44 protein-coding genes and 2 pseudogenes (2 of these 46 only partly in view) are annotated in these 57,671 nt (G+C 65.1%); 30 read left to right on the forward strand and 16 right to left on the reverse strand.

Annotated features, from left to right (window positions below; all coding sequences use genetic code 11):
* From PMO31116_RS16920 to PMO31116_RS16935, 4 genes are all read left to right on the forward strand, one after another.
* Positions 1-477, forward strand: partial view of a LysR family transcriptional regulator gene (locus PMO31116_RS16920; protein ID WP_150567760.1) — the 3' portion only. It extends 423 nt beyond the left edge of the window; only the last 477 of its 900 coding nucleotides appear in the window; the start codon falls outside the window, past its left edge; its stop codon occupies positions 475-477.
* Between the two features lie 171 nt (positions 478-648).
* Complete coding sequence (locus tag PMO31116_RS16925; protein WP_150567761.1) at positions 649-1,311, forward strand: DUF2306 domain-containing protein; 663 nt, start codon at positions 649-651, stop codon at positions 1,309-1,311.
* 14 nt (positions 1,312-1,325) lie between these two features.
* Positions 1,326-2,492 (forward strand): sensor histidine kinase, encoded by a 1,167-nt coding sequence (locus PMO31116_RS16930; RefSeq protein WP_150567762.1) that lies wholly within the window; start codon positions 1,326-1,328, stop codon positions 2,490-2,492.
* On the forward strand, positions 2,489-3,283 hold the full coding sequence (locus PMO31116_RS16935) for a LytR/AlgR family response regulator transcription factor (RefSeq protein ID WP_150567763.1): 795 nt from the start codon (positions 2,489-2,491) through the stop codon (positions 3,281-3,283). The genes PMO31116_RS16930 and PMO31116_RS16935 overlap by 4 nt, the downstream gene beginning before the upstream one ends.
* On the opposite strand, the gene PMO31116_RS16940 is transcribed toward PMO31116_RS16935, so the two are convergent.
* Entirely contained in the window at positions 3,246-4,082 is an 837-nt protein-coding gene (locus PMO31116_RS16940; protein ID WP_150567821.1) for an AraC family transcriptional regulator, read from the reverse strand. The two genes, PMO31116_RS16935 and PMO31116_RS16940, sit on opposite strands and share 38 nt — an antisense overlap.
* A 225-nt stretch (positions 4,083-4,307) precedes the next feature.
* On the opposite strand from PMO31116_RS16940, the pseudogene PMO31116_RS16945 reads away from it, so the two are divergent.
* The 3 genes and pseudogenes from PMO31116_RS16945 to aceA all read left to right on the forward strand — a co-directional run.
* Positions 4,308-4,775: pseudogene (locus PMO31116_RS16945) on the forward strand (gamma-glutamylcyclotransferase family protein); the annotation flags it as partial.
* A 321-nt stretch (positions 4,776-5,096) separates the two neighbouring features.
* On the forward strand, positions 5,097-6,008 hold the full coding sequence (locus tag PMO31116_RS16950; RefSeq protein ID WP_150567764.1) for a DMT family transporter: 912 nt from the start codon (positions 5,097-5,099) through the stop codon (positions 6,006-6,008).
* 379 nt (positions 6,009-6,387) lie between these two features.
* Positions 6,388-7,710, forward strand: coding sequence for an isocitrate lyase (gene aceA / locus PMO31116_RS16955; RefSeq protein ID WP_150567765.1), 1,323 nt, complete (start codon positions 6,388-6,390; stop codon positions 7,708-7,710).
* A 245-nt stretch (positions 7,711-7,955) separates the two neighbouring features.
* On the opposite strand, the gene PMO31116_RS16960 is transcribed toward aceA, so the two are convergent.
* Positions 7,956-8,390, reverse strand: coding sequence for a universal stress protein (locus PMO31116_RS16960; RefSeq protein WP_023874136.1), 435 nt, complete (start codon positions 8,388-8,390; stop codon positions 7,956-7,958).
* A 394-nt stretch (positions 8,391-8,784) separates the two neighbouring features.
* The gene (locus PMO31116_RS16965) at positions 8,785-9,744 is read right to left on the reverse strand and encodes a LysR family transcriptional regulator (protein ID WP_150567766.1); all 960 of its coding nucleotides are present in this window, start codon (positions 9,742-9,744) and stop codon (positions 8,785-8,787) included.
* Positions 9,745-9,880: 136 nt separating this feature from the next.
* On the opposite strand from PMO31116_RS16965, the gene PMO31116_RS16970 reads away from it, so the two are divergent.
* The 3 genes and pseudogenes from PMO31116_RS16970 to pip all read left to right on the forward strand — a co-directional run bounded on the left by PMO31116_RS16970 (position 9,881) and on the right by pip (position 13,508).
* On the forward strand, positions 9,881-10,588 hold the full coding sequence (locus PMO31116_RS16970; RefSeq protein WP_150567767.1) for a haloacid dehalogenase type II: 708 nt from the start codon (positions 9,881-9,883) through the stop codon (positions 10,586-10,588).
* Between the two features lie 93 nt (positions 10,589-10,681).
* Positions 10,682-12,269: pseudogene (aceB, locus tag PMO31116_RS16975) on the forward strand (malate synthase A).
* Between the two features lie 303 nt (positions 12,270-12,572).
* Positions 12,573-13,508, forward strand: coding sequence for a prolyl aminopeptidase (gene pip, locus PMO31116_RS16980; RefSeq protein ID WP_150567823.1), 936 nt, complete (start codon positions 12,573-12,575; stop codon positions 13,506-13,508).
* 136 nt (positions 13,509-13,644) lie between these two features.
* Here pip and PMO31116_RS16985 read toward each other — a convergent pair whose 3' ends face one another.
* Positions 13,645-15,456 (reverse strand): DEAD/DEAH box helicase, encoded by a 1,812-nt coding sequence (locus PMO31116_RS16985; protein WP_150567768.1) that lies wholly within the window; start codon positions 15,454-15,456, stop codon positions 13,645-13,647.
* 427 nt (positions 15,457-15,883) lie between these two features.
* On the opposite strand from PMO31116_RS16985, the gene tsaB reads away from it, so the two are divergent.
* From tsaB to PMO31116_RS17005, 4 genes are read left to right on the forward strand one after another with little or no spacing between them, the layout of a single operon-like run.
* Positions 15,884-16,645: a tRNA (adenosine(37)-N6)-threonylcarbamoyltransferase complex dimerization subunit type 1 TsaB gene (gene tsaB, locus PMO31116_RS16990; protein WP_150567769.1), complete on the forward strand. Its 762-nt coding sequence runs from the start codon at positions 15,884-15,886 to the stop codon at positions 16,643-16,645.
* A complete protein-coding gene (rimI, locus tag PMO31116_RS16995; protein ID WP_063599267.1) occupies positions 16,645-17,124 on the forward strand; it encodes a ribosomal protein S18-alanine N-acetyltransferase in 480 nt (159 codons plus the stop codon). The genes tsaB and rimI overlap by 1 nt, the downstream gene beginning before the upstream one ends.
* A complete protein-coding gene (locus PMO31116_RS17000) occupies positions 17,111-18,178 on the forward strand; it encodes a uracil-DNA glycosylase (RefSeq protein ID WP_150567770.1) in 1,068 nt (355 codons plus the stop codon). Before rimI ends, PMO31116_RS17000 begins: the two co-directional genes overlap by 14 nt.
* Positions 18,139-19,416: a DUF1853 family protein gene (locus tag PMO31116_RS17005; RefSeq protein ID WP_174971407.1), complete on the forward strand. Its 1,278-nt coding sequence runs from the start codon at positions 18,139-18,141 to the stop codon at positions 19,414-19,416. The genes PMO31116_RS17000 and PMO31116_RS17005 overlap by 40 nt, the downstream gene beginning before the upstream one ends.
* Positions 19,417-19,434: 18 nt before the next feature.
* Here the strand turns inward: PMO31116_RS17005 and thiD are convergent, their stop codons facing one another.
* Together thiD and lplT are read right to left on the reverse strand one after the other, a co-directional pair.
* Positions 19,435-20,268, reverse strand: coding sequence for a bifunctional hydroxymethylpyrimidine kinase/phosphomethylpyrimidine kinase (thiD, locus tag PMO31116_RS17010; RefSeq protein ID WP_150567772.1), 834 nt, complete (start codon positions 20,266-20,268; stop codon positions 19,435-19,437).
* Position 20,269: 1 nt separating this feature from the next.
* Positions 20,270-21,562, reverse strand: coding sequence for a lysophospholipid transporter LplT (gene lplT / locus PMO31116_RS17015; RefSeq protein WP_150567773.1), 1,293 nt, complete (start codon positions 21,560-21,562; stop codon positions 20,270-20,272).
* Positions 21,563-21,900: 338 nt separating this feature from the next.
* On the opposite strand from lplT, the gene alr reads away from it, so the two are divergent.
* Positions 21,901-22,971: an alanine racemase gene (gene alr, locus PMO31116_RS17020; protein WP_150567774.1), complete on the forward strand. Its 1,071-nt coding sequence runs from the start codon at positions 21,901-21,903 to the stop codon at positions 22,969-22,971.
* A gap of 23 nt (positions 22,972-22,994) precedes the next feature.
* On the forward strand, positions 22,995-24,368 hold the full coding sequence (gene radA, locus PMO31116_RS17025) for a DNA repair protein RadA (RefSeq protein WP_150567775.1): 1,374 nt from the start codon (positions 22,995-22,997) through the stop codon (positions 24,366-24,368).
* Positions 24,369-24,499: 131 nt separating this feature from the next.
* Here radA and PMO31116_RS17030 read toward each other — a convergent pair whose 3' ends face one another.
* From PMO31116_RS17030 to dapC, 7 genes are all read right to left on the reverse strand, one after another.
* The gene (locus PMO31116_RS17030; protein ID WP_150567776.1) at positions 24,500-26,443 is read right to left on the reverse strand and encodes an ATP-binding cassette domain-containing protein; all 1,944 of its coding nucleotides are present in this window, start codon (positions 26,441-26,443) and stop codon (positions 24,500-24,502) included.
* A gap of 148 nt (positions 26,444-26,591) precedes the next feature.
* A complete protein-coding gene (gene cls / locus PMO31116_RS17035) occupies positions 26,592-28,019 on the reverse strand; it encodes a cardiolipin synthase (protein ID WP_150567777.1) in 1,428 nt (475 codons plus the stop codon).
* A 134-nt stretch (positions 28,020-28,153) separates the two neighbouring features.
* Positions 28,154-29,050, reverse strand: a complete 897-nt coding sequence (gene prmB, locus PMO31116_RS17040; RefSeq protein ID WP_150567778.1) for a 50S ribosomal protein L3 N(5)-glutamine methyltransferase — start codon at positions 29,048-29,050, stop codon at positions 28,154-28,156.
* 36 nt (positions 29,051-29,086) lie between these two features.
* Entirely contained in the window at positions 29,087-30,238 is a 1,152-nt protein-coding gene (gene dapE / locus PMO31116_RS17045) for a succinyl-diaminopimelate desuccinylase (protein WP_150567779.1), read from the reverse strand.
* 4 nt (positions 30,239-30,242) lie between these two features.
* Complete coding sequence (locus PMO31116_RS17050) at positions 30,243-30,590, reverse strand: ArsC family reductase (RefSeq protein ID WP_150567780.1); 348 nt, start codon at positions 30,588-30,590, stop codon at positions 30,243-30,245.
* An 89-nt stretch (positions 30,591-30,679) separates the two neighbouring features.
* A complete protein-coding gene (gene dapD, locus PMO31116_RS17055; protein WP_023596259.1) occupies positions 30,680-31,507 on the reverse strand; it encodes a 2,3,4,5-tetrahydropyridine-2,6-dicarboxylate N-succinyltransferase in 828 nt (275 codons plus the stop codon).
* Positions 31,508-31,531: 24 nt separating this feature from the next.
* Positions 31,532-32,734 (reverse strand): succinyldiaminopimelate transaminase, encoded by a 1,203-nt coding sequence (gene dapC / locus PMO31116_RS17060; RefSeq protein ID WP_150567781.1) that lies wholly within the window; start codon positions 32,732-32,734, stop codon positions 31,532-31,534.
* Positions 32,735-33,122: 388 nt separating this feature from the next.
* Here dapC and PMO31116_RS17065 point away from each other — a divergent pair, with 388 nt between their 5' ends.
* The 5 genes from PMO31116_RS17065 (at position 33,123) to def (ending at position 42,211) form a co-directional block, all read left to right on the forward strand.
* Positions 33,123-34,109, forward strand: coding sequence for a DMT family transporter (locus tag PMO31116_RS17065; RefSeq protein WP_150567782.1), 987 nt, complete (start codon positions 33,123-33,125; stop codon positions 34,107-34,109).
* 135 nt (positions 34,110-34,244) lie between these two features.
* Complete coding sequence (smc, locus tag PMO31116_RS17070; protein WP_150567783.1) at positions 34,245-37,760, forward strand: chromosome segregation protein SMC; 3,516 nt, start codon at positions 34,245-34,247, stop codon at positions 37,758-37,760.
* Positions 37,761-37,799: 39 nt separating this feature from the next.
* Positions 37,800-39,389 (forward strand): cell division protein ZipA C-terminal FtsZ-binding domain-containing protein, encoded by a 1,590-nt coding sequence (locus PMO31116_RS17075; RefSeq protein ID WP_246185344.1) that lies wholly within the window; start codon positions 37,800-37,802, stop codon positions 39,387-39,389.
* Positions 39,390-39,561: 172 nt separating this feature from the next.
* Positions 39,562-41,661: an NAD-dependent DNA ligase LigA gene (gene ligA, locus PMO31116_RS17080; protein WP_246185345.1), complete on the forward strand. Its 2,100-nt coding sequence runs from the start codon at positions 39,562-39,564 to the stop codon at positions 41,659-41,661.
* Between the two features lie 16 nt (positions 41,662-41,677).
* The gene (gene def / locus PMO31116_RS17085; RefSeq protein WP_150567784.1) at positions 41,678-42,211 is read left to right on the forward strand and encodes a peptide deformylase; all 534 of its coding nucleotides are present in this window, start codon (positions 41,678-41,680) and stop codon (positions 42,209-42,211) included.
* A gap of 203 nt (positions 42,212-42,414) precedes the next feature.
* Here the strand turns inward: def and PMO31116_RS17090 are convergent, their stop codons facing one another.
* From PMO31116_RS17090 to map, 3 genes are all read right to left on the reverse strand, one after another.
* Entirely contained in the window at positions 42,415-44,112 is a 1,698-nt protein-coding gene (locus PMO31116_RS17090) for a pseudouridine synthase (RefSeq protein ID WP_150567785.1), read from the reverse strand.
* Positions 44,109-46,673, reverse strand: a complete 2,565-nt coding sequence (locus tag PMO31116_RS17095; protein ID WP_150567786.1) for a [protein-PII] uridylyltransferase — start codon at positions 46,671-46,673, stop codon at positions 44,109-44,111. The genes PMO31116_RS17090 and PMO31116_RS17095 overlap by 4 nt, the downstream gene beginning before the upstream one ends.
* Before the next feature lie 138 nt (positions 46,674-46,811).
* On the reverse strand, positions 46,812-47,639 hold the full coding sequence (gene map, locus PMO31116_RS17100; RefSeq protein WP_023596250.1) for a type I methionyl aminopeptidase: 828 nt from the start codon (positions 47,637-47,639) through the stop codon (positions 46,812-46,814).
* A gap of 519 nt (positions 47,640-48,158) precedes the next feature.
* Between map and rpsB the strand changes: the two genes are divergently transcribed.
* The 9 genes from rpsB to bamA all read left to right on the forward strand — a co-directional run.
* On the forward strand, positions 48,159-48,908 hold the full coding sequence (gene rpsB, locus PMO31116_RS17105) for a 30S ribosomal protein S2 (protein ID WP_023596248.1): 750 nt from the start codon (positions 48,159-48,161) through the stop codon (positions 48,906-48,908).
* A 154-nt stretch (positions 48,909-49,062) separates the two neighbouring features.
* Complete coding sequence (gene tsf / locus PMO31116_RS17110; RefSeq protein WP_150567787.1) at positions 49,063-49,944, forward strand: translation elongation factor Ts; 882 nt, start codon at positions 49,063-49,065, stop codon at positions 49,942-49,944.
* A gap of 98 nt (positions 49,945-50,042) precedes the next feature.
* The gene (gene pyrH / locus PMO31116_RS17115) at positions 50,043-50,756 is read left to right on the forward strand and encodes a UMP kinase (RefSeq protein ID WP_010803863.1); all 714 of its coding nucleotides are present in this window, start codon (positions 50,043-50,045) and stop codon (positions 50,754-50,756) included.
* A gap of 85 nt (positions 50,757-50,841) precedes the next feature.
* The gene (gene frr / locus PMO31116_RS17120; RefSeq protein ID WP_023596246.1) at positions 50,842-51,402 is read left to right on the forward strand and encodes a ribosome recycling factor; all 561 of its coding nucleotides are present in this window, start codon (positions 50,842-50,844) and stop codon (positions 51,400-51,402) included.
* A gap of 64 nt (positions 51,403-51,466) precedes the next feature.
* Entirely contained in the window at positions 51,467-52,249 is a 783-nt protein-coding gene (gene uppS / locus PMO31116_RS17125) for a polyprenyl diphosphate synthase (RefSeq protein ID WP_150567788.1), read from the forward strand.
* On the forward strand, positions 52,249-53,058 hold the full coding sequence (locus tag PMO31116_RS17130) for a phosphatidate cytidylyltransferase (RefSeq protein WP_150567789.1): 810 nt from the start codon (positions 52,249-52,251) through the stop codon (positions 53,056-53,058). The genes uppS and PMO31116_RS17130 overlap by 1 nt, the downstream gene beginning before the upstream one ends.
* 2 nt (positions 53,059-53,060) lie before the next feature.
* Positions 53,061-54,260 carry a 1-deoxy-D-xylulose-5-phosphate reductoisomerase gene (ispC, locus tag PMO31116_RS17135; RefSeq protein ID WP_150567790.1) on the forward strand — a complete coding sequence of 400 codons (1,200 nt, stop codon included), beginning with the start codon at positions 53,061-53,063 and terminating at the stop codon, positions 54,258-54,260.
* A gap of 43 nt (positions 54,261-54,303) precedes the next feature.
* Positions 54,304-55,695 carry an RIP metalloprotease RseP gene (rseP, locus tag PMO31116_RS17140; protein WP_150567791.1) on the forward strand — a complete coding sequence of 464 codons (1,392 nt, stop codon included), beginning with the start codon at positions 54,304-54,306 and terminating at the stop codon, positions 55,693-55,695.
* Positions 55,696-55,768: 73 nt separating this feature from the next.
* Positions 55,769-57,671, forward strand: the 5' portion of a protein-coding gene (gene bamA, locus PMO31116_RS17145; RefSeq protein ID WP_174971410.1) for an outer membrane protein assembly factor BamA. Its footprint extends 401 nt past the window's final position; 1,903 of the gene's 2,304 nt are visible here — the first part of the coding sequence; its start codon is at positions 55,769-55,771; its stop codon lies off the right edge, out of view.

Here is a 57,671-nt window from a genome sequence, read left to right on the forward strand (position 1 = left end):
GGCATCCGGTATGAAGAAAGCATGGATCAGGACATGGTGGCGGTCCCCATCGGACCACGGCGTCAGCGCATGGCCCTGGCGGCTTCGCCAGGCTATCTCGCGCAACACGGCAGACCGCGCCATCCGAACGATCTACGCGAGCACATTTGTCTGCGCGGGCGCTTTTCCAGCGGTGCCATGCCGCCCTGGCAGTTTACGCACCAAGGGAAATCATTCACGGTGGAAACAAACGGACCGCTGATCGTGAGCCTTGGCGCCGCCGCTGACTTGGCCGTTGATTCGGCAGTCGCTGGTGCGGGCGTGATCTATCTCTTCGAGGAATGGCTGCAGCCTTACATCAACCGTGGGGAGCTGGAACCGTTGTTGGCGCCTTGGTGGCCCAGTTTCACCGGTCCGTTGCTGTACTATCCGGGCCGGCGCTACCTTCCGGCGCCATTGCGGGCCTTCGTGGACTTCGCGAAGAACATTCGCTGGTAGCATTTGAACAAGCGCAGGCAGCAATGGGAAGCGCCGGACCGCGTCGCGCCGCACCACTCGCGCCGGCCGGCAACCGCTGGCGCCATGCCGGTGCCGTTCGTCGCAAGATGCATGCGGTGGGCGACGCCATGCCGCATCGTCATGCCATGATCCATTCACAGCGAGGACATCATGGCGACGATCGTGGTAATGCATCTGGCCGCCGCAGCGGTGGCGGTGGGGCTCGGCATCGGCATCCTGTTCATACGACGGGGCACGCCGAGGCACCGGTGGCTGGGGCGTCTCTGGGTTGCGGCGATGGCGGCGACGGCGCTCTCGAGCTTTGGCATTCGCGGCATCGGCGGCATCGATGGATCAGGCGGCACGCAGCTTTCGTGGCTGCACGTCCTCTCGTCGTTCGTGCTGGTGAATCTGGTGCTGGCGGTGCGGGCGATTCGTCAGGGGCGCGTGCAGAGCCATCGGCGACGCATGCTCGGACTGTACGCCGGGCTGCTGATCGCGGGCGTGGCCGCAGTGGCGGTACCGGGGCGTGCACTGAACCGTGCGCTCGTGTCGCTGTGGCAGCATGACGCGACACAGCCGCAGGCCTGCGCAAATTGCGCTCGCGGCGTTTCCGGGGCGGGCGTTCGCTTGGCGCCCACCGCGCCCGACGCGGCGACCGAATCGGACAACGACAAGCACGGAGACAGCGGCACGGATGGCGGCATCCAAGGCAATACCGGTACCGACGGCAACACGGGTATCGATAAGCAAGCGGGACCAGGACAACAAACGCGAAGCGCACATACGGCCCGGGAAAGACTGTCCGTGACGACCGACCCAACGCACGCGTGAAAAAGACGTCGACAATGAGACAACCGCAATCCGTTGAGACCGCACGCGCGGCGCCTGCGCGAGCGACGCGTGGCCCGTGGCAGACGTTCTGGCGCGAACTTGCCGGCGTGGCGATGTTCAACACGCTCATCGCATTGGGGCTGCGGTATATCGGCTTCGGTGGCACCTTCGCGCAGAACCTCGTGTTCAGCCAGTGCATCGGCTTGTCCATTGCCGCGCTGGTGGACGGCGGACGTCGCGTCCTCTGGCGCGAGCGCGCGCCGCCCATCGGGCCGTTTCTCGCTCTCGTGGTGCTGGGCTGCTTTGGCGGACTGACGGCGGGCATTGCCATGGGCGCGGCATTGCTCGGTCTGCCGATGTCGATGTGGCGCCCCGTGGGCAATCATTCCGTGTCCATCGTGCTGGCGGTGGCATTGGTCGGTACCGGCATTGGCACGTATCACGGCTGGTCGCGCGCCCGACTGTCGCAGCTGCGCGAAGCGGCCGCGCAGCAGGCGTTGCGCGAGGCGTCGGTGGAGCGGCAACTCGTGCTGGCGCGGTTGCAGACGCTGCAGGCGCAACTGGAGCCGCATTTCCTGTTCAACGTGCTGGCCAATCTCGACGCACTGATCGCCAGCGACCCCGCACGTGCGCGCGCGCTGTTGGCCCACCTGAACCGCTTCCTGCGCGCGTCGCTGGCTGCCACGCGTGCCGAGGCGACGTCGCTGGCCGACGAATTCGCGTTGCTCGACGCGCTGCTGGCCATCCAGCGGGTGCGCTTCGGCGAGCGGCTGCGCTACACGATGGATCTGCCCGAAGACTGCCGCGCCTTGCGCGTGCCGCCGATGCTCGTCCAGCCGCTGGTCGAGAATGCCCTCAAGCACGGCGTGGAGCCGCTCACCGATGGCGCCGCCGTGCACGTCGCGGCATGGCTCGAGACGTCCGGCGAAGCGTCGCGACATGTCGTCATCCGCGTCGCGGACGATGGCGCAGGCTTTCGCGCCGAACCAGGCGCCGACGGCCTGGGATTGACGAATATCCGCGAACGCCTGCGCATGCGCTACGGCGACACTGCGAGCCTGACGCTTGCCGAGGGTGTGCCGCGTGGCGTCGTCGCCACGTTGCGCTTGCCGATGAGATCGGCCAGTTCGGCCCATGCGTCGCCAACACAGGTTTTTGGTCCCGGAGAGTGGAGTGCATGACATCCCCCGTCGCCCTGATTGCCGAAGACGAAATCCTGCTGGCCGAGGCGTTGCGCGACATGCTTGTGCAGGCCTGGCCCGAGTTGCGTGTGCTGCCGGTCGCGCCGGATGGCACGTCGGCGATCGCCGCCATCGCGCGGCATCAACCCGACGTCGTGTTTCTCGACATCGCGATGCCCGGCGCGACGGGTATCGACGTGGCACGCGCCTGTGCTCGGCTGAGCCGGCCGCCCCAGATCGTGTTTGTGACGGCGTTCGACCGGTTCGCACTCGACGCGTTCGACGCGGCCGCCGTCGACTATCTCCTCAAGCCGGTGCAGCCCGATCGCCTTGCACGCACGATCGCGCGGCTGCGTGACCGGCTGGGCGCCCCCGATGACGGCGCGCTCGCGCAACTCTTGGTCACGCTGCGCGAGCGGTTGCAGGGCGGGGCACTGCCCGCAAAGGGGCCGATGGCGGGGCGCGATTACCTGCGCTTCGTGCGAGCGTCGGTGAAGGACGAGGTTCGAATCGTGCCGGTCGAGGACGTCTGCTTTTTCGAGGCGGCCGACAAGTACGTCGTCGTGGCGACGGCCGACGGTGATCTGCTCATTCGCACCAGCTTGCGCGAGCTGTTGCCGCAACTCGATCCGTCGCGCTTCTGGCAGGTGCATCGCAGCACGGTGGTGAATGTGGCCGAAGTCGTGAGCGCGCAGCACACGCCGCTGGGGCGCCTCACGCTCAAGCTCAGGCGCCGCAAGGACCGTGTGGCCGTCAGTCGGCAGTACGCTCACCTGTTCCGGCAGATGTAGGGTCGGGTACGGCGGCGAAGAACTCGCTGGGCGTTCGGCCGAAAGTGCGTTTGAACATCGCGGAAAAGGCGCTCTGGCTCCGATAGCCGAGTTCGCGGGCGATACGCGCGAGCGGATAGCCCTTCGAGGCGAGCGGAATTGCCTGCGCCAGAACGACCTGCTGACGCCACTGCACGAAGCTCATGTCGAGTTCCTGTCGGAACAACCGGCCGATGGTGCGCGGGCTCGCGCCGACATGGCGCGCCCATTGATCGAGTGTCCAGGGGCGCGCCGGGTCGGCCAGCATGGCGTTGCAGAGCGTAAGCAGGCGCTTGTCGTGGGGCAGGGGTACGACCAGCGGCAGCGGCGAGGCGCGTCGCAGTTCGTCCAGGATCAGAGCGCCCACCAGTCGTTCGCGAGGCGCGTCGAGTTCGGTGTCCGGCACGTCGATGGCGGCGATCAGTTCCCGCAGCAACGGCGACACTTCCACCACCCGGCATTGGTCGAGACCCTCGGGAACCACGTCCGGATGCACGTACAACGTGCGCAGATACGACGGCTCGTTGACCTGGAGGCTGTGCTCGACATCCGGCGGTATCCAGATCGCGCGAGACGGCGGCACGATCCAGGCGGCGTCGGCCACGGCGATCTGGATGACGCCGCGCGGCGTGTAGGCGACCTGCGCCCACGCATGCCGATGCCCCGGCACCACGATGCCGTCGCGCAACGGCCGCGCCCGCAGACGCACCGGACGCTCGCGCGTGGGCGTGAACGCTTCCGGCACGATAGGGGGACCGCTTGTGCCATTCGTGTCGTTCATGTCAGTCGCGACGCGCGTGTGAGCGATCGGCACGCGCGAGCGGGCAGGCGTGGCGGCCGCCTCGGTGCGCTCGGCACCCGCAGGTTCGGGCGCTCCGACCGTCGGGGGCGTGAGGTTGGGCATGGTGTCAGCGCGACAATTCGGGTTTCGTAAGTGTAAGCTTGATGCCGATGAATTCCGAACGGGATGTGGGCGATGACGACGGCAATGCACGACACGAGCGGGATTGGCGAGGGGAATGAGGGCGGCGATCACGAAGCGGCGCGCGACGACGCGTGCCACGCGTTCGTTTATGGCACGCTGCGCGCGGGCGAAATCAACGACATGCGTCTGGCCGCGGCGCGCCACGGCATTGCGGCGCCGATCTACGTCGGCACCACGTCGCTCGGTGGCCGTCTCTACGATTTTGGTGCCTACCCGGGCATGGTGCTCGCGCGTGCCGACGAGGGGGGGGCGAGCCGCGTCGTCGGCGACGTGTACCGCATACCGGCGGCACTCGTTCCCGTGCTCGACGAAATCGAAGAGGTGTACCCGGGCGAGCCGGGGCGCTTTGTCCGAGAGGTCCACGAAGTCGAGTGCGGCGGCACGACCTATGCGTGCATCGTGTATCCGGTGAGCGAATCCGCGGTCGTCCGGCTGCCCCGTATCGATGGCGGCGACTGGGTCGCCTACCGCCGCGCACGCGATGGGGCGGACACCTCCGGTGTCTCGGGGGCGCCGGCGATATCCGAGGACGCCAGCCGGAAAGCATTGAACGAGCGGCAGGCGTCGTAGAGGCCAGTGCCGACGGGGCGCCGGGCGTCGATCCGGCGCACGGCGCACCGACACGGGAGCGATGAAGCGTTGCGCGATCGCCTCGGACTGGCTGCGTGGCTGGGTGTTGGCGAAGACTGTCTGCGTGGGCTATGCCGCACGCATCGCCATGTCCGAATATGACCAGCAGGGGGCGAGGCGATATGGGACGATGCAGCCGTTCCCATTCTCGCGGCGGCCACGTGCGCCGTCTCCCAGACCATGCGTTCGTCAGACATTGCCCGATTGCTCTTGCTCTCCGCCATTTGGGGGGCTAGCTTCCTGTTCATGCGAATCATCGTGCCGGCGCTCGGGCCGCTGCCCACGGCATTTCTCCGCGTGGCGCTGGGGGCCGTCGGGTTGGCGGTGATTCTGCTCGCGCTGCGGGTGCGCTGGGCGTTCAAGGGCCTGCTCGGCGCCTCGATGTTGCTGGGCGTGATCAATTCAGGCATCCCCTTCGTCATGTACTGCCTTGCGGCGCGCGTGCTGCCGGCCGGCTATTCCGCGATTCTCAACGCCACCACCCCGCTGATGGGCGTGGTGATCGGCGCCATGGGCTTTCACGACCGGCTCACCGGAGCGAAGGCGCTGGGCGTACTGGTCGGGCTGGCCGGCGTGGCCGTGCTCACGCGCACGGGCCCGGTCACGATGTCGGGACCGGTCGTGATGGGCGCGTTGGCGTGCCTGGTAGCCACATCGTGCTATGGCCTCGCGGGATATCTCACGCGCCGCTGGATCACTGAGCGTGGCGGTCTCGACGCGAAGCTCGTCGCGTTCGGCAGCCAGTTGGGGGCAGCGCTCGTGCTGCTGCCGTTCTTCGGCTACGTGTCGGCCACCTCCGGCATGCCGGGACAGGCCACGGGCGGCGTCTGGGCCGCGGTGGCGGCGCTCGGGTTCCTCTGCAGTGCCATCGCCTACATGCTGTACTTCCGTCTGATCGCCGACCTCGGCCCGTTGCGCTCGCTGACGGTCACGTTCCTGATACCGCCGTTCGGCGTGCTCTGGGGAGCCCTGTTCCTGAACGAAGCCGTCACGCTGGCACACCTCGTCGGCGGGTGTTTCATCGCGCTAGCCGTGTGGCTCGTCTGCAAACCCCCCAGGACCGCTGCGTCGACGCAGCGCGCCGCCTCATAGCGAGGCACCGGGCTGCGGCCTCCCCGTCCAACTCGCTTTCTCCAAGGCCGGTCGTGGGTACGACTGGCTTTTTTCATGATGCGGAATGTCTTTGCGTTGCGTAAAAATTTGCGCTGCTTGGCACAACGCGATGATTTCAGGAAGGGAAATATCGTTTCACATCAAGGAAATATTTCTCTATCTATTTGATTTTAAGCAATAAAAAATATGATCTGATACTGCAATTGGTTCTGTTGCGTTGCATGAGAAATCCCTAAACTCTTATACAAGACCTGCCGATCAGGGCACGCCGAAAGCGGTCACCGCGGACCCGGCGACGATCAGGCAGCAAGCGTCACCCCCGTCTTTTATTTGTATTGAGAAACCAGGAGAGATCATCATGACGACCCGTCAAGAGCAAGTGAAGCAACTCGAGCAGGACTGGGCGAACAATCCGCGCTGGAAGGGTATCAAGCGTGGCTACTCGGCCGAAGACGTGGTGCGTCTGCGCGGTTCGATCCAGCCGGAGCAAACGCTTGCCCGCCGCGGTGCGGAGCGCCTGTGGAGCATGATCAACGAGGAGCCGTTCGTAAACGCCCTGGGCGCGCTGACCGGCAATCAGGCCATGCAACAGGTCAAGGCCGGTCTGAAGGCCATCTATCTGTCGGGCTGGCAGGTCGCCGGCGACGCCAACCTCGCGGGCGAGATGTACCCCGACCAGTCGCTGTACCCGGCCAACTCGGTGCCGCAGGTCGTTCGCCGCATCAACAACACCTTCACGCGCGCCGATCAGATTCAGTGGTCGGAAGGCAAGAACCCGGGCGATGAGGGCTACATCGACTACTTCGCCCCGATCGTGGCCGATGCCGAAGCCGGCTTCGGCGGCGTGCTCAACGCCTTTGAACTGATGAAGGCGATGATCGAAGCGGGCGCCGGCGGCGTGCACTTCGAGGATCAGCTCGCCTCGGTGAAGAAGTGCGGCCACATGGGGGGCAAGGTTCTGGTGCCGACGCGCGAAGCCGTGGCCAAGCTGGTCGCCGCGCGCCTCGCCGCCGACGTGCTCGGCGTGCCGACCGTGCTGATCGCCCGTACCGACGCCGAAGCCGCCGACCTGATCACCGCCGACGTCGATCCGCTCGACCAGCCGTTCTGCACCGGCGAGCGCACGGTCGAAGGCTTCTACCGCACCCGCAACGGTCTTGACCAGGCGATCGCCCGCGGTCTGGCCTATGCGCCGTACGCCGATCTGGTGTGGTGTGAAACCGGCAAGCCGGACCTCGAATTCGCCAAGCAGTTCGCCGAGGGCATTCACAAGCACTTCCCGGGCAAGATGCTTTCGTACAACTGCTCGCCGTCGTTCAACTGGAAGAAGAACCTCGACGACGCCACCATCGCCAAGTTCCAGAAGGAACTCGGCGCCATGGGGTACAAGTTCCAGTTCATCACGCTGGCCGGCTTCCACAGCCTGAACTACTCGATGTTCAACCTGGCACACGGCTACGCCCGTCGTCAGATGAGCGCCTTCGTGGAGTTGCAGGAAGCCGAATTCGCTGCTGCCGACAAGGGCTTCACGGCAGTCAAGCATCAGCGCGAGGTGGGTACGGGCTACTTCGATGCCGTCACGCAAACGATCGAGCGCGACGCATCGACCACGGCCCTGAAGGGTTCGACGGAGGACGAACAGTTCTTCGACGAGAAGAAGGCGCAGGTCAAGGCAGCCTGACAGGGCTGAGGGAGGGCGCGGTGCGCCCGTGGGCGGCGATGGGCGTGGGGGCACATCGTCGAACCCGGAACGACATCGCGTCATGACCGCGCGTCCGGCCTATCCGGCTGGGGCAGCCCGCACTGCGGTCCCGTCGCAGTCAGGGCTGCGAAGCACGCCTGAACGAGAAAAGGCCCGTGAGCTTATCCCGCTCGCGGGCCTTTTTTCATGCGCTTTCACCAGGCCGGCGCACCTGCGCCATCACATCAGCGGTAGACCAGCACCGGAATCTTGGAGTGCACGAGCACGCGCTGCGTCTCGCTGCCGAGCAACAGGCTGGTCAGTCCACGCCGCCCGTGCGAAGCCATCAGAATGACGTCGCACCCATGCCGCTCCGCCGCGTCGATGATACCCAGGTAGGGCGCCGGAAAAGTGGAACTGCAACGATCGAACGGCACCCCCGCGGCCGCCGCCGCCTCGGCCAGTTTGTCGAGATGCGCGCATGCCTCTTCGGCAATGCGTTCGCTGAATGTGGCCGGCGCTTCGAGTACGTATTCGCTGAAGGGCGAGTAGGGGTACTCCGCGAGGCAGCAATAGCCGGTCACTCTGGCCCCCAGCGCGCGTGCCAGTTCGAGTCCGCCGGTTACGGCCTTTTCGGATAGCTCCGAGCCGTCGGTCGGAATGAGGATGTGGGTAAACAGCATATGACCTCCCGCAGTTGGCGTTGCTGAACACGCGTTCACAGGCTCGCGCAGGTATCACGGTCTCGCACCCGGTCCGCGGTTTCGGAGTTCTCGATGCCGGTTCCCTGCGCATCGCCTGCGGACCCTTCGCTTCGATTCTATGGCTTTGGCGCGACGCAACAACGGGGGCAAACCCGATGGCGTGCCGCCAAGCGCGGCCCCCGTCTTCAGTAAAGCGTAATCCTGGGTGCGCCGGCATTCGGCATGCGTCAAATGCGTGCGAATTTCGCAAATTCGATACCTCGGACGTTTCGTCGTCCGTTTGACAGCGTCTTGCCATCGCATCGACGTCGAGACGTCTGTCTGTCCTCAGACGTGGGCTACGCCGCCGACGTTCCAGGCAACCGGTGTGTCAGATCGATGCGCTCCCGTGGGAACCGAGCGCGGGTTGCGGACGATGTGCCGTGTCGTCCTGCCAGTAGGCGGGGCTGCTGTAGTGATGTTTGAGATGGTCGATGAACAATCTGACGCGCAGCGGCAGATGGCGGCGCTGCGCAAATACGGCGTGAATGCCGATGGGCGGCGCGGCGAAGGCGTCGAGTACCGTGACGAGGCGTCCGGCGCGGATGTCGTCGCCCACCTCCCACCACGAGCGCCACGCGAGCCCGTAGCCTTCGAGACACCAATCGTGCAGCACGGCGCCGTCCGTACATTCTATGTTGCCGTTCACACGGATGGTCACGACCTTGCCGTCCTGCGAGAAGGTCCAGCCGCGTTGCTGATTCGCGGTCGACCCGAACGCGAGGCAATTGTGCTGGGCGAGGGCGTCGAGCGACTCCGGGCGACCGTGTTGCGCGAGGTAGCCGGGCGATGCCACGCACACCCGCCGGTTCTCGCCCAGGCGCAACGACACGAGGCTCGAGTCGGGCAATTCGCCCAGACGGATGGCGCAGTCGAAGCCTTCGTTCACCAGATCGACCAGACGATCCGAGAGATCGAGCGTAACGCTGACGTCCGGGTGCGCTTCGATGAACACCGGCAGTAGCGGCGCGACGTGCCGCCGCCCGAACCCCGCCGGCGCCGATAGCCGCAAATGCCCGCTGGCCTTGACGCCACCTGCCGACACGGCCGCTTCGGCGTTGTGCATTTCGTTGAGGATCCGTTGGCAGTCCTCGAGAAAGGCCGAGCCCTCGAACGTGAGGGTCACGCGACGCGTGGTGCGCACGAGCAGCTTGACGCCCAGGCGCGATTCGAGCGCGTCGATGCGGCGTCCGATCACAGCCGGCGCCACGCCCTCGAGCGCGGCGGCGGCCGACAAGCTCCCCTTGGCCGCCACGGCGACAAACGTCTCGATCTGCTTGAAGCGATCCATGTGGTCGATTATGTACTAAAAAGTCACAGATAAAGTGATTAATGCGCTCTTTTATGCTGGTTGATATCAATAATACAATCGAATCGCAATGGCAAGCATATTTGCGTAATACCCAGTATTCCCCAGGAACCCGCATATGGCCTCCCGCATTCAGGCAGTGATCTTCGACGCGTACGGCACGCTCTTCGACGTGTATTCCGTCGCTGCGGCCGCCGAGCAGCAGTTCCCCGGTCACGGGGCGGCGCTCGCTGACCTGTGGCGCGTCAAGCAGATCGAGTACACGCAACTGCGCTCGCTCTCGGGCCCGCGCGGCGAGCGCTACCGGCCGTTCTGGGACATTACCGCCGACGCGCTTCGCTACGCTGCCGCGCGGCTGAACCTCACGCTCTCGCCGGTGGCGGAAAAGCGCTTGATGGACGAGTACACCTGCCTGTCGGTGTTCCCGGAAAACCCGCCCGTGCTGCGCGCGCTGCGCGCGATGGGACTCGGCCTGGGGGTACTGTCCAACGGCGATCCGCGCATGCTCGATGTCGGCCTGAAGAGCGGCGGCATTCTCGATCTGTTCGATCATGTGCTGTCGGTTGACGCCGTGCGCAAATACAAGACGGCCCCCGAGGCCTACCAACTGGGTCCCGACGCGTTCGGCGTGAGCGCCGGGGCCATCGTTTTCGTCTCCAGCAACGGCTGGGACGCGGCCGGCGCCACCTGGTTCGGTTACCCGACGTTCTGGGTCAATCGTGCCGGGCTGCCGGTCGAACAACTCGGCGTCACGCCGCAAGGGATGGGGCGCGACATGCGCGACTTGCAGCGTTTCGTCGAGGCATTGAAGGGAGCGCGCGCCTGACATCCCGAGCGGTGTGAGGCCTCGTGCAAAGCCCCTGATGTTTTTCCTTGCGGCGCACTCCCATACATAAATCAAGATAGCTGGAGATTCCCGATGTCCCTTAGCCTGCCCCCCGGCATGCAATTGCATGTCGATGCTGCCGATATTCATCCCGATTACGAGGCGATCCTGACCCCCGAGGCGCTTGCCTTCATCGCCAAACTGCATCGCACGTTCGAACCGCGGCGCCAGGCCTTGCTCGCCGAGCGTGTTGCCCGCGCCGCGCGGCTCGACGCTGGCGAGATACCCGACTTCCTGCCCGAGACGCAGGCCATTCGCGACGGCGACTGGCGCATTGCACCGTTGCCGCAGGCGCTGCAATGCCGTCGCGTGGAAATCACCGGGCCGGTCGAGCGCAAGATGATCATCAACGCGCTGAACTCGGGGGCGGACAGCTACATGACCGACTTCGAGGATTCGAATGCGCCGAACTGGCACAACCAGATGCAGGGCCACATCAATGTGCGCGACGCCGTTCGCGGGACGATCCACCTGGAGCAGAACGGCAAGCAGTACAGGCTCAACGACAAGGTCGCCACGCTGATCGTTCGCCCGCGTGGCTGGCACCTCGACGAGAAGCACGTGAGCGTGGACGGCGAGCGCATGTCGGGCAGCCTGTTCGATTTCGGTCTGCATTTCTTCCACAACGCCAAGGTGTCGCTCGAGCGCGGATTCGGTCCGTACTACTATCTGCCGAAGCTCGAGAGTCATCTCGAAGCACGCCTCTGGAACGATGTCTTCGTGCTCGCGCAGAACGAGCTGAGCGTGGCGCAGGGAACGATCAAGGCGACGGTGCTCGTCGAGACCATTCTCGCCGCGTTCGAAATGGACGAGATTCTGTATGAACTGCGCGAGCACAGCTCCGGCCTGAACGCCGGGCGATGGGACTACATCTTCTCTTGCATCAAGAAGTTCAAGGTCGATGCCGATTTCTGTCTGGCCGACCGCAGCCGAATCAACATGACGGTGCCGTTCATGCGCGCCTACGCGTTGCTGCTGCTCAAGACCTGCCATCGTCGCCATGCGCCGGCGATTGGGGGCATGAGCGCGTTGATCCCGATCAAGGCAGGCCAACGAACGCGCAATGGCGGGCATTCGCGCGGACAAGGCGCGCGATGCGACTGACGGCTACGACGGCGGATGGGTGGCGCATCCGGGGCTCGTGCCCGTGGCGATGGAAGAATTCGTGAAGGTGCTGGGCGATCGTCCGAATCAGATCGACAAGCAGCGCGACGACGTGACGGTCAAGGGGCGCGAGCTGCTGGAGTTCAAGCCCGAAGCACCGATTACCGAAGCGGGCCTGCGCAACAACATCAACGTCGGCATTCATTACCTCGGCGCCTGGCTTGCGGGCAACGGATGCGTGCCCATTCACAACCTGATGGAAGACGCGGCCACGGCCGAGATTTCACGATCGCAGGTGTGGCAATGGATTCGCTCGCCGAAGGGCAAGCTCGAGGACGGCCGCAAGGTCAGCGCCGAGCTGGTGCGAGAGCTGATTCCTCAGGAGCTGGCCAATGTGAAGGCGCTCGTCGGGCAGGTCGCGCCGACTTACGATCGCGCCGCCGTGATCTTCGAGCAGATGAGCACGAGCGCAGACTTCGTCGACTTTCTCACGTTGCCGCTTTACGAGGAAGTCTGACGCTGAAAGCCGTCCGGCGTGTCCGGAGTGGCCGCGACCGTGTCGTGGCGCCTGACGGCGCCACGAGTGGGACGATGGTGACATCGTCCCATTTCGTTCTGAGGCGGCTTTGTCTTGTTTGGGGCGCCGCGCTACACTGAACGTTGAGTGACAGGTTCTTCAAGGATGCCGATGCCAGCCGATTTTCCCGATGACGCCCCGGGCAGCGCACGCACCGATGCACACGCGCCGACGCCGCGCGCTGCGCGCAAGCCGCGTGGTCCCGGCAAGGTGGTCGAGACGCGCCCTGCGGCGTTGCGGGGCTTGTACCCGCCTATCGAGCCCTACGAGCATGGCATGCTGGACGTGGGCAACGGGCACCGCATCTATTGGGAGCGGTGCGGGAATCCGCTCGGCAAGCCTGCGGTGTTTCTGCATGGCGGCCCGGGCGGTGGCTGCTCGCCGGAGCACCGGCGACTCTTCGACCCCGCGAAGTATTGCATCACGCTGTTCGATCAGCGCGGTTGCGGGCGTTCGACTCCGCATGCGAGTCTCGATTACAACACGACGTGGGACCTCGTCGACGATATCGAGCGGCTGCGAACGAAATTCGGTTATGACCAGTGGCTCGTCTTCGGTGGGTCCTGGGGCAGCACGCTGGCGCTGGCCTATGCGCAAACGCACGTCGAACGCGTGAGCGAACTGGTCGTGCGCGGCGTTTTCACGGTACGCCGCGAGGAGCTGCAGTGGTACTACCAGAAAGGGGCGTCGTGGCTGTTCCCGGATCGATGGGAGAAGTTTCTCGCGCCGATTCCGCTGGAAGAGCGCGGTGACCTGATGCGCGCATATCGGAAGCGTCTCACGAGTCCCGACGAGGCCGTGCGAATCGAGGCGGCCCGCGCGTGGAGCTTGTGGGAGGGCGGCACGATCACGTTGCTGCCGGACGACCATCTCGCCGAAGCGTTCGGCGATCCACACTATGCCATTGCATTTGCGCGCATCGAGAATCATTACTTCGTGCACGACGGCTTTCTGAAGCCGAATCAACTGATCGGCGGCGCGCCGATACTGCGCGACGTGCCGGGCGTTATCGTGCAGGGCCGTTATGACGTGGCCACGCCCGCGCGCACGGCATGGGAGTTGCACAAGGCGTGGCCCGAGGCCGATTTCTTCTGGGCCGCCGACGCCGGACACGCATTCAGCGAACCCACCGTTCTGCATTGGCTCGTCGAAGCGACTGACCGTTTCGCTGCGACATAGTCCATTCGCGAATTGCGGCAACCGTGACGGGCGCTCCAAAACAAAACCCCGATACCGACGATTGACGTCGATATCGGGGTTTTGCGTGTTCTGGCGAGGACGCGCGGCCTGCGCGTCCTGAGGGTTGCCTGCGGGCTCAGTCGCCGCGGCGCTTGCCGAAGCCACCGCCATTGCCACCATTGCCACCATTGCCGCGATTGCCGAAGCCACGATCCTGGCGTGCGCCATCGAAGCTGCGGTTGCCGCGGTCCTGACGGTAGCCGCCGCCCTCGAATGAGCGACCGCCGCGATCCTGGCGGTTGCCCTCGAACGGACGCGGCGCGCGACGCTCGAAGCGGTCGGTCGCGCTGCCGTTCGAGAAGCCGTTGGCACCTTCGTTCTGCTGATAGCCACCGTGGAAGCCATTGCTTTCGCGGCGCTCGAACGGGCTACCGGCCGGCTTGTTGCCGCCGAAGCGCTGGCCGCCCTGATAGCCGCCGCCATTGCCCTGGCGCGGACCGTTATTGCTCCAGCGACCGCCGCCGTTGCCCTGACCATGACGCGGACCGCCACGGCCCGGACCCGGACGCTTGCCGCCCGCGCCCGCCTTGGGCGGCGAGCGACGCGGCTCGAAGCCCGCGACCACGTTGACCGGCAACGGTTGGCGCGTATAGCGCTCGATGCGGCGCACTGCGCCGATTTCGGCGTGCGCGGCGAGGCTCACGGCCACACCGCGACGACCGGCGCGGCCGGTGCGGCCGATACGGTGGACGTAGTCTTCCGCGAACTTCGGCAGATCGTAGTTGAACACGTGCGTGATGCCCGGCACGTCGATGCCGCGCGCGGCCACGTCGGTGGCGACCAGCACGCGAACGCGACGCTCGCGCAGGGCGCGCAGCGTGCGGTTGCGCACGCCTTGCGGCATGTCGCCGTGCAGAGCGGCGCTGTCGAAGCCGGCTTGTTCGAGCTGATCGGCGAGCAGATCGGCGTCGCGCTTGGTCGACGTGAACACGATGGCCTGGTCGAGGGCATCGTTGCCGAGCAGGTGCGTGAGCAGACGGTCTTTGTGGGCGCGGTCGTCCACGTAGTGCAGCGTTTGCTCGATGTTGGCGTTGGTGCGTTGCTCGCTGCCGCGCGTGATCTCGATGGTTTCCGGATCGCGCAGCAGGCGACGCGTGATTTCGCCCATGCGGCCATCGATCGTTGCCGAGAAGAGCAGCGTCTGGCGCGTTTCGGGCGTGGCGTCGACGATGGTCTGGATATCGTCGATGAAGCCCATGTCGAGCATGCGGTCAGCTTCGTCGAGCACGAGCATCATCAGCTGGGACAGGTCGATCTTGCCGCTGGAGATGTGATCGAGCAGGCGGCCCGGCGTGGCCACGATGATCTCGGGCTGCTTGGCCAGCATTTCGAGCTGACGCGGGTAGGGCATGCCGCCCAGAATGCTCACGGTGCGCAGGCGGCGAAGTTGCTTGCCATACGTATCGGCGGCGGTCGAGACCTGTTGTGCGAGTTCGCGCGTCGGCGTGAGCACGAGCAGCAGCGGCTGGGCGGCCACGCGGCGCACGCGCTGGCCCTTGCGGGGCTTCTCGCCCGGTGCGGCCGGCTGATTGCGCGGATGCGCGGCCGGCGCACGGCTATTCAGCTCGCCGCTCGCCTGCATTTCGGCAAAGCGATGGATCGCCGGCAGCATGAACGCCGCCGTCTTGCCGGAGCCGGTCGGGCTCGACACGAGCAGGTCGCGTCCGGCGAGCGCGGCCGGGATGGCGCGCTGCTGCACGGGCGTCGGATGGTTGTAGCCGGCGGTGGCAAGCGCGCTCAGGATGGCCGGATTCAGGCCGAGTTCGGCGAACGTGGGCTGGCCGTCGTTTTCGCCGACGGTTGCCGTCTCGACGATGGCGTCAGCATTTTCTTCGGACGAAGGGAAGTACGTCTGCGCGAGCGCAGACAGCTTGGAAGTCTGTTCCATGTATCCTCTTGCGGATGGATGGGTTATGTCGGGGCGTTGGCGCCAATCGGCAAACCCAATTCGTCGCAAGCAGGAAGCAAATCGCGGATGGGGCAGAAAGCGGATCGAAATCCGTATCGTAAGCCAGGGGACGGTGGCGGGTCGTTCCTCAGGAACGCCAGTACCGGCAAAAACTACAACGGCTTATCACAGGATTGGGGCAAAACGCGGTTTTTCGTCGCCTGAAGGGAAAAGCATGAATCCTTGCGAGGCGAAGCGCGCATTATACCTGTCTTTTTGGAAAAGTGCACGTTCGGATTTGCACCGAGTGAAATGCCTGTCCGCGGTGCCTGCGCGCGACGGTCGGTCGGCGACGACATGGGGTACCGCGGCGTGGGCTCGTCAATCCCACTAGGTGGCGCGCTGCAGGCCCGATTACAATAACGCCATGTCTTCGATTACGCTTCTTGCCCTCGATACCTCGACCGAATTCTGCTCGGTCGCCGTGTATCGCCACGATCCTGTCGGTGGGGTGCCCGCCCTGGTGGTCGAACGCCACCTCGATACCGGCCCCGTTTCCAGTACGCATATCCTGCCCGCCGCGCGCGACGTGTTGCGCGAAGCCGGCGTGACGCTCGCCGAGTGCGACGCGATCGCCTTCGGCGCCGGTCCGGGCTCGTTCACCGGACTGCGCACCGCGTGCGGCGTTGCGCAGGGATTGGCGTTTGGCGCGGCATTGCCGGTGGTGCCGGTCGGCACGCTGCTGGCCTGCGCCGAGGCGGCGCGCGCGCTGCGCGTCGACACCCGGCGCGTGCTCGTTGCGCTGGATGCGCGCATGAATGAGGCCTACTGGGCCGATTACGCGTGGGACGCCGGTGCTGGCGACTGGCGCGAAGTTCAGGCGCCCTCGCTCGATGCCGCCGAACAGGTGCGCGCACCCGACGCCGGGTTTGTCGTGGCCGGAAACGCCGTGACCGCTTTCGGCGAACGGCTGCGAGCCGGTTTGCAGGCCCAGGCGGTGCTGGCCGACGCCATGCCGCGCGCCCGTTACGTTGCAACGCTGGCGGCACGCGCCTTTGCGCGCGGCGAAGCAATTCCCGCCGATCGGGCCATGCCGGTGTACGTCCGCAACAAGGTGGCGCAAACGACAGCCGAGCGCGAGGCCATCCGGCAGGCCGCGTCACATGGGCCTGGCAAGGAGGCATCCTGATGCGTCAGGTCGGCCCGAACCATTTTTCGCCCATGACCCTTGCCGATCTCGACGAGGTCGTTGCCGTCGAGGTGCGCGCGTATCCGTTTCCCTGGACGCGCCAGAACTTTTCGGACTCGCTCGACGCCGGCCATCAGGGTGTCTGCCTGCGCGCCGTGGACGGCACGCTACTCGGTTACTTCCTCCTGATGCCCGTGGTGGATGAGTCGCATTTGCTCAATGTCTGTGTGGTACCGGAGATGCAGGGCAATGGGCTTGGCGTGCAGTTGCTCGAGGAGGTGGTGCGTGTGTCGCGCGCACAAGGCATGGGCGGCGTGCTGCTGGAAGTCCGGCCGTCCAACCTGCGTGCATTGCGTATTTACGAGCGTTTCGGCTTCGAGCAGATCGGCCGGCGCAAGGGGTACTATCCGGCGAGCGGGCGTCGCGAAGACGCCATCGTCATGCGCCTGACCTGGGAGACCGACCGTGCCGTGGCCTAAAGCGATTCTGGAAGAGTTCGGGCTGTGGCCGGTGTGGATGTCGCATGACGCCGCGGCCAAGGCCACCGCGCAAGCCGAAGCCCGCGCGGTGATGGCCGGCGACGGCGATGTGGCGATGCTCGTCGAACCGGTGGCGGCGCGCGGCGATATCGCGGCGGACGATATGCCGCCGTGGGATGTGGCGACGTCGCCAGCCCCCGACGTGGCGCGTCAGGCGGTTCGGCCCGAGCGCGATCCGGCGGTGGCGCGCAGACCTGCGGCGCCAGTCCGGCACGAATCGACGTCGGCGCCACGCGGCGCCGGCCGTCGCGCCGACAACCTGCCGGCGGACGACATCCCGATGTGGCTCGACAGCGAAGGCAACGGTGACGGCGACGCCGCCGCCGATGCCGCACTGTGGTCGATCATGCGCGATGCGGGCGAGAGCGCGACGCCGGCGCGTGCGGCCCTGCCGGGCGTGGAAACGCTCGACTGGGACGCGCTCGCCGGACGCGTGGCGGATTGCCGCCTTTGCGGGCTGTGCGAGAAGCGTACGCAAACGGTCTTCGGCGTGGGCGATCGCGAGGCCGACTGGTTGCTCATCGGCGAGGCGCCGGGGCAGCAGGAGGATCTGCAGGGCGAGCCTTTCGTTGGCCAGGCGGGCAAGCTGCTGGACAACATGCTTCGCGCGGTGACGTTGCAGCGTGGCGATAACGTCTACATCGCCAACGTGCTCAAGTGTCGCCCACCCAACAACCGCGATCCTGAGCCCAACGAAGTCGCAAGCTGCGAGCCTTACCTGAAGCGTCAGGTCGCGCTGCTCAAGCCCCGGGTGATCGTGGTGATGGGGCGCTTCGCGGCGCAGAGTATTCTGCGAACTCAGGCGAGCATCGCCAGCTTACGCGGGCGCGTGCATGAGTACGAAGGGGTGCCGGTGATCGTGACGTACCATCCGGCCTATCTGTTACGCAGTCTGCCCGACAAGGCCAAGGCCTGGACGGATTGGTGCCTGGCACGGGCCACCTACGAGGCGGTGTGCGAATCGACTCCGGCCAACACGCCTACGGCGAACTGATTGGAACGTTGCGCGAGGCGTCGGTGCGCGACCTCGCGTGGCTGCTGTTGTCCGCCGATCTGCTGAGCGCTGCCCGTTTTCCGGCAGCGCTTGCGCATTTCGACGGCGTGCGGGCGGGCGACGCCGCGCCGTCCCCATCGGCACCGTCATCTCTCGCTTCTCCGCGCGCGTCATCTGCGACGACTCCGGTACCGCCGCCCGCATCCGCCGCGCTCGGTCGGTCCGGAGAATCCGGGGAGTCCGGTGGGTCCGGTCGGTCCGGTTCCGGCGAATTCGTCTTGCATTCGCGCGCGTTGCACGACTGGCTGCTCGCATGCGATGCGAATCCCGAGCCGCTGCGCGAGTTTCTGTCGCGTGGCGAGAGCCATCGCCTGGGCCGTTACGCCGAGCAACTGCTGCACTTCGCGTTGCTGCACAGCCCTCGCTTCGATCTGCTCGCCGCGGGCTTGCAGGTGCGCGACGCCCGGCGAGGCAACATGACGCTGGGCGAATGCGATTTCCTGTTGATGCGTCGTGCGGACCGTCAATTGCTCCATTGGGAACTGGCGGTGAAACTGTACCTGTTCGTTCCACCCGCGGATGCCCCCGCGACGCTCGGCGAGCGCGACGTCCAGTTTCACTGGCTCGGGCCGAATCTGGCCGACAGCCTCGCCGACAAGGTGGCGCGCCTGCTCGAACACCAACTTCGGCTGACCACGCTCGATGCCGCGCGCAGTGCCTTGCCTGCGGCCGGCCCGTGGTTGCCTCAGGTCTATCTCAAGGGGTGGCTGTTCCATCCGCTCGCGCAGCGTGGGCGATTGCCGCAAGTGGTCGCCGAATCGCATGGGCGGGGTTGGTGGGCGACGCTGGAGGAGTGGTGGGCCCACGCGCAGACATCGTTCCCGGCCCCGGTGGTTCAGTCGGATGCCCGCGGTGAGCGCGCATGGGCGATGCTGCCGCGCGTGCGCTGGCTCGCCCCGGCACGCGTCGACGACGCGCACGCCCTCACTCTCGCGGCGATGCATGCGCGCATCGAGGCGCACTGGCGGGAGCGCGGTGTGGCCGAGCCGTTGCTGATCGTTTCGTTGACGCGCCGCACGGACGCCGGGGATTGGTTCGAATGCGACCGGGGATTCATCGTGCCGGATTATTGGGCGCCGCGCGCACGGCATCGCATCGAGGAGTTGAGCGAGCGGGCGGACGCTGCGGCGCGTCGGGCGCTTGCACGCAGCGCGGACGACGGTGCGCCATCGATCTGAATCCGAGCGCGGCGCGTGTCAGCCCTTGGGCCAGAGCGCATGGAAGTGATGCACCGGCCCGATGCCGTGACCAATGCGCAGATCGTCACTCGCGGCAAGCGCGCCATTGAGATACGCCTTGGCGTCGCGCACCGTGTCGGACCAGTCGGTGCGACGCGGGCGCAGCGCCGCAAGGGCGGCCGACAACGTGCAGCCGGTGCCATGCGTGTTGTGCGCGGCGATGCGCGGTGCGTTGAAACGTTGCACGCCCGCATCGCTTACGAGCCAGTCCGGGCTCAGGTCGCCGGCGAGATGCCCCCCTTTGACCAGCACATTGCGCGCCCCCAGGACGCGCAGAGACTGCGCTTGCTGCTCCATCTCGCTTTCGTCGGTCGCCGGCTCGACGCCAAGCAGTGCCGCCGCCTCTGGCAGATTCGGCGTGATGAGATCGGCGAGCGGCAGCAATTCCTCACGCAGGGCGGCCACCGCGTCGGGTTGCAGCAGCGCGTGCCCGCTCTTGGAGATCATCACGGTATCGATCACGACGAAACGGGGCTTGTAGGCGCGCAATCCGGCGGCGACGGCGCGCACGACCTCGGCGTTGACCAGCATGCCGAGCTTGACGGCATCGACGTCGAGGTCCTGGAACACGGCGTCCATCTGCGCGCTCACGAAGCTCGCCGGCGGCGCGTGAATGCCCGTGACGCCACGCGTGTTCTGCGCGGTGAGGGCGGTGATCACGCTGGCGCCGTAGGCCCCGAGCGCGGAGAACGTCTTGAGATCGGCCTGAATGCCTGCACCGCCGCTGGAGTCTGATCCGGCGATGGTGAGGGCGATGGGAACGGGGTGAGCGGGCAACTGGCGCGAATTCATATCAATGCTTGACTTCGCCAATGAGCGCGACCGAATCGAATTCGCGCTGGTTGGCCTGGTGACGCTTCATCACGAGCCACATCGTGCCCGAGACGAACACACCGAAAAGAACGATGACGACCCCGACAGGCACGTTGCACCAGATCAGCAGCGCATAGAGGCAGAGCATCACCAGCACCGACAGGTTCTCGTTGAAGTTCTGCACGGCGATGGAGTGGCCGGCCGAGAGCAGCACGTGGCCGCGGTGCTGGAGCAGGGCGTTCATCGGCACCACGAAAAAGCCCGCGAGCGCGCCAACGATGATGAGGAAGATGTACGAGATGATCAGGTAAAGCGGCACCTTCCACTCGGTGCCCCACGGCAGCAGGTCCTTCGAGAAGAAGGCCATCGCCATCACCGCGATCCCCATGGCGATGCCGACCGGCAGCACCGAGAGCGAGCGCTTGAGGGGAATTCGCGACGCGGCGACGATCGCCCCGATCGCCACGCCGACCGCCGAGACGGCCTGCAGGATCGCGCCTTCGGACAGCGTCATGCCAAGCGCCTTCTCGGCCCAGCGCAGCACGATGAACTGCAGCGTGGCGCCTGCGCCCCAGAAGAGCGTGGTGACGGCCAGCGAGATCTGGCCGAGCTTGTCGCGCCACAGCGTGACGAAGCAATCGGCGAAATCGGAGACGAGCTTGATTGGGTTGCGTTCCTGGCGCGCATAGCGGGCGCCGGTGTCGGGAATGCGCAGGTTGAACAACGCCGCGATCACGTAGATGCCCATGATGACGACCATCGCGGCCATTGCCGGCGAACTGATCACTTCAGGCGTGCGGTGCAGGATCCATTCGGAGATGTGGGGACTGATGAGCGCGCCGCCGAGCACGGTGCCGAGGATGATAGAGCTGACGGTCAGCCCTTCGATCCACCCGTTCGCGGCCACGAGCCGCTCGGCCGGGAGCAGTTCCGTCAGGATCCCGTACTTCGCCGGCGAATAGGCGGCGGCGCCGAAGCCGACGACGCCATAGGCGATCAGTGGATGCGAGCCGAACAGCATCATCAGACAGCCCGCGACCTTGATCGAGTTGCTGATGAACATGACCTTGCCCTTGGGCATCGAGTCGGCGAACGCGCCCACGTAGGCGGCGAGGATGACGTACGAGAGAACGAAGAAGAGCTTGAGCAGCGGTGTCATCCACTGCGGCGAATGGAGGTCCTTCAGGAGAGCGATTGCGGCAATGAGCAATGCATTGTCGGCCAGCGACGAAAAAAACTGCGCGGCCATGATGGTGTAAAAGCCTTTCTTCATCGGTACTTGAGTCGATCCCGTGCGGCGTAAAACTTGCGTGTCTCGGTTGTCGGAATCCGCGGTGCCCGAGAGGGGCCCCCATACGGGAAGAAACCGGGCTTAAACACAGGGGTATCTGCGCGCTTCGGCCATCCAAATCACGTCATTCGACCGTATATTCGGTCTCTCAGCCCCCGTGTCGGGCGCCCGGTCGCCCTCGGTCTGAGACCGATATTGTTATCGGGAGAAAGATTTCGGCAAAACAAGTTGTGCGCACGGCTTTATAACACGAAAATATGCCCATGCGTTATGCCGCCGGCCTCTCCCGGCAAGCTTCTCCTCCGATTCCGTTTCCGCCCATGCCCCGTCCGATCAAAGTCTCCATTCACACCGCAGCGCTTGCCCATAATCTCGATGTCGCCCGCCGCCACGCGCCCAACGCCAAGGTCTGGGCGGTGGTGAAGGCCAACGCCTACGGCCACGGCATCGAAAACGCCTATCCCGGGTTGCGCGACGCCGACGGCTTCGGCCTGCTCGACCTCGACGAAGCCGTGCGGCTTCGCGAGCTCGGCTGGGCCGGTCCGATCCTGCTGCTTGAGGGCTTTTTCAAGCCCGAGGATCTTGCCGTCGTCGACAAGTACGGCCTGACCACCACGGTGCACTGCGACGAGCAGTTGCGCATGCTCGAGACCACGCGACTGACCAAGCCGCTCAACGTGCAACTCAAGATGAACTCCGGCATGAACCGCCTGGGATTCGCGCCTGAGCGCTTTCGCGCGGCGTGGGAGCGTGCCCGCGCGATTCCCGGCGTGAGCCAGATCGTGCTGATGACGCACTTCTCGGATGCCGACGGCCCGCGCGGCATTGCCTATCAGATGGATGCGTTCGAGCGCGGCGCGTGCGACGTGCCGGGCGAGCGCAGCCTGGCCAACTCGGCGGCCACCTTGTTTCATCCGGGCACGCACGGCGCCTGGGTGCGACCGGGCATCATGCTCTACGGTTCGTCGCCCAAGGGCGTCGACGTGCCCGCGGGGGAACTCGATCTGCAACCCACGATGACGCTCGAAGCCGAGCTGATCGGTACCCAGGACGTGCCGGCCGGCGGCTCGGTCGGCTACGGCAGCCTGTTCCGCGCCGATGCGCCGATGCGCGTGGGCACGGTGGCTTGCGGCTACGCCGACGGCTATCCGCGCGTTGCCCCCACGGGCACGCCCGTGCTGGTCGATGGCGTGCGCACGCGCACCGTGGGGCGCGTCTCGATGGACATGCTCGCGGTCGATCTCACGCCGGTGCCCCAGGCCCGCGTCGGCACGCCGGTCACGCTCTGGGGCCGCGGCCTGTGCATCGACGAAGTGGCGGCCTCGGCGGGCACGCTCGGCTACGAGCTCATGTGCGCCGTGGCGCGCCGTGTGCCGGTGCACGCCAACTGAGCGTCACGACGGGATTCCCACGCATGGCCAAAGCCAAGACTGTCTACATCTGTACCGAGTGCGGCGGGCAGACGCCCAAGTGGGCGGGGCAATGTCCCAACTGCAACGGCTGGAATACGCTCGTCGAGTCGGTGGCCGAGGCGTCGACCGGCCACCGTTACCAGTCGCTTGCCAAGAGCACGCCGGTGCGCAAGCTCGCGCAGATCGAAGCGGCCGACGTGCCGCGTTTTTCCAGCGGCGTGAGCGAATTCGACCGGGTGCTCGGCGGCGGGCTCGTCGCCGGCGGCGTGGTGCTGATCGGCGGCGATCCCGGGATCGGCAAGTCGACGCTTCTGCTTCAGTCCCTGGCGCACCTGGCGCGCGAGCGCCGCGCGCTGTACGTGAGCGGCGAAGAGTCCGGCGCGCAGATCGCGCTGCGCGCGCAGCGGCTCGGCCTCGGTGCGGCGGGCGAGGGCGGCGGTGATCTCGATCTGCTTGCCGAAATCCAGCTCGAGAAGATTCTTGGCGCGATCGAATCGGAAAAGCCGGATGTCGTGGTGATCGATTCGATCCAGACCATTTACTCGGAAGCCCTCACCTCGGCGCCCGGATCGGTGGCCCAGGTGCGCGAGTGTGCGGCCCAACTCACACGCAGTGCGAAGCAAAGCGGCGTGACCGTCATCATGGTCGGCCACGTGACGAAGGAGGGCAGCCTGGCCGGGCCACGCGTGCTAGAACACATCGTCGACACCGTGCTGTATTTCGAAGGCGACACGCATTCGTCCTATCGCCTCGTTCGCGCGTTCAAGAATCGATTCGGCGCGGTCAATGAACTCGGCGTTTTCGCCATGACGGAAAAAGGGCTGCGCGGCGTGGCGAATCCGTCGGCCCTGTTCCTCTCGCAGCATGAGCAGAGCGTACCGGGCTCTTGCGTGCTGGTGACCCAGGAGGGCACTCGTCCGCTGCTCGTCGAGGTGCAGGCGCTGGTGGACACGGCGCAGGTGCCGAATCCGCGTCGTCTTGCGGTGGGATTGGAGCAGAACCGTCTGGCGATGTTGCTGGCGGTCATGCATCGTCACGCCGGCATCGCCTGCTTCGATCAGGACGTGTTCCTCAACGCCGTGGGCGGCGTGAAGATTTCGGAGCCGGCAGCCGATCTGGCCGTGCTGCTGGCGATCCACTCCTCGCTGCGCAACAAGCCCTTGCCGCGCGGCATCGTCGCGTTTGGCGAAGTCGGGCTGGCCGGGGAAATCCGGCCGAGCCCGCGGGGGCAGGATCGTCTCAAGGAAGCCGCGAAGCTCGGCTTCTCGATTGCCATCATTCCGAAGGCGAACGCGCCCAAACAGCCGATCGACGGGCTTGAAGTGCATGCCGTCGACCGTCTGGAGCAGGCGATTTCGGTCGTGGCCGGACTGTAGTCGCACGCGCTCGGGGCGAACGTGTCGACTTCAACGATTCTGCCGAACGAAAAAGCCCGGTCTGCGTGACCGGGCTTTTTCTTTGTGGTCGCTGGGCGGCACAGCGGCGCAGCGGCACGAGCGACGTGCCGTCAAACGATCTGTTCGAGCGCTTCCTGGGCCTCGAGCCATTCGGCTTCGACGTCCGAGAGCTGGTTCGTCACTTCCGCCTGTTGCTTCAGGCTGTCGGTCAGCAGCGTCTTTTTCGCTTCTTCGTACGTGCTGCTGTCCGCGAGGATGGCGTCGAGTCTGGCCTTCTCGTCCGACAGCTTCGCCATCGACTGTTCCAGCTTTTCGATCTTGCGCTGCAACGGCTTGCGCAGTTGTGACAGCCGTTGCCGCTCCTGCGCCTCGGCGCGCTTCTGGTCCTTGCGATTGACGCCGTCGACCGCGTCCGCGCCGTCTCCGCCCGAGCCGGTGCTCGCCTCGCGCGCGGCGGCGCGTTGGTCGGCCGCGTGCTGCAGCAGCCAGTCGCGGTAGTCGTCGAGGTCGCCATCGAAGGGTTTGACCTCTCCGGCGGCCACGAGCAGGAACTGATCGGTCGTCGCGCGCAGCAGATGCCGGTCGTGAGACACGAGGATCAGCGTGCCGTCGAACTGGGCGAGGGCCATCGTCAGCGCGTGGCGCGTCTCGAGGTCCAGGTGGTTCGTCGGCTCGTCGAGCAGCAACAGGTTCGGCTTTTGCCAGATGATGAGTGCCAGCGCGAGCCGCGCTTTCTCACCGCCCGAGAAGGGCGCGATCGACGACGTCGCCATGTCGCCGCGAAAGTTGAAGCCACCCAGGAAGTCGCGCAGTTCCTGCTCGCGCGTGTCGGGGGCCAGGCGCTGAAGGTGCTGCAGCGGCGAGTCGTCGTGTCGCAGCGTTTCGACCTGATGCTGCGCGAAATACCCGATCTGCAATCCCTTGCCGGTCTTTACGGCCCCGGACAGCGGCGCGAGCGTGTCGGCAAGCGTCTTGATGAGGGTCGACTTGCCTTGCCCGTTGGCGCCGAGCAGACCGATGCGTTGCTCGTTCTGCACCGACATCGTGACGTGCGGCAGGATGACTTTCTCGCTGCCGTCGTCGAGCGTATATCCGCAACGCACGCCTTCGAGCACGAGCATCGGGTTCGGGGCGCTGTCGGCGGGGCGGAACTCGAAAGTGAACGGCGACGCAACGTGTGCGGGCGCGATGCGCTCCATCTTTTCGAGCGCCTTCATGCGGCTTTGCGCCTGGCGCGCCTTCGATGCCTTGGCCTTGAAGCGCGTGATGTACGACTCGAGGTGGGCAATCGTTTTTTGCTGCTTGTCGAACGCGCTTTGTTGCAGAGCCAGTTGTTGGCCGCGCAGGACTTCGAATTGGCTGTAGTTGCCGCCGTAGCGCTTGATCTGCTGGTTCTCGATGTGCAGCGTGACGTTGCAGACCTCGTCGAGGAATTCACGATCGTGCGAGATCACGATGAGTGTGCCCGCGTAGCGCTTGAGCCAGTCCTCGAGCCAGACGATCGCGTCCAGATCCAGGTGGTTGGTCGGTTCGTCGAGCAACAGCAGGTCCGACGGGCACATCAGCGCCTGCGCCAGATTCAGGCGCATGCGCCATCCGCCGGAGAAGCTGGCGACGGGCAGTTGCGTCTGGGCGAGCGTGAAGCCCAGGCCAAGCAGCAGCGCCTCGCCGCGTGCCGGCGCGGTGTAGCCGTCGGCGTCGGCGAAGGCGGCGTGGGCCTCGGCCTGCGCATGGCCATCGTGGGCGGCTTCGGCGGCGGCAATCGTCGCTTCGATGTCGCGCAGGCGTGTGTCGCCGTCGAGCACATACTCGAGCGCGGTGCGCTCGACGGCGGGCGTTTCCTGCATGACGTGCGCAACGCGCCAGTGGCCGGGCACGAAGGCGTCGCCGCCGTCGGCGTGCAACTGGCCGCGTAACAGGGCGAACAGCGTGGACTTGCCGGCGCCGTTGGCGCCGACGAGGCCGACGCGCTCGCCCGGGTTGAGCGTGACGGAGGTGTCCTCGAAAAGCGGTTTGGTGCCGCGCGCGAGGGTGAGGTGTTCGAATCGGATCACGGGAGGGCGGTAAGAATACGAGCCGGGCCGCGCTCGGGCGGCCAAACGCGCATTTTACCGGGTGTAACGCCCGGGGCGGAAATCTATTGTGGCGGTGCGGCGGTGCGGCGTTCGGGGACCGGCGTCGGCGGCCGCCGACGGCCGGCTTTTACAGGATCGGCGCGAACAGTCGCGCAATGCGCATGGCGAGTTGTCGCCACCGGGGAATCAGGCGGAAGTCGTCCTTGTTGAGCAGCGACGCCTTGCCGAAATCGTCTGCCAGCATGTAAGCGACGTCGTCGGCAAACGCTCGGTCGACCGTCAGGAGCATGATCTCGAAGTTCAACCGGAACGAGCGGTTGTCGAGATTGGCACTGCCGACGGCGGCGGCACTATCGTCGATCAGCACGACCTTCTGATGAATGAAGCCGTGATGGTAGCGGTAGACGTGGATGCCGCTGCGCGCCGCCTCGAAGGCATACGACGTGGTTGCCTCGAATACCACGTAGTGATCGGCGCGGTCGGGAATGAGCAGTCGGACGTCGACGCCGCGCAGCACCGCCAGGCGCAGCGCCGAGAACACGGCTTCGTCCGGCACGAAGTAGGGGGTGGTGAGCCACACGCGTTTTTGCGCCGCGTTGATCGCGTTGACGAAGAACAGCGACGAGGTTTCCAGGCGATCGGCGGGACCGCTCGGCACCACCTGGCAATGCATGTCTTCGCCGGAGGCGACCGGCTGCCGGTTGAGCTCGGGCACGAGTCCCGTGCTCCAGTGCCAGTCTTCGGCGAACGCGCGCTGAATGCCGACGACCGCCGGGCCCCGCACGGAAATGTGCGTGTCGCGCCAGGGCGCCAGCGGCGGCTTCTCGCCGAGGTATTCCACGCCGACGTTGTGCCCGCCGATGAACGCTTCATTGCCGTCGATCACCACGATCTTGCGGTGGTTGCGAAAGTTGAGCTGGAAACGATTGACGAAGATACCGCGCTTGGCGGCGGCGAATTCATGCACGAGTACGCCGCCCTGGCGGAGCTTCTCGCAGTAGCTGCGCGGCAGGTCGTGGCTACCGATGCGGTCGTAGAGAAAGTAGACCTTCACGCCCGTGGCCGCGCGCGCGAGCAGGCGTGCGGCCAGCGCGCGGCCCAGGGCGTCGTCCTTGACGATGAAGAACTGGACGATCACGTAGTCGCGTGCCCGGTCGATGGCGGCGAAGATCGCGTCGAACGTGGCCCGGCCATTGACGAGCAGACGCACCCGGTTGCCCGCGACGAACGACATGCCGGTCATCGCCGTGAGCGCGGCGAACTCGGGGTGGGCTTCCACGGCGACAGGCGTCTCGCCGCGCCATTGCGTCTCGCCCATGCGCGATTGCAGGACCTCGTTGCGCGCGCGGCGCGCTTCCACGTAGCCGATGAACTTGGACCGGCCCAGGAACAGATAGGGGATGAGCGTGAGGTAGGGCATCGTCACGAGCGATACCGCCCACGCGACAGCGCCTTGCGACGTGCGCACCGTCAGAACGGCGTGGATCGCGGCGGCGATCCCGAGTGCATGGATGCAGGCGACGGCAAAGCCGACGTCGAGCCAGTTGAGCACCATGAGCGGTTACCTTCCTCCATACCGTGAGCCGCGCTGGCCCGGGAACCCGAGTGTAACCGGAGGGGCGAGCTTAGGCGAGGCGATACCGAGGGCGGGTGCGACAGGCGCAGGCCCTCGGCCGTTTCGGCATGCGCTTAGGGCAGATCGGCGGCCTGAACGAGGAAGACCATGTCGTCGCCTGCGCTCGTGGCGAGCCAGGTCATCGGCAGATCTGGGAAGGCGGCTTCCACGAAATGCCGTTCGTTGCCGATCTCGACGACCAGCACCCCGTTATCCGTGAGGTGCTCGCGCGCGCCGGCAATGATGCGTCGGACCACATCCATGCCGTCTTCGCCGCCGGCGAGCGCCAGACGCGGTTCATGGCGATATTCGGCCGGCAGCACCTGCATCGACCCTTCGTTCACGTACGGCGGGTTGGTGATGATGACTTCGTAGCGCTTGCCCTTGGGCAGCGGAGCGTAAAGATCGCCGTGATGCAGCGCGATACGGTCTTCGAGACCGTAGTCGGCCACGTTGATGGTGGCGACTGCGAGCGCGTCGGCGGAAATGTCGACGGCGTCGATCCGAGCGCCCGGGAAGGTTTCCGCCGCAAGGATCGCGAGGCAGCCCGAACCGGTGCAGAGCTCCAGAACGTCGGCGACGTCGTCGGGATGGTCGACCCAGGGTTGCAGCGCGTCTTCGAGCAGTTCGCCGACGAACGAGCGCGGCACGATGACGCGCTCGTCGACGTAGAACCGGTGGCCGTGCATCCAGGCCTCGTTGGTGATGTACGACGCCGGCACGCGTTCGCCCGCGCGACGGTTGATGACCGACAGTGCGCGCTCAATTTCCTCGGGCAGCAAGCGGGCGTCGAGAAACGGGTCGAGTGTGTCGATCGGCAGATGCAGCGTGTGCAGCAGCAGGTAGGCCGCTTCGTCATAGGCGGTCGCCGTGCCATGGCCAAAGGCCAGTTGCGCCTCGGTGAAGCGAGAGACGGCATAGCGCAGCAGATCGCGCAGCGTGCGGAAAGGGTGAGTGGCTTGGGGTGTCATGATGAATGTCTCGTGCCGGTCGTTGTATCGGGCGCCTCAGGCCACCAGACGCGCCAACACCCCACGGTAGATGTTCTTGAGCGGTTCGATGTCGGCCACCGCAATGTGCTCGTCGATCTTGTGGATGCTCGCGTTGCACGGCCCGAACTCGATCACCTGCGGGCAGATGCGCGCGATGAAGCGGCCGTCGGAGGTGCCGCCGGTCGTCGACAATTCGGTTTCCAGGCCCGTTTCCTCGAGAATGGCACTCGAGAGCGCCTGCGAGAGGTCGCCACGCGGTGTGAGGAACGGCTGGCCGCTGATCGACCAGTCGAGCGTGTATGTCAGGCCGTGGCGGTCGAGTAGTTCGTGGACGCGCTTTTGCAGGCCGTCCGAAGTGCTTGCCGTCGAGAAGCGGAAGTTGAACATGACCGTCAGCTCGCCGGGAATGACGTTGGTCGCGCCCGTGCCGGCATGAATGTTCGAAATCTGCCAGGTGGTGGGCGGGAAATACTCGTTGCCGTTGTCCCACACGGTTTGCGTGAGTTCGGCGAGCGCCGGTGCAAACAGATGCGTCGGGTTCTTCGCCAGATGCGGGTAGGCGATATGGCCTTGCACGCCCTTGATCACGAGCTTGCCGGACATCGATCCGCGACGACCGTTCTTGACCATGTCGCCCAGGCGCTGGCTCGACGTCGGCTCGCCGACCACGCAGTAGTCCAGTCGTTCGCCACGCGCGCTCAGCGCCTCGACGACCTTCACCGTGCCGTCGGTGGCCGGGCCTTCCTCGTCGCTCGTGAGAAGGAAGCCGATGGAACCCTCGTGTGCCGGATGCCGGGCGACGAACTCCTCCGACGCGACCACGAACGCGGCAAGTGACGTCTTCATGTCGGCGGCGCCCCGGCCGTAGAGCATGCCGTCGCGATGCGTCGGTGCAAACGGGTCGGAATGCCATTGATCGAGCGGCCCGGTCGGGACGACATCCGTATGACCGGCGAAGACGAGGAGCTTGCCGTCGGTGCCGCGCGTGCCACGCTTGAGCGCCCAGAGGTTGGTCACGCCATTCGAGGCGATGGTCTCGCACGCGAAGCCGATCGCCTCGAGGCGCCGCGCGAGGATTGCCTGGCAGTCGCGGTCTTCGGGCGTCACCGAGTGACGGGCGATCAGTTGCTCGGTAAGCGCCAGCGTGGCGCCCTGGGAGGAAGTCATGAAGTCAGAATCGTGAAGCGTAGCTGTCGGGCGTGAAGCCCACGGAAACCTTGCCGTCGGCCACCAGTACGGGGCGCTTGATGAGCGACGGGCTTTCGATCATCAGGGCGCGCGCCGCCGACGCGTCGGCGGCCGCGGCCTGCTGTTCTGGCGAGAGTTTGCGCCACGTGGTGCCCTTGCGGTTGAGCAGGGTGGCCAGCGGTACCTGAGCCAGCCAGAGGTCCAGCAATGCGTCGTTCACGCCTGCCTTCTTGAAGTCGTGAAATTCGTACGCCACGCCGTGCGCGTCGAGCCATGTGCGCGCCTTCTTCACGGTATCGCAGTTGGGAATGCCGTAAAGCACTGCCGTCATCGCCTGAACTCCTGATGTCTCGGGACTGCAAAGTCGGAGGCACCGGTGCCGCGCGAGCGACAGCGATGCCCCGTCAAAGCCTCGCGGGATTACTCGCCGCGCAGCAGATCGTTGATGGCGGTCTTGGCGCGCGTCTGGGCGTCGACCTTCTTCACGATCACGGCGCAGTACAGGCTGTACTTGCCGTCCTTCGAGGGCAGGTTGCCCGGCACGACCACCGAGCCGGCCGGCACGCGGCCGTAGTGCACTTCGCCGGTTTCGCGATCGTAGATCTTGGTCGACTGACCCAGATACACGCCCATCGAGATTACCGAGTTCTCCTCCACGATCACGCCTTCCACGACTTCCGAGCGCGCGCCGATGAAGCAGTTGTCTTCGATGATGACCGGGTTGGCCTGCAGCGGCTCGAGGACACCGCCGATACCGACACCGCCCGAGAGGTGGACATTCTTGCCGATCTGCGCGCAGGAGCCGACCGTGGCCCACGTGTCGACCATCGTGCCTTCATCGACGTACGCGCCGATGTTCGTGTACGAGGGCATCAGCACCACGTTCTTACCGATGAACGAGCCGCGGCGTGCGACGGCCGGCGGCACCACGCGGAAGCCGCCACGGGCGAAGTCTTCCGCGGTGTAGCTGGCAAACTTGCTCGGCACCTTGTCGTAGAACTGGCTGAAGCCGCCGGCGGGCATCACGGCGTTGTCTTCCAGGCGGAACGACAGCAGCACGGCCTTCTTGATCCACTGGTTCACGATCCACTTGCCGTCATGCTTCTGGGCCACGCGCAGGGCGCCCTTGTCCAGCTCGGCGATGACGTGGGCGACGGCCTCACGTACGTCGGCGGGCGCCGACTTGGCCGAAATCTCGGCACGGTTTTCCCAGGCTTGATCGATGGTGGTTTGCAGTTGTTGCGACATGGCGAGAATCAGTTGCAGTTGGAATTAAAGGGATTGGCAGAACTGCACGATGCGCTGCGCGCCTTCGGTGCATTCGTCCACGTCGGCCACGAGGGCGATGCGAACATAGTGCTCGCCGGGGTTCGCGCCGTGTGCGGCGCGGCCCAGATACGAACCGGGCAGTACGGCCACATTGTATTGCGCCAGCAATCGACGCGTGAATTCCGTATCGGACAGGCCGGTCCTGGTGTCGACCTTGGCCCACAGGTAGAAGCCCGCATCCGGCAGGCGCACGTCGAGCACTTCGGCGAGCATCGGCGTAACGGTCTGAAACTTCTTCAGGTACTTGCTGCGGTTCAGGCGCACGTGGGCTTCGTCGTTCCATGCGGCCACGCTCGCCGCCTGCACGGCCGGGCTCATGGCACAGCCGTGGTACGTGCGGTACAGCAGGAATTTCTTGAGAATGGCGGCGTCGCCGGCTACGAAACCCGAGCGCATGCCCGGCACATTGGAGCGCTTGGACAGGCTCGAGAACACGACAAGGCGCTCGAAACCGCGGCCGAGCTGATGGGCCGCCGCGAGGCCGCCCAGCGGTGCGCGCTCTTCGTCGAAGTAGATTTCGGAGTAGCACTCGTCGGACGCGATCACGAAGCCGTACTCGTCCGAGAGTTCGAACAGGCGCATCCAGTCAGCCAGGCCCAGCACGGCGCCGGTCGGGTTGCCCGGCGAGCAGAGGTAGACCAACTGGACGTCGCGCCAGACGTCGGCCGGCACGCTGTCGTAGTCCGGCGCAAAATTGCGCGCCGGGTCGCTGTCGACGTAATAGGGCGTCGCGCCGGCGAGCAGCGTGGCGCCTTCGTAGATCTGGTAGAAGGGATTCGGGCACATCACGCGCGCGCCGGGCTTGCTGCCGTCGACGACCGCCTGGGCAAACGAGAACAGCGCCTCGCGCGAGCCGGTGACGGGCAGGACTTCGGTCGCCGGATTCACGTTGGGCAGCGCGTAACGGCGCTCCAGCCACTGCGCGATCGCCGCGCGCAGCGGCTCGCCGCCCGCCGTGGCGGGGTAGTTCGAGAGACCACCCAGACCTTCGATCAGCGCTTCCTTGATGAATTGCGGCGTTGGGTGCTTGGGCTCCCCGATGCCGAAGCTGATGGCCTTGTAAGCGGCGGCCGGCGTGACGTCCGCCACGAGCGACTTCAGGCGTTCAAACGGGTAGGGCTGGAGCTTGTCGAGTAATGGGTTCACGAGAATTCAAACAGACTCAGGGCTAGGGTTCGCGCCGCCGGTCAGGGCAGCGTTCACGGCAATTCGGGGCCGCATGCGGCGGCTGGGCGAGATTGGCGACTTTCTGGCGTCCGGGGCGTTTTGCGGCGACACATTCTCCGGGGCCGGGCGTGCTCACGTCGTCCGGGAGCACGGCGGCGGCCTTCCATCGCGCCTCGCTGATTCACGACATCACACGAGACGACGGGGAAAGGGGTTCCCGGACGCGCGCAAGAATGGCAAGATCGGCGAAGCGAAAATTATACCGTCACGGCGCGTCCAAAGCGCGAGCGGTGCGTAAATCAGCATATTCCGAGGCGCCAGTGGGGCAAGTCTGCGGAGTATCTCAGGTTTTTCAGGAGAGAGCAGTATGACCGTAGCCGGCAACGGCGCGCACGGCCCGGCTTCGACTTCCGGGGTCTCGTTGCGCACCCGGGCGGCACCCGCCCTGGCCATTCTCATCGGTTCGTCGGTGTGGGGCCTGGCCTGGTTTCCCTATCGCGTGCTGGCCCAGTGGGGTGTGGCCGCGGTACCCGCGCAGATATGCACCGCCGGCGTGGCACTGTTGCTGCTCACGCTCGTCTATCGCCGGTCGCTCGGCACGCTGCGCTGGTCGTGGCTGCTGGTGGGCGTGGCGTTCGCCGGCGGAACCACCAACGTCGCCTTCGTGTGGGGCACCACCCACGGCCATGTGATGCGGGTGCTGCTGCTCTTTTATCTGACCCCGGTCTGGACGGCGCTCTTCGCCCATGGGCTGCTCGGCGAGCGGGTCGGCTTGCGCGGGGGCGGGCTCATCGCGCTGGCGTTGGGCGGGGCGGGACTGATGCTCTGGTCGCCCGAGCTGGGCTGGCCAGTACCCAACAACGCGGGCGAATGGGCCGGCGCGATTGCCGGCGCGGCCTTTGCGCTCAACAACGTGCTGTTGCGCCGCGTGAGCCAGGCGTTGCCCGACGTGCGGGCGGAGATGCGAAGCTGGACCCTGTATCTCGGGTGCATGGTCGGCGGGCTGCTGGTCATGCCCTTCGACGGCGGTGTGCAAAGCGGGCACGCCGCCGTCTCGGTCCTGACATCGAACGCGGGCGCGGCGGCCGTCGCGCTGGCGCTGGGCTGCACGATCGCCCTGACCAACGTGATCGTCCAGTTCGGACTGGCGCGCGTGCCGGCGAACCAGGCGGCGCTCATCATGCTTTTCGAAATCGTGGTGGCGGCGATTTCCTCCTGGTGGCTGGCGAGCGAGGGATTGGGGGCCCGGGAAATCGCCGGCGGGTTGTGCATCGTGGCGGCCGGTGTGCTGTCAGGAATTTTGCCGGATTCGGGGCGTTGTAAATCCGCGACGGCGGGGGATGCGATGGTATGATGCGTACCGTCGTGATACCGCTGTAATCAGCAAGAAATGCGGCCTGCGCGCGCCAGCGCGCGCGAGGCCAGACAGGACCAGCTAGCGCGTTCCGCGTCTTTCCTCTCATTCAATGACCGAAAAAGCGAACCTGCCGTGCGTCTGACATCCATCAAACTCGCTGGCTTCAAGTCTTTCGTCGATCCGACGAACTTTGCGGTGCCCGGCCAACTGGTCGGCATTGTCGGCCCGAACGGGTGCGGCAAGTCCAACATCATCGACGCCGTGCGCTGGGTGCTCGGCGAGTCGCGCGCCTCGGAGCTGCGCGGCGAATCGATGCAGGACGTGATTTTCAACGGGTCGACCGCCCGCAAGCAGGCAAGTCGTGCCAGCGTCGAGCTCGTGTTCGACAACAGCGCCGGACGTGCTGCCGGGCAGTGGAGCCAATACGCCGAGATCGCCGTCAAGCGCGTGCTCACGCGCGATGGGACCTCCAGCTACTACATCAACAATCTTCCCGCGCGTCGCCGCGACATCCAGGACATCTTCCTCGGGACCGGCCTCGGGCCGCGCGCCTACGCCATCATCGGGCAGGGCATGATCTCGCGCATCATCGAGGCCAAGCCGGAAGAACTGCGCGTATTCCTCGAAGAAGCCGCGGGTGTCTCCAAGTACAAGGAACGACGTCGCGAAACCGAGAACCGGCTGCAGGACACGCGTGAGAACCTTACTCGCGTGGAAGATATCCTGCGCGAACTCGGCACCAACCTCGAAAAACTGGAATCCCAGGCCGTCGTGGCCAATCGGTTCAAGGACTTGCAGCGCGACGGAGAAGAGAAGCAGCAACTGTTGTGGCTGTTGCGCAAGAACGAGGCCCAGAACGAACAGGAGCGCCAGCAACGCGCCATCGAGTCGGCGCAGGTCGACCTGGAAGCGCAGATGGCGCGTTTGCGCGGGTCGGAGTCCGACCTCGAGACGCTGCGCGCCGCGCATTACACCGCCACCGATGCCGTGCAGGCCGCCCAGAGCGCCATGTACGAGGCGAATTCGGAGGTGAGCCGCCTCGAAGCGGAGATCCGTTACGTTGTGGAGTCGCGCAATCGCGTGCAGGCGCAACTGGCGGCGCTGACCTCGCAACGCGAACAGTGGCAGGCCCGCTGTGCGCAATCGGAAGAGGCGCTGGCCCTTGCCGAGGAAGAACTGGTCATCGCGGAGGAGCGGGCGGCGACGGCCCAGGATCAGGCGGCCGAACAGAACGACGCCCTGCCTGCACTGGAGTCACGCTGGCGCGACGCGCAGAACCTGCTCAACGAGCAGCGCAGCGAGATCGCGCAGGTCGAGCAGAGTTTGAAACTCGAAGCTGCGCACCAGCGCAACGCCGACCAGGCCCTGCAGCAACTGCAGCAGCGTCAGGAGCGCTTGCAAGGTGAGGCGCGTGGGCTCGACAAGCCCGACGAGGCCGAGCTGGAGATGCAGCGCGCCGAACTCGCCGAACATCAGGCGATGCTCGAGGATGCGCAGGCCGAGCTTGCCGAGGCGCAGGAACGGCTGCCGCGTCTGGAGGCGGAGCGCGCCGAGGCGCAGGCCCGGGTCCAGTCCGAGGCGGCGACCATCGCGCAGCTCGAGGCTCGCCTGAGTGCGCTCAAGCAGCTTCAGGAAAGCGTGCAGACCGAGGGCAAGGTGCAGCCGTGGCTCGACAAACACGAGCTGGCGCAACTGCCGCGACTTTGGAAGAAACTGCATATCGAGCCGGGCTGGGAAAACGCGCTCGAATCGGTACTGCGCGAGCGCCTTGCCGCGCTGGAAATCAGCAACCTCGACTGGGTGAAGGCCTTCGCGAGCGACGCTCCGCCGGCCAAGCTGGCGTTCTACTCGCCGCCGCCGGCCGCGCGACCACCGGAGGCGCCGGCCTCGCTGCGTCCGCTGCTCTCGCTGTTGCGCATCGACGATCCGGGCCTGCGCGCCGTGTTGCAGGAATGGCTCGGTCACACATACGTCGCCGACGACCTCGCACAGGCGATGACGGCCCGCGCGCAATTGCCCGAGGGGGCATCGATTGTCGTCAAGGCCGGGCATCAGGTCACCCGCGTGGGCGTGCAGCTTTATGCCGCCGACTCCGAGCAGGCCGGTTTGCTCGCGCGTCAGCAGGAAATCGAGAATCTCGGCAAGCAACTGCGCGCGCAGGCGCTGCTCTCGGACGAAGCCAAGTCGGCGGCCGTGCGTGCGGAAGCCGCCTACAGCCAGGCCGCCCAGTCGCTCACGGAGGTGCGCGGGCGCGCCGAGCGCGCCACGCAGCGCGTGCATGCGTTGCAGCTGGACGTACTCAAGCTGACTCAGGCCTACGAGCGCTATAACGCGCGCAGCTCGCAGATCGACGAGGAGCTGCGCGAAATCGCGGCCCAGATCGAAGAGCAACTGGCCATGCGCGCCGAGTCGGAAGCGAACTTCGAACACAGCGATGCCCGCCTTGCGGAATTGCAGGCTACGTTCGAAGACGGACAGCTGGAGTTCGAATCGCTCGATAGCCAACTGTCCGATGCGCGCAACCGCGCGCGTGAGCTCGAGCGCCTCGCGCAGGAAGCGACTTACGGGCAGAAAGGGATCGCGAGCAAGATCGACGAGCATCGCCGCAGTATTCAGACGGCATTGGAGCAGGCCGAGCGCCTGGTCGTCTCGATCGAGCAGGCGCAGGCCGAGCTCGCGCAAATCACCGAGCAGACGGCCGAGAATGGCTTGCAGGATGCGCTGGAGCTTCGCGCCGAGAAGGAAGAGATTCTCGGGGCCGCCCGCATGGAGCTGGAGGCCCTCACGCAGAAGCTGCGTCAAAGCGACGAGGAGCGTCTGGCGGCGGAGCGTGGGTTGCAACCGCTGCGCGACCGCATTACGGAATTGCAGCTCAAGGAGCAGGCCGCGCGCTTGAACCGCGAGCAGTTCGCCGAGCAGCTCACGACTGCGCAAGTCGACGAAGAGGCATTGTCGGCCAAGCTCACGGCGGATATGAAGCCGTCGTATCTGCAGGGCGAAGTCACGCGCATCAACAACGCCATCAACGCGCTCGGCCCGGTCAACATGGCGGCGCTCGAGGAACTGGAAACGGCGCGCGAGCGCAAGGTCTTCCTCGACGCCCAGTCGGCCGATCTGAACGACGCCATCGAAACGCTCGAAGGCGCGATTCGCAAGATCGACGAAGAGACGCGCGTGCTGCTGCAAGGCACGTTCGACGAAGTGAACAAGCATTTCGGCGAACTGTTCCCGATGTTGTTCGGCGGCGGCCAGGCAAAGCTCATCATGACCGGCGACGAAATTCTCGACGCCGGCGTGCAGGTTATGGCGCAACCCCCCGGCAAGAAGAACTCCACGATTCATTTGCTGTCCGGTGGGGAAAAGGCGCTCACGGCCATTGCGCTGGTGTTCGGGATGTTCCAGCTCAATCCGGCGCCGTTCTGTCTGCTGGACGAGGTGGACGCGCCGCTCGACGACGCCAACACCGAGCGCTACGCCAAGATGGTGGCGCGCATGTCGGACCGCACCCAATTCGTATTTATTTCGCATAACAAAATCGCGATGGAAATGGCCAATCAGCTCATCGGCGTCACCATGCAGGAACAAGGGGTGTCGCGGATCGTGGCGGTGGACATGGAGTCAGCGATCAATCTGGCCGAGATCGCCTGACCCCGCGCCCACGATGGAGAAGAGAGAGGAACGCCGCGCATGAATGAACTGCAGCTTAGTTTGATTGCCGCAGGGGTAGTGGTACTGCTGGGGGTAGTGGCATATAACGCCTGGCAAGGCAGCAAGGCGCGAGCGCGCATACCGCGTCGCATGCCGACCGACGGGACGGGAATCGATGCGACGGCCGGTGTGCCTGACGCGGACGACGACCGCCCGTTCATCGAACCCACGTTGTCGCCGCCGCGAGTGCCGGCGCAGTCGGGCGAGCGCCGCGAGCCGACGCTTGGCCCGGCGACGGTTGCCGGCACGTCCGTGCAGGACGCGTTTGCCATCAATGAAGACGCCTGGGATGCCCCGCCCGCCGCGCGCAAGCGCGCGGCACAGGAAGCGGCCGAGAAGGCCGCCGCAGGCGAGGCGGACGGCGTCATCGCTGCGCATGAGGCGAGCGTGCCGTCGGGTGACTCTCCCGCCACTCCCGCCACTCCCGCCACTTCCGCCGATTCCCATGCCGGTCGAGACGCCGCCAGCGACCGGGCACGCGATGCGGAACAAGCGGCCGTCGCCAGCGCGGTGGCGCGCATGGACGCCGAACTCGCCGCCGACGATACCGTTGACGCTGCGCCGGCGGGTGCCGCCGCGGCGGCAGCGGGTGCGCCGGACGCGGAACCCGCTGCACAGGCCGACGGCAACCATGCCACCGCCGCTGCCGTTGCTACCGTTGCTGCCCCCGATACCGCCGAGGCGTCCGCCTCGCCGGTCGCGCAGGCGATGCCCGCGGCTGCCACTCGCCCGGCGACGCCGAGCGGTCCGCCGGCGGTCATCGACGAGCGCATCGACTGCATCGTGGCGTTGCCGTTGGCGAACGTCATTGCCGCCGAGCGCCTCATGCCGTTGACCATGCGCATGCGCCGCGCCGGCAGCAAGCCGGTCAACATCGAGGGCCGAGCGGACGAGCATTCGCCGTGGGAACTGATTCGCACCGGCGGTCGCTACCATCAGCTCCGCATGGCCGTACAGCTCGCCAACCGGGCCGGGGCGTTGAATGAGGTCGAATTCTCCGAATTCTCGAACCTCGTCCAGACGCTCGCCGACGCCGTCGACGCATTGCCGGAATTGCCCGACATGATGGAGACGGTGGCGCGTGCGCGCGAGCTGGACAGTTTTGCCGCGCAATGCGATGCCCAGTTGTCGGTCAATGTGCTCTCGGATGGGGCGCCGTGGTCTGCCAATTATGTGCAGGCGGTGGCCACGCAGGACGGCTTGTTGCTCTCGCGCGACGGCATGCGCTTCGTGAAGCTCGACACGCGTCAGAACCCGGTGTTCATGCTGCAGTTCGGCGACACCAACTTCCTGCGCGACGATCTGACGTACAAGGGCGGCGATCTGATCACCATGCTGCTGGACGTGCCCGTGGCAGACGAAGATCTCCTTCCTTTCCGTCTGATGTGCGATTACGCGCGTTCCATCGGACAGCGCATCGGCGGGCGAGTGGTGGACGATCAACGTCGGCCGCTCTCGGATGCTGCGCTGCAAAACGTCGACAAGCAGCTTCTCAAGCTCTACGAACGCCTCGAGGCGCGCGGACTGCCTGCGGGCTCGCCCGTCACGCGCCGCCTGTTCAGTCAGTAAACGCGGGCTGGCAGGCGGCGGACGGTATCCGTCGCGCGCTGTCTGTTCGATGCACGCCGTTCACCGTCGGGTGAGCGGCGTTTTTGTTCCGAAGGAATCCCGCTGTCGACGGCGCGCAGGCGCGTGCGTCGAAGGCATAATGTTCTGAATTCCCGTACCCGAGTCTCCTCGCATGTCCCAAACTTCCGTTCCGGGTCAGGGCGCGAACGCCCATTTGTCTGACGATGCGACGGCCGCCGCCCAGCGCGCCGCCGAGCTGCGTCGCGAGCTGGCGCGACACAATCGCGCCTATTACGAAGAGGACGCCCCGCTGATTCCCGACGCCGAGTACGATCGGCTTTTCGCCGAACTCGTCGCACTCGAAGCCCGCTTCCCTGAACTGCAGCGTGCCGATTCGCCCACGCAGCGGGTTGGCGGCAAACCCGTGGAGGGGTTCGCTCCGGTCGTGCATCGCGTGCCCATGCTGTCGCTGAACAACGGCTTTGCCGACGAGGACGTCGAGGCGTTCGACCGTCGTGTGGCGGATGGGCTGCGCGATGCGAATGCGGCAGGTGCCTCCGGCGATTTGTTCGGCGCGCCGGTCGAATACGCGGCCGAGCTGAAGTTCGACGGTCTGGCGATCGCGCTGCGTTACGAGCGCGGTGTGCTCGTCCAGGCGGCCACGCGCGGTGACGGCACGACCGGCGAGGACGTGACCGCCAACATCCGCACCATCAAGAAGATTCCGCTGCGCCTGGAGACAGACGATCCGCCCGAGGTGCTGGAAGTGCGAGGCGAAGTGCTGATGTTCCGGGCTGACTTCGACAAACTCAATCGGATGCAGGAAGCCGCCGGCGAGAAGGTCTTCGTCAACCCGCGCAACGCGGCGGCCGGCAGCCTGCGTCAGCTCGATTCGAGAATCACCGCCAGGCGCCCGTTGTCGTTCTTTGCCTATGGGGTCGGGGAGCTGGTTGGCAAGCCGATGCCGGAAACCCATGCCGCGCTGCTCGATTGGTACGTTACGCTGGGCATTCCGGTCAATGACCGCCGCGAAGTGGTGCAGGGGGCGGGCGGGTTGCTCGCGTTCTATCGGGCGGTGGGCGAGGCGCGTCCGTCGCTGCCATATGACATCGACGGCGTGGTCTACAAGGTCAACCGACGCGACGAGCAGGACCGGCTCGGTTTCGTGTCGCGCGCGCCGCGCTTCGCACTGGCGCACAAGTTCCCCGCGCAGGAGGCGCTCACGACGCTGCTCGACATCGAGGTGCAGGTGGGGCGCACGGGGGCGATCACACCGGTGGCGCGTCTGGCGCCGGTCTTCGTGGGCGGGGCGACGGTGACGAACGCCACGCTCCACAACGAGGACGAAATTCGGCGCAAGGACGTCATGATCGGCGATACCGTGATTGTGCGCCGCGCGGGGGATGTGATCCCGGAAGTGGTCGGTTCGGTGCTGGAGCGACGTCCTGCCGACGCGCGGGCGTTTGTCATGCCGACGGAGTGCCCGGTGTGCGGTTCGGCGATCGAAAAGCTGCCTGACGAAGTCATCGCGCGTTGCACGGGCGGGTTGATTTGCGCCGCGCAGCGCAAGCAGGCCTTGCTGCACTTTGCGCAGCGCCGCGCGCTCGATATCGAGGGACTTGGCGACAAGCTCGTCGAGCAACTTGTCGACCAGCACATCATTCGCACGCCTGCCGATCTGTTCAAGCTCGGCGTGGCCAAGCTGGCGGCGCTCGATCGCATGGCCGACAAATCGGCGGCCAATCTGGTGGCGGCGCTGGAGGCGGCGCGTCATACCACGCTCGCGCGCTTCATCTTCGCACTGGGGATCCGGCACGTGGGGGAGGCGACGGCGAAGGATCTCGCCCGGCATTTCGGCACGCTGGACAATGTAATGGCAGCGTCGACCGAGGAACTGCTCGCCGTGCCCGACGTCGGACCCATTGTGGCCCAGTCCATCGCCAATTTCTTCGGCGAGCCGCATAATGTCGAGGTGATCGAGCAACTGCGTGCGGCGGGCGTCACCTGGCCCGAGTCGGAACCTGCGGCGGCGGCCCCGTTGCCGTTGGCCGGCAAGACTTTCGTGCTGACGGGGACGCTGCCCACGCTCTCGCGCGACGAGGCGAAAGCGATGCTCGAAGAGAAGGGCGCGAAGGTGGCCGGTTCGGTTTCCGCAAAAACCGATTATGTCGTGGCGGGAGCCGAGGCAGGGAGCAAGTTGGCGAAGGCCGAGTCGCTCGGCGTGCCGGTGCTCGACGAAGACGCTATGCGCGCGATGTTGGCCGCGCTTTGATGTGAGGACTCAATCGATGATTCGCGACATTCTGAAGATGGGCGATCCGCGCTTGCTGCGCATCGCCAAGGCCGTGGAGCATTTCGATACGCCCGAGTTGCATGAACTCGTCGCCGACATGTTCGACACCATGAAGCACGCGAACGGCGCGGGACTGGCCGCGCCGCAGATCGGCGTCGACCTGCAAGTGGTGATCTTTGGCTTCGAGCACAACGAGCGCTACCCCGACGCCCCCGAAGTGCCGGAGACCGTGCTCATCAATCCGGTGATCACGCCGTTGACGCAGGACATGGAAGAGGGCTGGGAGGGTTGCCTGTCGGTTCCCGGGTTACGAGGCATGGTCAATCGTTATTCAATGCTGCGCTATGAGGGTTTCGACCAATACGGACGTGTCATTGATCGCGTTGCCGAGGGATTTCATGCGCGGGTGGTCCAGCACGAGTGTGACCACCTCATCGGTAAGTTGTATCCAATGCGCATTACCGACTTCAGCAAGTTTGGCTTTACCGAGATCCTGTTCCCGGGGCTCGATCCGAAGAGCGATGACTGAATTGTCGCGTCGATATCGGACGCCGTGACTGATCGAACGGTGGTCGATGACCTGACGCCGGGTCCGTGCGGTGAGGTCGGGTGCCGAGCGTTGCGCCGACGCTTAGTGAGGACGGCGCGACGTCACACCGGAGTACCCGGCAAATGGCCGAAAAAAAGCCCGCCTTTTGGCGGGCTTTTTCATCGGCGAGATCGCCTTTTCGCTCAGAATCCCTCGCCGGCGCGAAGATAGCGCCACTCGCCGACGGGCAGGTTGCCGAGCGCGATACGCCCCATGCGAACGCGCTTGAGCCCCGTGACGTGTAGGCCGACGAGCTCACACATCCGACGGATCTGACGCTTCTTGCCTTCCTTGAGCACGAATCGCAGTTGCTCCGGATTCTGCCAGTCGACCTGCGCCGGCTTGAGCGGCTGGTCGTCGAGCGACAGTCCATGGCGCAGCAGCGCCAGACGATCGGCCGGGAAATGCGCCTGAACGTTCTGCGAATGCTCGTTGTAGGACACTCGCACGAGATACTCCTTTTCGATCTCGGAGTCTTCGCCGATCAGTTGTTTGGCGATGCGTCCGTCCTGCGTCAGGACGAGCAGACCGGTCGAATCGATATCCAGACGTCCGGCCGGCGCCAGGCTGCGCAGGTGCGATGGCGAGAAGCGCACGCCGGCATCGTCCTCGGCCCAATGATGCTCTCGCGTGACCAGAACGACGGCGGGTTCGTACCCGTCTTCCGCTTGCCCGGAGACATAGCCCACGGGCTTGTGAAGCAGGATCGTGACGCGGCTGGCCTGCTCCTTGTGCGCTGCCTGGACAACCGTGATTTCCTGCGTCGGCAAAATCTTCGTGCCGAGCGCCGTCACGACCTTGCCGTCGACGCGCACCCATCCCTTCGCAATCCACTCATCCGCCTCACGTCGCGAGCACAGGCCAAGCTCCGACATGCGCTTGGACAGGCGGAGTGAGCCTGCCGCATCGTGATGGATCTTGATGTCGTCATCGTCATCGTCATCGCGTTCGACGCGCGCTGCGCGTGTGGGACGCGCCGGGCGCGCGTCGCGGTCCTCGCGGGCGAAACGGCCTCGTGGCGCATCTTCGCCGCCACGTTTGGCAGGGCGGGTGTATTCACCCCGTGCACCCTGTGCACCCCGTGCGTCACCTTCACCGGCGCGACGTGGACGGTCTTCGTCGAAGCGGCGTGGGGCGCGGTCGTCGGCGTCGCGTTTGATCGGGCGGGTGTATTCACCCCGAGCACTCCGAGCACCCCGTGCGTCGCCCGCACCGGCGCGACGGGGCCGGTCTTCGTCGAAGCGGCGTGGGGCGCGGTCGTCGGCACCACGTTTGCCTGGACGGGCGTATTCACCCCGAGCACCCCGTGCGTCACCTTCACCGGCGCGACGTGGACGGTCTTCGTCGAAGCGGCGTGGGGCGCGGTCATCGGTGCCGCGTTTGATCGGGCGGCCGAAATCGCCTCTTGTGCCACCTTCACTGGTGCGACGCGGGCGATCCTCGTCAAAGCGGCGTGGCCGATCCTCGTCGAAGCGCCTCGGCGTGCCCTCGGCGCCACGGACCGCGCGGCTGCCGGCCACGCGCTCGCGCTGGCCTCGTTGGGGTGGGCGATCCCCTGTCGCACGCTTCTCGTACGGCTTGGCCGCATGGGGCGCAGATTTGCGCGGGGCAGCGGTATTGCCGACGGGGCGCCGCGCGCCTGCCGGCGCCGACGCGTCATCCGCCGGGCGCGGGCGCGCAGGCTTCGCAGCGGCTTTCTTCGTGCCGCCGGCGTCGAGCATCGACGCGGGCACCGCCTTGGTCGGACGACGCAAGGCGCCCGACGAACGCACGGGAGCGCGCGTCTTGTCGAGGGTGCGGGGGTGTTTGGCGCTCAGTTTGGCGCGCGGGGTATCGCTCATGGTTCCAATGCTTCGAGTAATTCGGTCTCGACGGCAATCTGCAGGCGATTATCCTGCAAGCGGCTGCCGTCGAGCAGGAACGTGTCTTCAACACGTTCGCCGAGGGTATTGATACGTGCGGTGCGCACGCTCACGCCATGACGCGCAAGCACGCGTGCAACCGCGTAGAGCAAGCCGGTACGGTCGTTGGCCGACACCGACAGCAGGTAGTACTGACCACGCTCGTCTGGTCGCAGATCGACGCGCGGTGTGACGGGAAAGCTGCGTGAGCGACGCGGCAGCCGTCCCTTGCTCGGCTCGGCCAGGGGCTCCGCGCGCGTGAGCAGAGACACCAGTTCGCTTTCCACGAGATTGATGATGTCGCGATAGCTGGTGTCCAGGCCGGGGTCCGTCAGCAAGAAGCTGTCCAGTGCGAAGCCGTGGCTGGTCGTGTGCACCTTCGCGTCGAGAATCGACAGCCCCTTGCGCTCGAAATAGCCGCAGATGCGCGCGAACAGGTCGACCTGATCGCGCACGTAGACCATCACCTGCAGCCCCTCGCCGATCGGCGAGGGTCGCGCCTTGACGATCGGTGCCGGGCTCTCGACGTGTCGCCACAGATGGCGCGTCTGCCACGCAACGTCCGCAGGATCGTTGCGCAGGAAGTAGGCGACATCCAGCGTATTCCAGAGCGAGTCCTGAGCGCGTTCGGGTACCGTATAAAGCCGCAGCAGGCCTAGGGCTTCTTCCTTGCGGGTCTTCAACTGCGAATGCGGATCGGGGTTGGCGCCGCCTAGCACCTGCAACGTCAGGCGGTAGAGGTCCTCGAGCAGTTTCCCTTTCCACGCGTTCCAGACCTTCGGGCTCGTGCCGCGAATGTCCGCTACCGTCAGGAGATAGAGCGCGGTCAGGCGTCGCTCGCTACCGACCTTCTCGGCGAAGCGGCGAATGACGTCGGGGTCGGTGGTGTCCTGCTTCTGTGCGACGGTGCTCATCGTCAGATGCTCGCCCACCAGCCAGACGATCAGATCGGTGTCCTCCTTGTCGATGCCGTGACGGGTGCAGAAACGCCGTGCGTCGACCATGCCCAGCGTGGAGTGGTCGCCCCCGCGTCCCTTCGCGATGTCATGGAACAGCGCGGCGACGGTCAGCACCCACGGCCGGTCGAAGTTCGCAATCAGCTGGCTGCAGAACGGGTATTCGTGCGTATGCTCCGCAACGGCGAAGCGACGAATGTTACGCACCACCATCAGGATGTGCTGATCGACCGTGTACACGTGGTACAGGTCATGCTGCATCTGACCGACCACGCGGCGGAAATTGATCAGGTACCGTCCGAGCACGCTGGTCTGGTTCATCAGTCGCAGGGCGTGCGTGATCCCTTGCGGTTGCTGAAGGATCGCGAGAAACGTGCGACGGTTTTCGGGATCGGTGCGCCATTGCGCATTCATCAACTCCCGGGCGTTATAGAGCGCGCGCAGGGTTCTTGCCGAGAGGCCCTTCACGCCGACGACCTGTTCGTAGAGCAGGAATGTCTCGAGAATGGCGTTCGGGTGGCGCTGGTAGAGTTCGTCATCGACGATCTCGATCATGCCCTGCTTTTCGACGAAGCGTTCGTTGATCACGCGCGTCACACCGCTCGTTTGCGGAAACAGCCGGGCCTCGACGTTGAGCAGCAGCACGGTATTGAGCTGCGAGACCGCCTTGGCCGCCCAGTAGTAACGGCGCATGAGCTGCTCGCTGGCGCGCTTGGTCGTGGTTGCGTCGAACCCCAGGCTCTGGGCGAGCGGCGTCTGCATGTCGAACACGAGCACGTCCTGGCGACGGCGCGCCAACAAGTGCAACCGCGCGCGCAGACCCTTCAGAAACTGTTCGTTGCGGCGCAACTCCTTGAGTTCGCGATCGGTGAGCAGGTCGCGCGCAAACAGTTCCGACCAACTGTTGCCGAGCCCCGCGGCCTTGGTCATCCACAGGATGACCTGCAGGTCCCGCAACCCGCCGGGGCTCTCCTTGCAGTTCGGCTCGAGGCTGTAGGGCGTGTCCTGGTATTTCGCGTGGCGCTGACGAATCTCCAGTTGCTTGCTGCGGAAAAATGCCAGGGGATCGAGATCGACGGCGAAGCGCTGCTCGAACGCCTCGAAAAGGGCACGGTCGCCGGTGATGAGGCGCGCTTCGAGCAGACTCGTCTGAACCGTGATGTCGGCCTGCGCCTCGCTCAGGCATTCGTCGACCGTACGTACGGAAGACCCGATTTCGACGCCGATGTCCCAGAGGAACCCGATGAACGGCTCCACATGAGACGCGAGCGCGTCGCCGTCAGTGCCGCGATGCAGCACGAGAATGTCGACGTCCGAGTACGGATACAACTCGCCGCGTCCGTAGCCGCCCACGGCCACGAGCGCGAACTCGCCCGGCATATGACACTCGGCCCACGCTTCGCGCATGGCCTGGTCGACGGCCTGGCACAGGCCGTGCAGGAGCACGTCGATCTTGCCGTGCGCGGAGAATCGCTCGACGAGCTCGGTCTTGCGTTCCTTGAGCGCCTGACGTAGCGGAGAGGGGGCGTGCGCACGTGCGTGCATGACGGCTTCCTGGGGTGAGTAATCGGGTCAGGCCGGGCGGCCGCCGGAATGCTCGGCGACCGGACGTTCAAAACGGTGTTGCGGCGACGACACGACAGCGTTCGGGGTGGTTGCCGGTCGCTGGCGGACGTTGGCGGCTCAGGCGGCAGTCGCGAACGACGTGACAAACGAAGAACCGGGCGGCGGCGGCGGGGTGAGCGCCGAGCGCGTAAGCACCTCATGACCGGTTTCCGTCACAAGCACGGTGTGCTCCCACTGTGCCGACAGGCTGCGATCGCGCGTCTTGACCGTCCATTGGTCAGGCATCGTTCGGATCTCGCGCTTGCCGGCGTTGATCATCGGCTCGATCGTGAAGATCATGCCTGCCTGCAGTTCCAGCCCGGTTCCCTGGCGGCCATAGTGCAGGATCTGCGGATCCTCGTGAAAGACCTGACCAATGCCATGTCCGCAATACTCGCGCACCACACTGTATCCCTGTGCTTCCGCATGCGTCTGGATCGCCTGGCCGATGTCGCCGAGATGCGCGCCGGGCCGGACCTGATTGATGCCGAGCCACATGCATTCGTAGGTGACCTGGGCAAGACGCCTGGCGAGAATCGAACCCTCGCCGACGATGAACATGCGGCTCGTGTCGCCGAAATAACCGTCCTTGATCACGGTGATGTCGATGTTCAGCGCGTCGCCGTTCTTGAGCGTCTTGTCGCCGGGAATGCCATGGCAGATAACATCGTTGACCGAGATGCAGGTCGCCTTGGGGTAGGGCGGATAGCCGGGCGGCTGATAGTTCAGCGGCGCCGGCACGGTGCCCTGTTCCTTGATCATGTACTCGTGGCAAAGCCGGTCGAGTTCCCCGGTGGTGACGCCGGCACGTACGTGCGGCGTAATGAAATCGAGCACCTCGCTGGCCAGGCGGCAGGCGACGCGCATCATTTCAATGTCGTGGGCATTCTTGAGGGTGATGGCCATTGCGGAATCGGGCAAATTGCGGAAACAGTGCTGCATTATCGCATCAATGAACGGTTTCCGCCCCGTCGGGCGCGGATTTCGGCGAATTCCGAGGTGGGTTTTCCGTGGTTCCGATCGGACGCCTTGATCTCGGGGCAAACCGGCCGGAATGCCGCGCATGCCGGGGATTTCGGGCGCCTCGTCGGGACTTTACGCGTCACTTGAGTGCAGCCATGCTGCGATGCTATAATCTCGGGCTAAGTCGAGGACGAGTTGTCAATAAACCCGAGGGTTTCCCCTTGGTTTTCAAGGGTCTTCACCGAATTTTTCGGGGTGTTTCGCCCCAATGTGGTGCCGAATGGCGCCGCGCTCGGTGAGGTTCCGGGTGGCATCGAACGCCATCGGCTTGGAAATTTTGAAATCGCGGGCCGGCGCACCCAGGGTGCCCGAACTTCGCGGACGGGTCATGCAAAGCTGTATGACAGTCCGACGAAACGGGTACGGCAGCCGGTCTAAGACCCAACCCTCACGGAGAATCACATGTCTGTCACGATGCGTCAGATGCTGGAAGCGGGCGTCCACTTTGGTCACCAAACCCGTTTCTGGAACCCCAAGATGGCCCCCTATATCTTCGGCCATCGCAACAAGATTCACATCATCAACCTCGAAAAGACGTTGCCGATGTACCAGGACGCACTGAAGTACGTGCGTCAACTGGCGGCAAACCGCGGCACGATCCTCTTCGTGGGCACGAAGCGTCAGGCCCGCGAAATCGTCGCGGAAGCCGCAACGCGTGCCGGCATGCCCTATGTCAACAACCGTTGGCTGGGTGGCATGCTGACGAACTTCAAGACCCTGAAGTCGTCGATCAAGAAGCTCAAGGACATGGAGCAGGCTCTGGAAGCCGGCGAGCAAGAGCGCATGAGCAAGAAGGAAGCGCTGCTGTTCGATCGCGAAATGGCCAAGCTGCAGAAGTCGATCGGTGGCGTGAAGGAAATGGGCGGCATGCCCGACGCCATCTTCGTCGTCGACGTCGGCTACCACAAGATCGCCATCACCGAAGCCAACAAGCTGGGTATTCCGGTGATCGCCGTGGTCGATACGAACCACTCGCCGGACGGCGTGGACTACGTCATCCCGGGTAACGACGACTCGAGCAAGGCAGTCGAGTTGTACGTTCAGGGCGTTGCCGACGCGATCCTGGAAGGCCGTGCAAACGCCGTCAAGGAAGTCGTGGAAGCCGTGCGCGGCGACGGCGACGAGTTCGTCGAAGTGAACGAAGAGGCGTAAGCGGCCACCGCTGCGTAACAAAAGGGGCTGCTTGTGGCGCCCCTTTTTTTTAGTCCGATTTCCCCACGTCGGATCTGCGGGGAGCCGAGGACGGGCAATGCGGCCGTCCGGGCGACATCCCGGTCCGACTGATTCGATATACAGGAGTAACGATATGCCGGCAATTACTGCAGCAATGGTGGGCGAACTGCGCGCCAAGACCGATGCGCCGATGATGGAATGCAAGAAGGCGCTGACCGAAGCCGATGGCGACATGGGTCGTGCTGAAGAAATCCTGCGTGTCAAGCTGGGTAGCAAGGCCAGCAAGGCCGCCAGCCGTATCACGGCCGAAGGCGTGATCGCCGCCTACATCGACGGCGGCAAGGGCGCCGTGGTCGAAATCAACTGCGAAACCGACTTCGTCTCGAAGAACGACGACTTCCTGAAGTTCGCCAACGAACTGGCCAAGCTCGTCGCCGAGAACAACCCGGCCGACGTCGCAGCCCTGTCGGCGCTTCCGCTCGAGGGCAAGACCGTTGAGCAGGTGCGTACCGACCTGATCGGCAAGATCGGTGAAAACATGACGATCCGTCGCTTCCAGCGCTACGAGACGTCGGGCAAGCTCGCCGCCTACCTGCACGGCACGCGCATCGGCGTGATCGTCGAGTACGAAGGCGCCGACGCCGAAGTGGGCAAGAACGTCGCCATGCACATTGCCGCCATGAAGCCGGTGGCCGTGTCGGGCGACCAGGTCTCGCCGGAACTGATCGAGAAGGAGCGCAAGGTCGCTGCCGAGAAGGCTGCCGAATCGGGCAAGCCGGCCGAGATCGTCGCGAAGATGGTGGAAGGCAGCGTGCAGAAGTTCCTGAAGGAAGTGTCGCTGTTCAACCAGGCTTACGTGAAGGATGACAAGTCGACCGTCGAACAGATGCTCAAGGCCAACAACACCACGGTCAAGAGCTTCACCATGTTCGTGGTCGGCGAAGGTATCGAGAAGAAGCAAGACGACTTCGCCGCCGAAGTGGCCGCGCAAGTCGCAGCAGCCAAGCAGTCGTAATTTTCGCAGTACCGCAGTAGTCGGGGGCGGCGGTGCCGTCCCCGTTGTTTCATCCAGAATACCCTCACAGTGCCCGACCAGATTTCTTAAGGACCGCCATGTCTACTCCTTACAAACGCGTACTTCTCAAGCTCTCTGGTGAAGCCCTCATGGGGGACGATGCGTTCGGCATCAATCGTGCGACGATCGAGCGCATGGTTGGCGATATCGCCGAAGTCGTTCGCCTGGGCACGCAGCTGGCCGTCGTGATCGGCGGCGGCAATATTTTCCGGGGTGTGGCGGGCGGCGCGGCCGGTATGGATCGCGCCACGGCCGACTACATGGGCATGCTGGCCACCATGATGAACGCGCTGGCGCTGCAGGACGCCATGCGTCACGCCGGCATCGAAGCGCGTGTGCAGTCCGCGCTGCGTATGGACCAGGTTGTCGAACCGTACATCCGCCCGCGCGCGATCCGTCAGCTCGAAGAGGGCAAAGTCGTGATCTTCGCCGCCGGCACGGGCAACCCCTTCTTTACCACCGACACGGCCGCCGCGCTGCGCGGATCGGAAGTCGGCGCCGAAGTGGTGCTCAAGGCGACCAAGGTCGACGGCGTGTACTCGGCAGATCCCAAGAAGGATCCCAACGCGGTAAAGTATTCGACCATCAGCTTCGACGAGGCCATCTCGAAGAACCTGCAGGTCATGGACGCGACGGCTTTTGCGCTGTGCCGCGATCAGAAGATGCCCGTGCGCGTGTTCTCGATCGTGAAGCCGGGTGCGCTCAAGCACGTCATTCTCGGTGAGGACGAGGGAACGCTCGTCCACGTTTGAGTTCAAATTGCGGCGTCGGCGTGCATTGGCACGCCGACGCCGTATCATTTATGTTTGCGTAACAATTCAAGGTTTGGAGGTTGTCATGAGCGTTGCTGACGTCAAGAAGAATGTCGAGCAAAAGATGAAGAGCTCGATCGAGTCGTTCAAGAACAACCTGGCGAAGATTCGTACCGGCCGCGCCCACGTGGGTCTGCTCGATCACGTCCAGGTCGACTACTACGGTTCGATGGTGCCCATCGCTCAGGTTGCCAACGTGAACCTCGTCGATGCCCGCACGATCGGCGTGCAGCCGTGGGAAAAGAACATGGTGGCCAAGGTCGAGAAGGCCATTCGCGAATCGGACCTGGGTCTGAATCCGGCCACGCAGGGCGATCTCATCCGCGTGCCGATGCCCCAACTGACCGAAGAGCGCCGTCGCGAAATGACCAAGCTGGTCAAGTCGGAAGGCGAAACCGCGAAGGTCGCCGTGCGCAATCTGCGCCGGGACGCGAACGAGCAGCTCAAGAAGCTGGTGAAGGACAAGGAAATCTCGGAGGACGACGAGCGCCGTGGCGGTGACGAAGTCCAGAAGTTCACCGACAAGTTCGTCGCCGAGATCGACGAGCTGGTCAAGCAGAAAGAAGCCGACATCATGACGGTTTGAGTGCCCCGGCACTCACCGCAAGATCTCCGCTGACTTTCGCGCTCGACTCCCGCGCCGCACCTCAATGGGTTTTCTCAGCTCCACGCTTTCTGTTCCCGAAACAGCGAGCATTCCGCGCCACGTCGCCATCGTCATGGATGGCAACGGGCGTTGGGCTACCAGTCGTAAACTGCCTCGCGTTGCCGGTCACAAGCGCGGTGTCGATGCCGTGCGCGAGGCGGTGACGGCGTGTGCCGAGATCGGCGTCGAGTATCTGACGCTGTTCGCCTTCAGTTCCGAGAACTGGCGCCGGCCTCAGGATGAAGTCTCCACGTTGATGCAACTGTTCATCCTCGCGCTCGAGCGTGAGGTTGGCAAGCTGCACAACAACGGGATCCGGTTGCGCGTGGTCGGCGCCCTCGAGGCGTTCGAGCCGCGCATCCAGGAACTGGTCCGCCGTGCCGAGGAACGCACGAAGGACAACAAGGGGCTCACACTGACCATCGCCGCCAACTACGGCGGGCGGTGGGACATTTTGCAGGCTGCCCGCAAGCTTGCCGCGGCACGTGTCGCGCAGGGTGGGGCGGCGGCACTCGAGACGTCATTTACCGAAGATGATCTCGCCCCGCACCTGAGCATGGCGTACGCGCCGGAGCCGGACCTGTTTATCCGGACCGGCGGCGACCAGCGGATCAGTAATTTTCTGCTCTGGCAACTGGCGTACACTGAGCTCTATTTCACCGAAGAATTCTGGCCGGACTTCAACGCCAATACGCTCAAGCGCGCGGTTGCCGAGTTTCAGCAGCGAGAACGCCGTTTCGGTCGTACCAGCGCGCAAGTCCAGAACCCCTCGGGACAATCCGCCTGATGCTCAAGACACGCGTTATTACCGCTGTCGTACTGCTTGCCATCCTCTTGCCCGTGATCTTCGTCGGTACGCCGGCGCAGTTCGCATGTCTCGCCGCCTTGATCGTGGCGGCCGCCGGTTGGGAGTGGGGCCGCCTCGTCGGTCTGAACGGCACGGGCGCGATCTTCTACGGCGCTCTGGCGCTGCTCGGCGTCGGCCTGACGTGGGCGGGGGGCTGGACGTTGTCGTCGATCTGGCTCAAGCCGGCCGCCGTCTTCTGGGTATTGGCCGGTCCGTACACGCTGGCTCGCAAGCCGGCGACTCAAGGCGCCTGGCGCGGCTTGCTGCTGGTGGCCGGTCCGGTGCTGCTGATCGCGGCATGGCAGGCTCTGTGCCTCGCGCGTGAGCGCGGTGTTGCCTTCCTCCTGTCGGTGTTGGTCATTGTCTGGATCGCCGACACCGGGGCCTATTTTGCCGGCCGCGCCTTCGGCCGTCGCAAGCTGGCCCCTTCCATCAGCCCGGGCAAGTCCTGGGAAGGCGCGATCGGCGGATGGCTGCTGGTGCTCGTCGCGGCCGCCGCAGTGCTCGCGTCGGGCCTGCAGGCGCCGACGATCGTCTCGCATCTCGCAGGCTCGCTGGGCCTTGGCCTCGGCGCGCTGGCCTTGACCGCGCTGGTCGCTTTCTCGGTCGTGGGCGACCTGTTCGAATCTCAACTCAAGCGGCAAGCCGGCGTGAAGGATTCCAGCGCGCTGCTGCCCGGCCACGGCGGCGTGCTCGACAGAATCGACGCCTTACTCCCGGTGCTTCCGCTGGCTCTGCTCTTCGTCTGATCATGTCGCAACGTCTCTCCATTCTCGGCTCCACTGGCTCCATCGGCGTTAGCACGCTCGATGTGGTGGGGCGTCATCCCGACCGTTTCTCCGTCTACGCCTTGTCGGCGCACCGCAATCTTGACCGTCTGTTCGAGCAATGCGTTGCGCATCGCCCGAAGGTGGCGGTGGTGGCCGACGCCGATGGGGCGCGCGTGCTTGCCGCCCGTCTGGCGGACGCGGGTCTGAAGATCGAAGTCGCGCACGGACCGCGAGCGCTGGTGGAGATCGCCGAGGCCCCCGAGCCAACGATGGTTGTCGCGGCGATCGTCGGTGCGGCTGGCCTGCAATCGACGCTGGCGGCCGCCCGCGCCGGCAAGCGTATTTTGCTGGCAAACAAGGAGTCGCTGGTTCTGTCCGGCGCACTGTTCATGGCAACGGCCGAACGCGCCGGCGCCACGTTGTTGCCGCTCGACAGCGAGCACAATGCCATTTTCCAATGCCTGCCGCAGGTAGCCGGCGAGCATCGCATTTCCACGCGCGGCGTCGAAAAGCTGGTGCTGACCGCCTCGGGCGGCCCGTTCCGCGAGCGCGAGTTGGCGTCGCTGGAAAACGTCACGCCGGACGAAGCTTGCGCCCATCCGAACTGGGTCATGGGCCGCAAGATTTCGGTCGATTCCGCCAGCATGATGAACAAGGGGCTCGAGGTCATCGAGGCACACTGGCTGTTCAACGTGCCGCCGGAGAAGATCGAAGTGCTGATCCACCCGCAGAGCGTGATTCACTCGATGGTCACCTACACGGACGGCTCCACGCTGGCGCAGCTCGGGAATCCGGATATGCGCACGCCGATCGCGCATGCGTTGGCATTTCCGGATCGGGTGACGTCGGGCGTCGCGGGGCTGAATCTCGCCGACATCGGCAAATTGACCTTCGAGGCGCCGGACTTGCGCCGATTCCCTTGCCTGCGCCTGGCGTTCGATGCGTTGCATCGCGGTGGCACGGCCGGGGCGCTGCTCAATGCGGCCAACGAGATCGCCGTGGCGGCCTTCCTCGAAGGGCGCATTCGCTTCACGGCCATCGCCCAGGTGGTCGAACAGGTGCTCGACGCGGTGACCGTTGGCGAGGCCACGTCGCTGGACGTGGTGCTCGAAGCCGACCGCCGCGCCCGCGAACTGGCGGCGACCATCGTCGCCAAGCTGCCGGCCCCGGCGTCTTCCTGACGCCTGAACTCATGTCGTAACGTCCTCGGGGCCCGATTCGCTCATGACTCTGCTGTCCACGTTGCTTGCGTTTGCCGTCGCCATTGGCGTGCTGGTGGTGTTCCATGAGCTGGGGCACTACTCGGTCGCTCGGTTGTGTGGCGTCAAGGTGCTGCGATTTTCGGTGGGGTTCGGCGCCCCCTTGCTCAAGTGGACGATGGGCCGCGATCGCACGGAGTGGACTGTCTGCGCACTGCCGCTCGGCGGCTATGTTCGGATGCTCGACGAGCGTGACGATACGCAGATCGTCGCCCCGGAAGATCGCGACCGTGCGTTCAACCGGCAATCCGTCTACAAGCGCTTCGCCATCGTGGCCGCGGGACCGGTCGCGAACTTCCTGCTTGCCATTGCCCTTTACACCGGGCTGAATCTGGTCGGGGTCACGGAGCCGGTCGCACGTGTGGCGCCGCCAGCGGCGGGCACGCTCGCGGCGCGTGCCGGACTGGCGGGCGGCGAGCTCATTACCGGTGTCCGCGAGAATGGGACGAGTCCCGATGAGGCTGTCGGTGACGAAATGCCGGTGCGCTCGTGGGAAGATCTTCGCTGGCGTCTGGTCGATCCGATGATCGACGGCCAGCGCGTCACCCTGATCGCGCGGACCCGCGACGGTCGCGCCGAATACACACTGGACGCCGCCGGCCAGCATCTCGACGCTGACGGCGAGCAGGACTTCATGCAGCGGCTGGGCCTCGTGCCGTCGGCGCGCGTGAAGGTTGGGCAGCTCATCGCGGGCGGCGCGGCCGGGGCGGCCGGGTTGCGCGTGGGGGACGAAATCACGGCGGTGGACGGCAGTGCGGTGACGTCGGCCAAGGGGCTGGTCGATGCCGTACGTGCGCATCCGGGCAAGCCGATGACGTTCACGGTTCGGCGCGATGGCGCACTGACGAGCGTCACCCTCACGCCTGCGGCGGAAGTCGACTCCGCCGAGGCTGGCGGGGCGCGCGTGGGCAAGATCGGCGCCGCGCTGGCCAGTCAGGTCGACTCGGTGACCGTGCGTTACGGCCTGTTCGAGGCCATTGGCCGCGGTGCGCAGCGCACGTGGGACGTCACGGCATTCAGCGTGCGCATGTTTGGGAAAATGATCACGGGGCAGGCGTCGCTGAAGAATCTGAGCGGTCCGGTGACGATTGCGGACTATGCAGGCCGCTCCGCGCGACTGGGACTGGATTATTTCGTCGCCTTTCTGGCGCTTGTCAGCATTAGCCTTGGCGTATTGAATCTATTGCCGATTCCGGTTCTGGACGGTGGCTATCTGTTATATTATGCGGTCGAAGCGATTACCGGCCGGGCTGTTTCCGAGCGGTGGCAGGGTGTGCTGCAACGAGTGGGCATCGTTTGCATTCTCGCGCTCTCTGCCGTAGCACTTTTCAATGACCTGTCGAAGTTGCTGCACTAGACAGCGTCACGCGCCTGCCGGTCGCAGGCAAATCCGAGTTTTTTACGATTCAATTGTTTCTTGGGGAAGCAAGTTGTCGAATAAATACCACCTTGTTCCGAAGACCCTGGTGATTGCGGTTCTGGCGGCACACAGTTTCCTGGCACGCGCCGTCGAGCCGTTCGTGGTCAAGGATATCCGAGTGGAGGGCTTGCAGCGGATCGAACCCGGAACGGTCTTCTCCTACCTGCCGGTCAAGCCGGGTGATAAGTTCAACGACGATAAGGGCACCGAAGCAATTCGTGCCCTTTATGCAACGGGCCTGTTCTCGGACGTGAGCGTCGAGACGCAGGGCAACGTGCTGGTGGTGCACGTCAACGAGCGCCCGGCCATTGCTTCCATCGACTTCCTCGGCATCAAGGAATTCGACAAGGACGGTCTGAAGAAGGCGCTGCGCTCGGTCGGCCTGACCGAAGGTCGGAGCTTCGACCGCAACCTGCTCGACAAGTCGGAGCAGGAGCTCAAGCGTCAATACCTCACGCGCGGTTACTACGCAGCCGAGGTGAAGACGACGGTCACGCCGCTCGAACGCAACCGTGTGGGCATTCAGTTCGCGGTGACCGAAGGGCCCAAGGCCACGATCCAGCAGATCAATTTCGTTGGCAACAAGGCGTTCTCGTCGTCGGACCTGACGTCCGAAATGGAACTCGGCACGCCGAACTGGCTGTCTTGGTATTCCAAGAACGACCTGTATTCCAAGGACAAGCTCACGGGCGATCTGGAAAAGCTGCGCTCGTTCTATCTGAACCGCGGTTATCTGGAATTCAACATCGACTCCACCGACGTTTCGATCACGCCGGACAAGGACGAGATGTTCCTGACGATCAACCTGCATGAAGGCGAGCCGTACAAGGTGTCTGACGTCAAGCTGACCGGCGAGATGCTCGGCAAGCAGGACGACATCCAGAAGCTCGTGCAGCTCAAGGCCGGCGACACGTTCTCGGCCGCCAAGCTCCAGGCGAGCACGAAGGCAATTTCGGACATGCTCGGCAACTACGGTTTCGCGTTTGCCAACGTGAACGCCCAGCCGACGATCGACCGCAACAACCACACGGTGGCGTTGACGCTGACGATCGATCCGGGCCGCCGCGTCTATGTTCGCAAGATCAACATCGTGGGCAACTCGCGCACGCGCGACGAGGTGATTCGTCGTGAGATGCGTCAGCTCGAGAGCTCGTGGTACGACGCCGACCGCCTCAAGCTGTCGCAGGACCGTATCAACCGCCTGGGCTACTTCACCGACGTGAAAGTGACCACCGAGCCGGTGCCCGGCTCGAACGACCAGGTCGACCTCCAGGTCAAGGTGGAAGAGAAGCCGACCGGCACGATCAACGTGGGTGCGGGCTTCTCGTCGACCGACAAGGTGGTGTTGCAGGCCGGTATCAGCCAGGACAACGTGTTCGGTTCGGGGACCTCCCTCTCGGTGAACGTCAACACCGGCAAGACGTATCGGACCTTGGCGGTGACGCAGGTCGATCCGTATTTCACGGTCGACGGCGTGAGCCGTATCACGGACATCTACTACCGTACGTATCAGCCGCTGCTGCTGACCAGCGATTCGGACTTCCGTATCAACACGCTGGGCGGCAACCTCAAGTTCGGTGTGCCATTCTCGGAAGTCGATACGGTGTTCTTCGGTATCGGCTTCGAACAGACGCGCCTGCATCTGACGAGCGACGGCACCACGCCGCAGCGCTACATCGATTACGCCAACCAGTTCGGATACGTCAGCAACAACTACCCGCTGACCATCGGCTGGTCGCGCGATTCGCGTGACAGCGCGCTGATTCCGAACCGCGGACACTACCAGCAGGCAAACATCGAAATCGGCACGCCGATCGGGACGACCAAGTACATCCGCGCCTATTACCAGCACCAGTACTACTATCCGGTCAGCCGCGGCTTTACGCTGGCGCTCAACGGTGAAGTCGGATACG

The organism is Pandoraea morbifera (assembly GCF_902459575.1).
GTDB lineage: Bacteria > Pseudomonadota > Gammaproteobacteria > Burkholderiales > Burkholderiaceae > Pandoraea > Pandoraea morbifera.

Excerpts from the sequence above, each read along its gene's own strand:
- PMO31116_RS16925 (WP_150567761.1), top strand. The coding sequence starts at position 649 with ATGGCGACGATCGTGGTAATGCATCTGGCCGCCGCAGCGGTGGCGGTG.
- PMO31116_RS16930 (WP_150567762.1), top strand. The coding sequence starts at position 1,326 with ATGAGACAACCGCAATCCGTTGAGACCGCACGCGCGGCGCCTGCGCGA.
- PMO31116_RS16935 (WP_150567763.1), top strand. The coding sequence starts at position 2,489 with ATGACATCCCCCGTCGCCCTGATTGCCGAAGACGAAATCCTGCTGGCC.
- PMO31116_RS16940 (WP_150567821.1), bottom strand. The coding sequence starts at position 4,082 with ATGAACGACACGAATGGCACAAGCGGTCCCCCTATCGTGCCGGAAGCG.
- PMO31116_RS16950 (WP_150567764.1), top strand. The coding sequence starts at position 5,097 with ATGCGTTCGTCAGACATTGCCCGATTGCTCTTGCTCTCCGCCATTTGG.
- aceA (WP_150567765.1), top strand. The coding sequence starts at position 6,388 with ATGACGACCCGTCAAGAGCAAGTGAAGCAACTCGAGCAGGACTGGGCG.
- PMO31116_RS16965 (WP_150567766.1), bottom strand. The coding sequence starts at position 9,744 with ATGGATCGCTTCAAGCAGATCGAGACGTTTGTCGCCGTGGCGGCCAAG.
- PMO31116_RS16970 (WP_150567767.1), top strand. The coding sequence starts at position 9,881 with ATGGCCTCCCGCATTCAGGCAGTGATCTTCGACGCGTACGGCACGCTC.
- PMO31116_RS16985 (WP_150567768.1), bottom strand. The coding sequence starts at position 15,456 with ATGGAACAGACTTCCAAGCTGTCTGCGCTCGCGCAGACGTACTTCCCT.
- tsaB (WP_150567769.1), top strand. The coding sequence starts at position 15,884 with ATGTCTTCGATTACGCTTCTTGCCCTCGATACCTCGACCGAATTCTGC.
- rimI (WP_063599267.1), top strand. The coding sequence starts at position 16,645 with ATGCGTCAGGTCGGCCCGAACCATTTTTCGCCCATGACCCTTGCCGAT.
- thiD (WP_150567772.1), bottom strand. The coding sequence starts at position 20,268 with ATGAATTCGCGCCAGTTGCCCGCTCACCCCGTTCCCATCGCCCTCACC.
- lplT (WP_150567773.1), bottom strand. The coding sequence starts at position 21,562 with ATGAAGAAAGGCTTTTACACCATCATGGCCGCGCAGTTTTTTTCGTCG.
- alr (WP_150567774.1), top strand. The coding sequence starts at position 21,901 with ATGCCCCGTCCGATCAAAGTCTCCATTCACACCGCAGCGCTTGCCCAT.
- radA (WP_150567775.1), top strand. The coding sequence starts at position 22,995 with ATGGCCAAAGCCAAGACTGTCTACATCTGTACCGAGTGCGGCGGGCAG.
- cls (WP_150567777.1), bottom strand. The coding sequence starts at position 28,019 with ATGGTGCTCAACTGGCTCGACGTCGGCTTTGCCGTCGCCTGCATCCAT.
- prmB (WP_150567778.1), bottom strand. The coding sequence starts at position 29,050 with ATGACACCCCAAGCCACTCACCCTTTCCGCACGCTGCGCGATCTGCTG.
- dapE (WP_150567779.1), bottom strand. The coding sequence starts at position 30,238 with ATGACTTCCTCCCAGGGCGCCACGCTGGCGCTTACCGAGCAACTGATC.
- PMO31116_RS17050 (WP_150567780.1), bottom strand. The coding sequence starts at position 30,590 with ATGACGGCAGTGCTTTACGGCATTCCCAACTGCGATACCGTGAAGAAG.
- dapD (WP_023596259.1), bottom strand. The coding sequence starts at position 31,507 with ATGTCGCAACAACTGCAAACCACCATCGATCAAGCCTGGGAAAACCGT.
- PMO31116_RS17065 (WP_150567782.1), top strand. The coding sequence starts at position 33,123 with ATGACCGTAGCCGGCAACGGCGCGCACGGCCCGGCTTCGACTTCCGGG.
- PMO31116_RS17075 (WP_246185344.1), top strand. The coding sequence starts at position 37,800 with ATGAATGAACTGCAGCTTAGTTTGATTGCCGCAGGGGTAGTGGTACTG.
- ligA (WP_246185345.1), top strand. The coding sequence starts at position 39,562 with ATGTCCCAAACTTCCGTTCCGGGTCAGGGCGCGAACGCCCATTTGTCT.
- def (WP_150567784.1), top strand. The coding sequence starts at position 41,678 with ATGATTCGCGACATTCTGAAGATGGGCGATCCGCGCTTGCTGCGCATC.
- PMO31116_RS17090 (WP_150567785.1), bottom strand. The coding sequence starts at position 44,112 with ATGAGCGATACCCCGCGCGCCAAACTGAGCGCCAAACACCCCCGCACC.
- PMO31116_RS17095 (WP_150567786.1), bottom strand. The coding sequence starts at position 46,673 with ATGCACGCACGTGCGCACGCCCCCTCTCCGCTACGTCAGGCGCTCAAG.
- map (WP_023596250.1), bottom strand. The coding sequence starts at position 47,639 with ATGGCCATCACCCTCAAGAATGCCCACGACATTGAAATGATGCGCGTC.
- rpsB (WP_023596248.1), top strand. The coding sequence starts at position 48,159 with ATGTCTGTCACGATGCGTCAGATGCTGGAAGCGGGCGTCCACTTTGGT.
- tsf (WP_150567787.1), top strand. The coding sequence starts at position 49,063 with ATGCCGGCAATTACTGCAGCAATGGTGGGCGAACTGCGCGCCAAGACC.
- pyrH (WP_010803863.1), top strand. The coding sequence starts at position 50,043 with ATGTCTACTCCTTACAAACGCGTACTTCTCAAGCTCTCTGGTGAAGCC.
- frr (WP_023596246.1), top strand. The coding sequence starts at position 50,842 with ATGAGCGTTGCTGACGTCAAGAAGAATGTCGAGCAAAAGATGAAGAGC.
- uppS (WP_150567788.1), top strand. The coding sequence starts at position 51,467 with ATGGGTTTTCTCAGCTCCACGCTTTCTGTTCCCGAAACAGCGAGCATT.
- PMO31116_RS17130 (WP_150567789.1), top strand. The coding sequence starts at position 52,249 with ATGCTCAAGACACGCGTTATTACCGCTGTCGTACTGCTTGCCATCCTC.
- ispC (WP_150567790.1), top strand. The coding sequence starts at position 53,061 with ATGTCGCAACGTCTCTCCATTCTCGGCTCCACTGGCTCCATCGGCGTT.
- rseP (WP_150567791.1), top strand. The coding sequence starts at position 54,304 with ATGACTCTGCTGTCCACGTTGCTTGCGTTTGCCGTCGCCATTGGCGTG.